Annotated in this window: 60 protein-coding genes (1 of these 60 cut by a window edge); 37 read left to right on the top strand and 23 right to left on the bottom strand. The window is 71.8% G+C overall.

Annotated features, from left to right (window positions below; all coding sequences use genetic code 11):
* Together QOZ86_RS17160 and QOZ86_RS17155 are read right to left on the bottom strand one after the other, a co-directional pair.
* On the bottom strand, positions 1-144 hold the 5' portion of the coding sequence (locus QOZ86_RS17160) for a MoaD/ThiS family protein (RefSeq protein WP_284493189.1). The gene continues 135 nt to the left of window position 1, outside the view; 144 of the gene's 279 nt are visible here — the first part of the coding sequence; the start codon lies at positions 142-144; the stop codon falls past the left edge of the window.
* 168 nt (positions 145-312) lie between these two features.
* A complete protein-coding gene (locus QOZ86_RS17155; RefSeq protein WP_284493188.1) occupies positions 313-798 on the bottom strand; it encodes a M67 family metallopeptidase in 486 nt (161 codons plus the stop codon).
* 103 nt (positions 799-901) lie between these two features.
* Here QOZ86_RS17155 and QOZ86_RS17150 point away from each other — a divergent pair, with 103 nt between their 5' ends.
* Positions 902-1,255 carry a hypothetical protein gene (locus tag QOZ86_RS17150; RefSeq protein ID WP_284493187.1) on the top strand — a complete coding sequence of 118 codons (354 nt, stop codon included), beginning with the start codon at positions 902-904 and terminating at the stop codon, positions 1,253-1,255.
* Here QOZ86_RS17150 and QOZ86_RS17145 read toward each other — a convergent pair.
* Both QOZ86_RS17145 and clpS read right to left on the bottom strand, forming a co-directional pair.
* Positions 1,194-1,691 (bottom strand): DUF2017 family protein, encoded by a 498-nt coding sequence (locus QOZ86_RS17145; RefSeq protein ID WP_284493186.1) that lies wholly within the window; start codon positions 1,689-1,691, stop codon positions 1,194-1,196. The genes QOZ86_RS17150 and QOZ86_RS17145 overlap by 62 nt on opposite strands.
* Before the next feature lie 19 nt (positions 1,692-1,710).
* Complete coding sequence (gene clpS / locus QOZ86_RS17140; protein WP_284493185.1) at positions 1,711-1,968, bottom strand: ATP-dependent Clp protease adapter ClpS; 258 nt, start codon at positions 1,966-1,968, stop codon at positions 1,711-1,713.
* A 98-nt stretch (positions 1,969-2,066) separates the two neighbouring features.
* On the opposite strand from clpS, the gene QOZ86_RS17135 reads away from it, so the two are divergent.
* Together QOZ86_RS17135 and QOZ86_RS17130 are read left to right on the top strand one after the other, a co-directional pair.
* Positions 2,067-3,350: a nicotinate phosphoribosyltransferase gene (locus QOZ86_RS17135; RefSeq protein WP_284493184.1), complete on the top strand. Its 1,284-nt coding sequence runs from the start codon at positions 2,067-2,069 to the stop codon at positions 3,348-3,350.
* A gap of 16 nt (positions 3,351-3,366) precedes the next feature.
* A complete protein-coding gene (locus tag QOZ86_RS17130; RefSeq protein ID WP_284493183.1) occupies positions 3,367-3,939 on the top strand; it encodes an isochorismatase family protein in 573 nt (190 codons plus the stop codon).
* Between the two features lie 109 nt (positions 3,940-4,048).
* On the opposite strand, the gene serB is transcribed toward QOZ86_RS17130, so the two are convergent.
* The 4 genes from serB to QOZ86_RS17110 all read right to left on the bottom strand — a co-directional run bounded on the left by serB (position 4,049) and on the right by QOZ86_RS17110 (position 8,690).
* The gene (gene serB, locus QOZ86_RS17125) at positions 4,049-5,314 is read right to left on the bottom strand and encodes a phosphoserine phosphatase SerB (protein ID WP_284493182.1); all 1,266 of its coding nucleotides are present in this window, start codon (positions 5,312-5,314) and stop codon (positions 4,049-4,051) included.
* Positions 5,315-5,495: 181 nt separating this feature from the next.
* Positions 5,496-7,253: an aa3-type cytochrome oxidase subunit I gene (gene ctaD / locus QOZ86_RS17120; RefSeq protein WP_284493181.1), complete on the bottom strand. Its 1,758-nt coding sequence runs from the start codon at positions 7,251-7,253 to the stop codon at positions 5,496-5,498.
* 64 nt (positions 7,254-7,317) lie between these two features.
* Positions 7,318-8,184: a putative RNA methyltransferase gene (locus QOZ86_RS17115; protein ID WP_284493180.1), complete on the bottom strand. Its 867-nt coding sequence runs from the start codon at positions 8,182-8,184 to the stop codon at positions 7,318-7,320.
* A complete protein-coding gene (locus tag QOZ86_RS17110; protein WP_284493179.1) occupies positions 8,181-8,690 on the bottom strand; it encodes a metallophosphoesterase family protein in 510 nt (169 codons plus the stop codon). The genes QOZ86_RS17115 and QOZ86_RS17110 overlap by 4 nt, the downstream gene beginning before the upstream one ends.
* A 114-nt stretch (positions 8,691-8,804) precedes the next feature.
* Between QOZ86_RS17110 and QOZ86_RS17105 the strand changes: the two genes are divergently transcribed.
* Positions 8,805-9,035 (top strand): hypothetical protein, encoded by a 231-nt coding sequence (locus QOZ86_RS17105; protein WP_284493178.1) that lies wholly within the window; start codon positions 8,805-8,807, stop codon positions 9,033-9,035.
* A 176-nt stretch (positions 9,036-9,211) separates the two neighbouring features.
* Here QOZ86_RS17105 and QOZ86_RS17100 read toward each other — a convergent pair whose 3' ends face one another.
* The 3 genes from QOZ86_RS17100 to QOZ86_RS17090 all read right to left on the bottom strand — a co-directional run bounded on the left by QOZ86_RS17100 (position 9,212) and on the right by QOZ86_RS17090 (position 12,255).
* A complete protein-coding gene (locus QOZ86_RS17100; RefSeq protein ID WP_284493177.1) occupies positions 9,212-10,174 on the bottom strand; it encodes a cytochrome c oxidase assembly protein in 963 nt (320 codons plus the stop codon).
* A 112-nt stretch (positions 10,175-10,286) separates the two neighbouring features.
* Positions 10,287-11,210, bottom strand: coding sequence for a cation diffusion facilitator family transporter (locus QOZ86_RS17095; protein WP_284493176.1), 924 nt, complete (start codon positions 11,208-11,210; stop codon positions 10,287-10,289).
* Between the two features lie 109 nt (positions 11,211-11,319).
* Entirely contained in the window at positions 11,320-12,255 is a 936-nt protein-coding gene (locus QOZ86_RS17090; RefSeq protein WP_284493175.1) for a M23 family metallopeptidase, read from the bottom strand.
* A 10-nt stretch (positions 12,256-12,265) separates the two neighbouring features.
* Here QOZ86_RS17090 and QOZ86_RS17085 point away from each other — a divergent pair, with 10 nt between their 5' ends.
* The 4 genes from QOZ86_RS17085 (at position 12,266) to QOZ86_RS17070 (ending at position 15,622) form a co-directional block, all read left to right on the top strand.
* Positions 12,266-13,201 carry a hypothetical protein gene (locus tag QOZ86_RS17085; protein ID WP_284493174.1) on the top strand — a complete coding sequence of 312 codons (936 nt, stop codon included), beginning with the start codon at positions 12,266-12,268 and terminating at the stop codon, positions 13,199-13,201.
* A gap of 270 nt (positions 13,202-13,471) precedes the next feature.
* Entirely contained in the window at positions 13,472-14,143 is a 672-nt protein-coding gene (locus QOZ86_RS17080) for an alcohol dehydrogenase catalytic domain-containing protein (protein WP_284493173.1), read from the top strand.
* Positions 14,140-14,652, top strand: a complete 513-nt coding sequence (locus QOZ86_RS17075) for an MDR/zinc-dependent alcohol dehydrogenase-like family protein (protein WP_284493172.1) — start codon at positions 14,140-14,142, stop codon at positions 14,650-14,652. The genes QOZ86_RS17080 and QOZ86_RS17075 overlap by 4 nt, the downstream gene beginning before the upstream one ends.
* A gap of 76 nt (positions 14,653-14,728) precedes the next feature.
* Positions 14,729-15,622: an oxidoreductase gene (locus QOZ86_RS17070; RefSeq protein ID WP_284493171.1), complete on the top strand. Its 894-nt coding sequence runs from the start codon at positions 14,729-14,731 to the stop codon at positions 15,620-15,622.
* Between the two features lie 2 nt (positions 15,623-15,624).
* Here QOZ86_RS17070 and QOZ86_RS17065 read toward each other — a convergent pair whose 3' ends face one another.
* The 4 genes from QOZ86_RS17065 to QOZ86_RS17050 form a co-directional block, all read right to left on the bottom strand.
* Positions 15,625-17,262 carry an ABC-F family ATP-binding cassette domain-containing protein gene (locus QOZ86_RS17065; RefSeq protein ID WP_284493170.1) on the bottom strand — a complete coding sequence of 546 codons (1,638 nt, stop codon included), beginning with the start codon at positions 17,260-17,262 and terminating at the stop codon, positions 15,625-15,627.
* Positions 17,263-17,301: 39 nt separating this feature from the next.
* Positions 17,302-17,562: a three-helix bundle dimerization domain-containing protein gene (locus QOZ86_RS17060; protein ID WP_284493169.1), complete on the bottom strand. Its 261-nt coding sequence runs from the start codon at positions 17,560-17,562 to the stop codon at positions 17,302-17,304.
* Between the two features lie 380 nt (positions 17,563-17,942).
* The gene (locus tag QOZ86_RS17055) at positions 17,943-18,068 is read right to left on the bottom strand and encodes a hypothetical protein (RefSeq protein WP_284493168.1); all 126 of its coding nucleotides are present in this window, start codon (positions 18,066-18,068) and stop codon (positions 17,943-17,945) included.
* A gap of 30 nt (positions 18,069-18,098) precedes the next feature.
* On the bottom strand, positions 18,099-18,677 hold the full coding sequence (locus QOZ86_RS17050) for a class I SAM-dependent methyltransferase (protein WP_284493167.1): 579 nt from the start codon (positions 18,675-18,677) through the stop codon (positions 18,099-18,101).
* Positions 18,678-18,908: 231 nt separating this feature from the next.
* On the opposite strand from QOZ86_RS17050, the gene QOZ86_RS17045 reads away from it, so the two are divergent.
* The gene (locus QOZ86_RS17045) at positions 18,909-19,970 is read left to right on the top strand and encodes a winged helix DNA-binding domain-containing protein (RefSeq protein ID WP_284493166.1); all 1,062 of its coding nucleotides are present in this window, start codon (positions 18,909-18,911) and stop codon (positions 19,968-19,970) included.
* A 19-nt stretch (positions 19,971-19,989) separates the two neighbouring features.
* Here the strand turns inward: QOZ86_RS17045 and QOZ86_RS17040 are convergent, their stop codons facing one another.
* A complete protein-coding gene (locus tag QOZ86_RS17040; RefSeq protein ID WP_284493165.1) occupies positions 19,990-20,433 on the bottom strand; it encodes a nitroreductase family deazaflavin-dependent oxidoreductase in 444 nt (147 codons plus the stop codon).
* 110 nt (positions 20,434-20,543) lie between these two features.
* Here QOZ86_RS17040 and QOZ86_RS17035 point away from each other — a divergent pair, with 110 nt between their 5' ends.
* The 10 genes from QOZ86_RS17035 to QOZ86_RS16990 all read left to right on the top strand — a co-directional run bounded on the left by QOZ86_RS17035 (position 20,544) and on the right by QOZ86_RS16990 (position 28,079).
* Positions 20,544-20,717: a hypothetical protein gene (locus QOZ86_RS17035; RefSeq protein ID WP_284493164.1), complete on the top strand. Its 174-nt coding sequence runs from the start codon at positions 20,544-20,546 to the stop codon at positions 20,715-20,717.
* A gap of 285 nt (positions 20,718-21,002) precedes the next feature.
* Positions 21,003-21,821 (top strand): hypothetical protein, encoded by an 819-nt coding sequence (locus QOZ86_RS17030; protein ID WP_284493163.1) that lies wholly within the window; start codon positions 21,003-21,005, stop codon positions 21,819-21,821.
* Between the two features lies 1 nt (position 21,822).
* Positions 21,823-22,353: a phage holin family protein gene (locus QOZ86_RS17025; RefSeq protein ID WP_284493162.1), complete on the top strand. Its 531-nt coding sequence runs from the start codon at positions 21,823-21,825 to the stop codon at positions 22,351-22,353.
* A 45-nt stretch (positions 22,354-22,398) separates the two neighbouring features.
* On the top strand, positions 22,399-23,085 hold the full coding sequence (locus tag QOZ86_RS17020; protein WP_284493161.1) for a DUF3618 domain-containing protein: 687 nt from the start codon (positions 22,399-22,401) through the stop codon (positions 23,083-23,085).
* A 199-nt stretch (positions 23,086-23,284) separates the two neighbouring features.
* Entirely contained in the window at positions 23,285-23,725 is a 441-nt protein-coding gene (locus tag QOZ86_RS17015) for a response regulator transcription factor (protein ID WP_284493160.1), read from the top strand.
* A complete protein-coding gene (locus QOZ86_RS17010; protein WP_284493159.1) occupies positions 23,722-25,509 on the top strand; it encodes an ATP-binding protein in 1,788 nt (595 codons plus the stop codon). Before QOZ86_RS17015 ends, QOZ86_RS17010 begins: the two co-directional genes overlap by 4 nt.
* Positions 25,510-25,733: 224 nt before the next feature.
* Positions 25,734-26,336 carry a TasA family protein gene (locus tag QOZ86_RS17005; RefSeq protein WP_284493158.1) on the top strand — a complete coding sequence of 201 codons (603 nt, stop codon included), beginning with the start codon at positions 25,734-25,736 and terminating at the stop codon, positions 26,334-26,336.
* A gap of 32 nt (positions 26,337-26,368) precedes the next feature.
* Positions 26,369-26,998, top strand: coding sequence for a signal peptidase I (locus QOZ86_RS17000; RefSeq protein ID WP_284493157.1), 630 nt, complete (start codon positions 26,369-26,371; stop codon positions 26,996-26,998).
* The gene (locus QOZ86_RS16995) at positions 26,995-27,417 is read left to right on the top strand and encodes a hypothetical protein (RefSeq protein ID WP_284493156.1); all 423 of its coding nucleotides are present in this window, start codon (positions 26,995-26,997) and stop codon (positions 27,415-27,417) included. Before QOZ86_RS17000 ends, QOZ86_RS16995 begins: the two co-directional genes overlap by 4 nt.
* Complete coding sequence (locus QOZ86_RS16990; protein WP_284493155.1) at positions 27,411-28,079, top strand: response regulator; 669 nt, start codon at positions 27,411-27,413, stop codon at positions 28,077-28,079. Before QOZ86_RS16995 ends, QOZ86_RS16990 begins: the two co-directional genes overlap by 7 nt.
* 116 nt (positions 28,080-28,195) lie before the next feature.
* Here the strand turns inward: QOZ86_RS16990 and QOZ86_RS16985 are convergent, their stop codons facing one another.
* The gene (locus QOZ86_RS16985) at positions 28,196-28,903 is read right to left on the bottom strand and encodes a response regulator transcription factor (RefSeq protein ID WP_284493154.1); all 708 of its coding nucleotides are present in this window, start codon (positions 28,901-28,903) and stop codon (positions 28,196-28,198) included.
* Positions 28,904-29,150: 247 nt separating this feature from the next.
* Here QOZ86_RS16985 and QOZ86_RS16980 point away from each other — a divergent pair, with 247 nt between their 5' ends.
* The 7 genes from QOZ86_RS16980 to bfr all read left to right on the top strand — a co-directional run bounded on the left by QOZ86_RS16980 (position 29,151) and on the right by bfr (position 34,621).
* Positions 29,151-30,233 (top strand): response regulator, encoded by a 1,083-nt coding sequence (locus tag QOZ86_RS16980; protein WP_284493153.1) that lies wholly within the window; start codon positions 29,151-29,153, stop codon positions 30,231-30,233.
* A complete protein-coding gene (locus QOZ86_RS16975) occupies positions 30,226-31,215 on the top strand; it encodes an ATP-grasp domain-containing protein (protein ID WP_284493152.1) in 990 nt (329 codons plus the stop codon). The genes QOZ86_RS16980 and QOZ86_RS16975 overlap by 8 nt, the downstream gene beginning before the upstream one ends.
* Positions 31,212-31,961: a histidinol-phosphatase gene (locus QOZ86_RS16970; RefSeq protein ID WP_284493151.1), complete on the top strand. Its 750-nt coding sequence runs from the start codon at positions 31,212-31,214 to the stop codon at positions 31,959-31,961. The genes QOZ86_RS16975 and QOZ86_RS16970 overlap by 4 nt, the downstream gene beginning before the upstream one ends.
* Positions 31,958-33,442 carry a glycosyltransferase family 2 protein gene (locus QOZ86_RS16965; protein WP_284493150.1) on the top strand — a complete coding sequence of 495 codons (1,485 nt, stop codon included), beginning with the start codon at positions 31,958-31,960 and terminating at the stop codon, positions 33,440-33,442. The genes QOZ86_RS16970 and QOZ86_RS16965 overlap by 4 nt, the downstream gene beginning before the upstream one ends.
* Positions 33,439-33,684 (top strand): hypothetical protein, encoded by a 246-nt coding sequence (locus QOZ86_RS16960; protein ID WP_284493149.1) that lies wholly within the window; start codon positions 33,439-33,441, stop codon positions 33,682-33,684. The genes QOZ86_RS16965 and QOZ86_RS16960 overlap by 4 nt, the downstream gene beginning before the upstream one ends.
* Before the next feature lie 237 nt (positions 33,685-33,921).
* Complete coding sequence (locus QOZ86_RS21280; protein ID WP_431521231.1) at positions 33,922-34,152, top strand: (2Fe-2S)-binding protein; 231 nt, start codon at positions 33,922-33,924, stop codon at positions 34,150-34,152.
* On the top strand, positions 34,139-34,621 hold the full coding sequence (gene bfr / locus QOZ86_RS16955) for a bacterioferritin (RefSeq protein ID WP_284493148.1): 483 nt from the start codon (positions 34,139-34,141) through the stop codon (positions 34,619-34,621). Before QOZ86_RS21280 ends, bfr begins: the two co-directional genes overlap by 14 nt.
* 125 nt (positions 34,622-34,746) lie before the next feature.
* Here bfr and QOZ86_RS16950 read toward each other — a convergent pair whose 3' ends face one another.
* A complete protein-coding gene (locus tag QOZ86_RS16950; RefSeq protein WP_284493147.1) occupies positions 34,747-35,703 on the bottom strand; it encodes an ABC transporter substrate-binding protein in 957 nt (318 codons plus the stop codon).
* Positions 35,704-35,840: 137 nt separating this feature from the next.
* On the opposite strand from QOZ86_RS16950, the gene QOZ86_RS16945 reads away from it, so the two are divergent.
* Together QOZ86_RS16945 and QOZ86_RS16940 are read left to right on the top strand one after the other, a co-directional pair.
* A complete protein-coding gene (locus QOZ86_RS16945) occupies positions 35,841-36,779 on the top strand; it encodes a siderophore-interacting protein (RefSeq protein ID WP_284493146.1) in 939 nt (312 codons plus the stop codon).
* Positions 36,780-36,880: 101 nt separating this feature from the next.
* A complete protein-coding gene (locus tag QOZ86_RS16940) occupies positions 36,881-37,090 on the top strand; it encodes a hypothetical protein (RefSeq protein WP_284493145.1) in 210 nt (69 codons plus the stop codon).
* Here the strand turns inward: QOZ86_RS16940 and QOZ86_RS16935 are convergent.
* Positions 37,087-37,863, bottom strand: a complete 777-nt coding sequence (locus QOZ86_RS16935) for a MerR family transcriptional regulator (RefSeq protein WP_284493144.1) — start codon at positions 37,861-37,863, stop codon at positions 37,087-37,089. The two genes, QOZ86_RS16940 and QOZ86_RS16935, sit on opposite strands and share 4 nt — an antisense overlap.
* 100 nt (positions 37,864-37,963) lie before the next feature.
* Between QOZ86_RS16935 and QOZ86_RS16930 the strand changes: the two genes are divergently transcribed.
* From QOZ86_RS16930 to QOZ86_RS16910, 5 genes are all read left to right on the top strand, one after another.
* A complete protein-coding gene (locus tag QOZ86_RS16930; RefSeq protein WP_284493143.1) occupies positions 37,964-39,805 on the top strand; it encodes a hypothetical protein in 1,842 nt (613 codons plus the stop codon).
* Positions 39,802-40,212 carry a cupredoxin domain-containing protein gene (locus QOZ86_RS16925; RefSeq protein ID WP_284493142.1) on the top strand — a complete coding sequence of 137 codons (411 nt, stop codon included), beginning with the start codon at positions 39,802-39,804 and terminating at the stop codon, positions 40,210-40,212. Before QOZ86_RS16930 ends, QOZ86_RS16925 begins: the two co-directional genes overlap by 4 nt.
* Positions 40,213-40,285: 73 nt before the next feature.
* Positions 40,286-41,590: a hypothetical protein gene (locus QOZ86_RS16920; RefSeq protein ID WP_284493141.1), complete on the top strand. Its 1,305-nt coding sequence runs from the start codon at positions 40,286-40,288 to the stop codon at positions 41,588-41,590.
* 117 nt (positions 41,591-41,707) lie between these two features.
* Positions 41,708-41,980: a flagellar FlbD family protein gene (locus tag QOZ86_RS16915; RefSeq protein ID WP_284493140.1), complete on the top strand. Its 273-nt coding sequence runs from the start codon at positions 41,708-41,710 to the stop codon at positions 41,978-41,980.
* Positions 41,981-42,225: 245 nt separating this feature from the next.
* Positions 42,226-43,686: an NF041680 family putative transposase gene (locus QOZ86_RS16910; RefSeq protein WP_284493139.1), complete on the top strand. Its 1,461-nt coding sequence runs from the start codon at positions 42,226-42,228 to the stop codon at positions 43,684-43,686.
* A 9-nt stretch (positions 43,687-43,695) separates the two neighbouring features.
* On the opposite strand, the gene pgi is transcribed toward QOZ86_RS16910, so the two are convergent.
* A complete protein-coding gene (pgi, locus tag QOZ86_RS16905) occupies positions 43,696-45,327 on the bottom strand; it encodes a glucose-6-phosphate isomerase (RefSeq protein WP_284493138.1) in 1,632 nt (543 codons plus the stop codon).
* Between the two features lie 335 nt (positions 45,328-45,662).
* Here pgi and QOZ86_RS16900 point away from each other — a divergent pair, with 335 nt between their 5' ends.
* Together QOZ86_RS16900 and QOZ86_RS16895 are read left to right on the top strand one after the other, a co-directional pair.
* Positions 45,663-47,150, top strand: a complete 1,488-nt coding sequence (locus QOZ86_RS16900) for a SulP family inorganic anion transporter (protein WP_284493137.1) — start codon at positions 45,663-45,665, stop codon at positions 47,148-47,150.
* Positions 47,150-47,593 carry a MerR family transcriptional regulator gene (locus QOZ86_RS16895; RefSeq protein ID WP_284493136.1) on the top strand — a complete coding sequence of 148 codons (444 nt, stop codon included), beginning with the start codon at positions 47,150-47,152 and terminating at the stop codon, positions 47,591-47,593. The genes QOZ86_RS16900 and QOZ86_RS16895 overlap by 1 nt, the downstream gene beginning before the upstream one ends.
* Before the next feature lie 1,010 nt (positions 47,594-48,603).
* Here the strand turns inward: QOZ86_RS16895 and QOZ86_RS16890 are convergent.
* Together QOZ86_RS16890 and QOZ86_RS16885 are read right to left on the bottom strand one after the other, a co-directional pair.
* The gene (locus QOZ86_RS16890) at positions 48,604-50,382 is read right to left on the bottom strand and encodes a DUF262 domain-containing protein (RefSeq protein WP_284493135.1); all 1,779 of its coding nucleotides are present in this window, start codon (positions 50,380-50,382) and stop codon (positions 48,604-48,606) included.
* 344 nt (positions 50,383-50,726) lie between these two features.
* Positions 50,727-52,139 carry an IS1380 family transposase gene (locus QOZ86_RS16885; RefSeq protein ID WP_284493134.1) on the bottom strand — a complete coding sequence of 471 codons (1,413 nt, stop codon included), beginning with the start codon at positions 52,137-52,139 and terminating at the stop codon, positions 50,727-50,729.
* Between the two features lie 560 nt (positions 52,140-52,699).
* Between QOZ86_RS16885 and QOZ86_RS21275 the strand changes: the two genes are divergently transcribed.
* Together QOZ86_RS21275 and QOZ86_RS16875 are read left to right on the top strand one after the other, a co-directional pair.
* Positions 52,700-54,256: a P-loop ATPase, Sll1717 family gene (locus tag QOZ86_RS21275; RefSeq protein ID WP_431521230.1), complete on the top strand. Its 1,557-nt coding sequence runs from the start codon at positions 52,700-52,702 to the stop codon at positions 54,254-54,256.
* A gap of 15 nt (positions 54,257-54,271) precedes the next feature.
* On the top strand, positions 54,272-55,060 hold the full coding sequence (locus QOZ86_RS16875) for an FRG domain-containing protein (protein ID WP_284493132.1): 789 nt from the start codon (positions 54,272-54,274) through the stop codon (positions 55,058-55,060).
* A gap of 51 nt (positions 55,061-55,111) precedes the next feature.
* Here the strand turns inward: QOZ86_RS16875 and QOZ86_RS16870 are convergent.
* Positions 55,112-55,723 (bottom strand): ISL3 family transposase (locus QOZ86_RS16870; RefSeq protein WP_284493131.1); only part of this gene is annotated, 612 nt, incomplete at its 5' end.

Genomic DNA, 55,723 nt, shown 5'->3' with positions numbered 1-55,723 from the left:
GGTGACGAGGCGGTCCTTCAGGCCGGCGTGCTGGCTGTCGAGGTCGTCGATCAGCGCGGCCAGGGTGCCCCCACTGCCCTCGACGGTCTTGTTGCCGCCGGTGTGGGTGCGCAGGATGGTCGGGATCCGGACCTCGATGGCCATGGCGTGGTTCTCCTCGGGAACGTCGATGCGAAGGTTCGCTGCGCGGAGCAGCGGTGGTGCGTCTGAGCCGGGCAACGCCCGGTGGCCGCGCGGGATTCCACGCGGCGGTGGCCCTCCTGCAGGGTCCCGCCGCGAGCTTGCGAGCGGTGGGGGCAGGAGGGTGCTTCTTCAGTCGTAGACGACCGTCGTCGGCGAGTGGCCGAACAGGTAGGACTCGACGATCTCGACCTCCTCCTCGGACACCTCCCCGTCGACGATGCGGTAGCTGCGGAACTCGACATCGTCGCCGGCCAGGCCGGTCTCCGGCCCGTGGTGCCGGGTGGACACCAGCACGTAGTGGGTCCGGGGGTCGGCAGCGGGACCGGAGGCGTACCCGATGTCGGTGCGCGAGGGGTAGGCCTCGGTGGCGGTGTGCGAGTGGTAGACGACGACGGGCCACTCGTCCCGGTCGTCCAGGTCGCGGTACAGGGCCAGCAGGTCGGCGCTGTCGAACTCGTAGAACGTCGGCGACCGGGCCGCGTTCAGCATCGGCACGATCCGCTCGGGGCGCTCGGTCCCCTCCGGGCCGGCGACGACGCCACAGGCCTCGTCCGGATGGTCCTTCCGGGCATGGGCCACGATGGCGTCGTAGGTCGCGCGGTCGATGCGCAGCACGGCGCCAGTCTAGGCGGCCCGCTGCGGGACCCCCGGGGTCGCCCCCGGAGGGCCCGGCGACCGGCCGTCGGGAGAACGGCCGAGGACCGATACCGTCGGCCCCGTGTGGGTCCCGTCGCTCCTGACCGCCGGCGTCGTGCTGCTGGCCCTTCCGGCGCTGCTCCTCGGCTTCCGAGGGCTGTTCCGGCACCGCGGCTACAGCGCCGCCGAGCCCGCCGACCGGGCCTCGGTCGTCACGATCGTCGTGCTGCGCGGCGTCCTCCTGCTGCTCCTGCTGACGATCTCGGCCGTGGTCCTGGTGTCCACGATCGGCGCGATGGTGGCCGGGGTGGAGCTGCACGGCATGGTCTACGTGCTGTTCGCCCTAGACCTGCTGGTAGCGGCGCTCGTCCTGCTCACCTTCGGCCGGCGCGAGCGGCGACCAGTGCGTCGACGAGCGAGCCCTGCAGCGCGGTGAGCCAGTAGTAGACGGCCAGCTGGTGGTCGCCGTCGTCGACGATCTCCTCCGGCGGCTCGGACTCCTCGCTGATGTCCAGCCGGGTGCCCAGCGCCAGCCGCAGGTCGTTGCTCGTGCGCAGCCAGGCGCCGGCCTGGTCGGCATCGAGCCGCACATCTCCCCCGTCGGCCGGGAGGGTGGCGCGCACGGTGGCGAGGTCGTCGGCCTTCCCCTCGCGCAGCGTCTGCTCGGTGAGGTCGCGGTAGTCATCGGCCAGCGCCCGGTCGGATCGGTGCCCCGCCGGTAACAGCCGGGTGATCACCGGGTCGCCGGTGCTGTCCTCCGGGTCGGCGAGGAGCAGCTGCTCCAGCTGGTCCAGCAGCAGCCCGACCACGCCGGCCTCGGCCCGGTCGAGGCGCGCCACCACCTGACCGCGTCGCGCACGGAACGGCTTCACCGGATCTCCTCGGCGCTCGTCACGAGTCCCGCTGGTAGCTGGCCCACAGCCCGTAGGCGTGCAGCCGGCTGGTGTCGTGCTCCATCCGCTCCCGCGGACCCGAGCTCACGATGGCCTTCCCCTCGTGATGGACCTGCAGCATCAGCGTCGTCGCCGTCGGCTCGTCGTAACCGAAGAGCTCCTGCAGGACGAACGTCACGTAGTTCATGAGGTTGACCGGGTCGTTCCACACGATGGTGACCCACGGGCGGTCGAGTTCGCCGCGTTCCTCTGCCATCGTCTCGGGGGTCCGAGTCGGAGCGAGCGGTCCGGCCACGGGTCCACCTTATGACGCGGCTCGGCCGAGGGCTCCCGGCCCGCCTACGCTCCGGTGCCATGCCGACGGCTACCGCGCTGCTCACCGACCGCTATGAGCTGACGATGCTGGCCGCTGCGCTCGCCGACGGCACGGCGGACCGGGACTGCGTCTTCGAGGTGTTCGCCCGCCGCCTCCCCCACGGACGCCGGTACGGGGTGCTGGCCGGCACCGGGCGGCTGCTCGAGGCGCTCCCCGGTTTCCGGTTCGGCGACGCCGAGCTCGACGCCCTGCGGTCCCAGGGGCTGACCGACCAGCGGCTGCTGGACTGGCTCGCCGACTTCCGCTTCAGCGGCGACATCGACGGCTACGCCGAGGGCGAGCTGTACTTCCCCGGCTCGCCGGTCCTCACCGTGCACGCCTCGTTCGGCGAGGGTGTGCTGCTGGAGACGCTGGCCCTGTCGATCCTCAACCACGACTCGGCGATCGCCTCGGCGGCGGCCCGCATGGTGGCCGCCGCCTGCGAGCGTCCCTGCATCGAGATGGGCTCCCGGCGCACGCACGAGGAGGCGGCCGTGGCGGCTGCGCGCGCGGCGCACCTCGTCGGCTTCGGGGCAAGCTCCAACCTGGAGGCCGGCCGCCGCTACGGTCTCCCGACCACCGGCACCAGCGCGCATGCGTTCACCCTGCTGCACGACGACGAGCGCGCGGCCTTCCGCGCCCAGGTGGACACGCTGGGGGTCGGGACGACGTTGCTGGTGGACACCTACGACGTCGAGCAGGGCATCCGGACGGCGATCGACGTCGCCGGGACCGCTCTGGGCGCGATCCGCCTGGACTCCGGCGACCTGCCCACCCTGGCCACCCGAGCCCGGGAGCTGCTCGACGAGCTCGATGCCACGGGGACGCGGGTGATCGTCACCAGCGACCTCGACGAGTACGCCATCGCCGGACTGATGGCCGCACCCGTCGACGGCTACGGCGTGGGCACCTCGCTGGTCACCGGGTCGGGGGCACCGACGGCCGGCATGGTCTACAAGCTGGTCGAACGGGACGGCGTCCCGGTGGCGAAGAAGTCGGAGGGCAAGAACTCCGTGGGCGGGCGCAAGTCCGCCGTCCGCCGGCACTCCGCCGACGGGTTCGCCACCGCCGAGGTGGTGACCAGCGCCCCGATCCAGCCGCGGGACGGCGACCGGGGTCTCGTCGTCCCGCTGGTCCGGTCCGGCGACCCCTGCGACCCCACCTCGCCCGCCGAGTTTCTGCGCCGGGCCCGGCAGCACCACGCCCGGGTCCGTGCGGCCCTGCCCCCCGAGGCCTGGGCGCTCTCGCGCGGCGAGGCCGTCCTCGAGACCGTTCCAGCCTGAACCGGAGGAAGCGACCGTGCCCCGTGCCCTGATCGTCGTCGACGTGCAGAACGACTTCTGCGAGGGCGGCAGCCTGGCCGTGGCCGGCGGCGCCGCGGTCGCGGCCGCCGTCACCGAGCACCTGCGGACGGCGGGCGGCGACTACGCGCACGTCGTCGCGACGCGGGACCACCACATCGACCCGGGCGGCCACTTCGCCGACTCCCCCGACTTCCTCGACACCTGGCCGGCGCACTGCGTCGTCGGCAGCGGCGGCGTCGAGCTGCACCCCGCGCTGGACCGCGGTCCGATCGAGGCTTTGTTCGACAAGGGTGAGTACGCCGCCGCCTACTCGGGCTTCGAGGGCGCCGCCGACGGCGTCCCGTTGGCCCGGTGGCTGCAGGAGCGTGGGGTGGATGCCGTCGACGTCGTCGGCATCGCGACCGACCACTGCGTGCGGGCGACCGCCCTGGACGCCGTCGCGGAAGGACTGGCCACCCGGGTGCTGCTGCCGCTCACCGCGGGCGTCGCCGAGGGCACGGTCGAGGCCGCCCTCCACCAGCTGCGCACGGCGGGGGTCGAGCTCGAGGGCCAGGTCCACCGGCCCTGAGCCCGCCGATCGACGTCCTCCCTCACCATCCAGCGTCCTCCCTCACGGTGTTCCGTGAGGGAGGACGCTGCACGGTCAGGTTCCCTGATCGTCGCGGTGGACGGGGTGGTTATTCGGCGTCGAGGACCTCGTCCCTCGTGAAGCCGAGCACCTGCAGGACGGCGTCGAGGTACGGCTGGTTGAGCGCCGTGTGCGCCTGCTCCCGCACGATCGGCTTGGCGTTGAACGCGATGCCGAGCCCCGCCGCGTTGAGCATGTCCAGGTCGTTGGCGCCGTCCCCGACCGCGACCGTCTGCTCCAGCGGGATGCCGTACTGCTCCGCGAACCGGGCCAGCGCACGCGCCTTCCCCGGACGGTCCACGATCTCTCCGACGAGTCCCCCGGTGAGCCGGCCGTCGACCACCTCGAGGGTGTTGGCCGCCGCGAAGTCCAGCCCGAGGCTCTCGGCCAGCGGGTCGGTGATCTGGGTGAAGCCGCCGCTGACGATCCCGCAGCGGAAGCCGAGGCGCTGCAGCGTCCGGATCAGGGTGCGCGCTCCCGGGGTGAGGACCAGGTGCTCGCGCACCTCGTCGAGCACCTCCACCGGCAGGCCGGCGAGCACGGCGACCCGGGCCCGGAGCGATTTGGCGAAGTCCAGCTCGCCGTTCATGGCCGCGGCGGTGATCCGGGCGACCTCCGCCGCCCGGCCGGCGCGGGCGGCGAGCTCGTCGATGACCTCGCCGCGCACCAGGGTGGAGTCCACGTCGAGCACGATCAGCCGCTTGCTGCGCCGCGCCAGGCCCGCCCGCTCGACGGCGATGTCCGCACCGGTGGAGGCCGCCACCGATGCCAGCGACGTGCGCAGCGCCGTCGCCTCTGCCCCCGACACGGTCAGCTCGAAGCTGGTCACCGGGTAGTCCGAGAGCCGCCGGATGGCGTCGATGTTGCCGCCGATGCCCGCGATGGCACGGGTGGCGCCCGCCACGGCCTCCGGAGGGACGGGCCGGCCGAGCACGATGACGTGGTGCGCCCGCCCGGCCGCACCCTCCCGCGCCGGGGTGGCGGATGCCGACTCCACGGTCACCTCCACGCCGACCGCCGTCGAGACGTCGTCCGCCACCCGGCGCAGGTGGGCGAGAAGAGTCGGCTCGTCGACGGCGGGGCCGCCGTCGGTGGCGGCCGCGCCGACGACGACCCCGAGCACCAGGTGCCCGTGGACGACCACCTGCTCGACGTCGAGGACCTCGACCGCCGGCACGTCCGCCTCGCTGCGGGCGAGGGCGGCGAACAGCCGGGCGGTGACACCGGGCCGGTCCGCGCCGGTGACGGTCAGCACCGCGCGCGGGACCTGCGGGAGCGGCGCAGGGCTGTGGTGCGGAGCGGGGTCGAGTGGCACCCCGCCATCGTGCCGCACCGTCCGGGCGACTCCCGGCGGGTCCCCTCGTCCGCGTCCACCCCGGACGCGCGACGCCCCGCCGGCCTCCGGGCCGGCGGGGCATCAGGTGACGCGCTGGAACGGCCCCCTCGCAGGGTCCCGCGCCGAGCGGAGCGAGGCGTGGGGGGCGAGGGGCCCTTCCTCAGGTCGGGTCGGGGTCCTTCTCACCCTGCCGGGGACCGGTGCCGCTGACCAGCTCGCTCACACCGCCGTAGGGCTCGTGGCGCTTGCCGGCGTGCGCCTCGTCCTGCAGCCGCTGGAGGAGGTGCGGGTAGTGGGCCTCGAACGCCGGGCGCTCGGAGCGGATCCGCGGGATCTCCACGAAGTTGTGCCGCGGCGGCGGCGAGGAGGTCGCCCACTCCAGGGAGTTGCCGTGGCCCCACGGGTCGTCGCGCAGGGCGAGCTTCCCGTACTTCCACGACCGCACCACGTTGTAGATGAACGGGATGGTGGCCGCCCCCAGCACGAAGGAGAAGACCGTCGAGATCGCGTGCATCGTGGTGAAGCCGTCGGTGGGCAGGTAGTCGACGTACCGGCGCGGCATGCCCGAGCTGCCCAGCCAGTGCTGGATCAGGAAGGTGCCGTGGAAGCCGATGAACGTCATCCAGAACTGCAGCTTCCCCAGCCGCTCGTCCATCATCCGGCCGCACATCTTCGGGAACCAGAAGTAGATGCCGGCGTAGGCGGCGAACACCACGGTGCCGAAGACGACGTAGTGGAAGTGGGCCACGACGAAGTAGCTGTCGTTGACGTGCCAGTCCAGCGGCGGGCTGGCCAGGAGCACACCGGTCAGACCACCGAGGAGGAAGGTGATCATGAAGCCGACCGAGAACAGCATCGGCGTCTCGAAGGTCATCTGACCGCGCCACATGGTGCCGATCCAGTTGAAGAACTTGATACCGGTCGGGACGGCGATCAGGTAGGTCAGGAAGGCGAAGAACGGCAGCAGCACCGCCCCGGTGGCGTACATGTGATGGGCCCACACGGCCAGCGAGAGCGCCCCGATGGAGATGGTGGCGAAGACCATGCCCTTGTAGCCGAACAGCGGCTTGCGGGCGAAGACCGGGATGATCTCGGTGACGATGCCGAAGAACGGCAGCGCGATGATGTAGACCTCGGGGTGCCCGAAGAACCAGAACAGGTGCTGCCACAGCATGGGCCCACCGTTCTCTTCCGAGAAGATCAGGGCGCCGAGGTTGCGGTCGGCCAGCATGCCCATGAGCGCGGCGGTGAGGATCGGGAAGGCGAACAGGACCAGCAGGCTGGTGACCAGCGTGTTCCAGGTGAAGATCGGCATCCGGAACAACGTCATCCCCGGCGCCCGGAGGCAGACGATCGTGGTGATGAAGTTGACGGCACCGAGGATCGTGCCCAGGCCGCTCACCGCCAGGCCGGCGAACCACATGCTGGCGCCGGGGCCCGGGGAGTGCACCGCGTCCGACAGCGGGACGTAGGCGTACCAGCCGAAGTCGGCCGCGCCGCCGGGGGTGAGGAAGCCGGACACCACGATCAGGCTGCCGAAGAGGAAGAGCCAGAACGACAGCGCGTTCAGCCGCGGGAAGGCGACGTCGGGCGAGCCGATCTGCAGCGGCATGATCAGGTTCGAGAACGCGAAGAACAGCGGCGTCGCGAACATCAGCAGCATGATCGTGCCGTGCATGGTGACCAGCTGGTTGTACTGCTCCGGGGAGAGGAACTGCAGACCCGGCCGCCCCAGCTCGCCACGCATGAGCATGGCCATCAGCCCGCCCAGGATGAAGAACACGAACGAGACGGTCATGTACATCAGACCGATGGTCTTGTGGTCGGTGGTCCGCAGCAGGTTCGACAGCCGCGAGCCCTTCTCGACCACGTGAGCCGGGCTGGGCCGGCTCACGATGGGCGCCGGTGCAATCGTCACGCGTCGCAGCTTAGACCGTGCCGGCGGACGGCTCAGGACGGGCGGTGGGGGCGCGCCGGACGGATCACCGGGCCCGCCGGTAGGAGGCGACGTCCACCGAGATCGTGACCGTCACCGACCTGGGAAGACGGCCCAGCGACGCGGCCAGGCCGTCGGCGGTGAGGTGCCGCGCGTGGGGGCCCATCCCGACCAGGGTCGCCACGGCGGCGCGGTCCAGGAGCAGCATCTGCCGGTGCGCGGTCGTCGCCACCGACCGCAGGTGGGGCCCCAGCGACGCGCTCAGCCGCTCCCCCTTGTCCGGATCCACCCGCAGCAGGCCGAGGGGGCCGACGATCTCGGCGAGGTGGTCGGGCGCGGGGGTCACCACGACCAGCCGGCCGTCGGGACGCAGCACCCGGGCGATCTCCGCGCCGTTGCGCGGGGCGAAGACGACCAGCACCCGGTCGAGGGCGCCGTCGCGCACGGGCAGCCGCGCCCACGTGTCCGCCACGACCGCCATGGCCCGCGGATGCGCCCGGGCAGCCCGGCGGGCCGCGTAGGTCGAGGAGTCCAGCACCACGCCGGTCGCCGCGGGAGCGCGGTCGAGAACGGCGGCCAGGTGCTGCCCGGTGCCGCCGCCCAGGTCGAGCAGCGTCGACGGCGCCGTCCCCTCGCCGGTGAGCACCGCATCCCCGAGAGCCGCGCTGATGCCGGCGTAGTGGCCGGCCGCGAGGAAGGACATCCGGTCCGCCACCATCTGCGCCGAGTCACCCGACGGGGGCCGGTGCCCCGGCGGGAGCAGCGTCACGTGCCCGTGCCGGGCGCGGTCGAAGGAGTGCCCAGCGGAACAGCGCAGCGCGCCCTTCCCCTCGTCGGCCGCCAGCGGTGCGGCGCAGGAGGGGCAGGCCAGCAGGGCGACGGCGGCCTGCGGCAGCGGCGGGCGAACGCTCACGAGCGCGGCGGCACCGGGTGGAGGACGACGTCCCGCAGCCGGCCGGCATCGGCGACCGCGGTGACGAACGTGCCGTGCGGCTGGCGCCGCCGGTCGGTCGGCGACCCCGGGTTGATCAGCCGCAGGCCGTTCGGGGCCGTGGTGTCCCAGGGGATGTGGCTGTGCCCGAAGACGAGGACGTCGGCAGCGGGGAAGCGCGCCGCGCAGCGCGCCTCACGCCCCTTGGCGTCCCCGGTCTCGTGGACGACGGCGAAGCGGAGGCCCTCGATCTCTTCGTGCGCGACCTCCGGCAACCGCTGCCGGAGCACGCCGTGGTCGTTGTTCCCGTGCACCGCGACGAGCCGGTGGGCACGCTGCTCGAAGAGATCGAGCAGCGCGGCGTCCACCCAGTCCCCGGCGTGGACGACGACGTCGGCGGCCGCGATCTCACTCCACAGGGCAGGGGGTAGGTCACGTGCCCGCTTCGGCACGTGCGTGTCGGAGGTGAACACCAGCGAGACGGGCACGACGCCATGGTCGCAGGCCGCTACGCCGTCTCCCGGCCGGTGATCCGGCCCGTTCCCGCACGACCGAGGACGTCCCGTGACCGAACCGTTCCCACCGCTCCTGCCGCCGGTTCGGTGGGCTCCGCCGACGAGCCGTACGAGATGCACCGGCTTGCTTTCGGCGTCATCGCCATGACTGTCCTGCTGGCCATCCTCGACGCCACGATCGTCACCATCGCCCTGCCCGCGGCACCGCCGACCTCGGCATCAGCACGGCACAGCCAGCAGTGGATCGTCACCGCCCACACGCTGACCTTCGGCGGCTTCCTCCTCCTCGGCGGGGGGACCTGGTGTCGACCCTCATGATCGAGGCCACCACGGCGGACCTGCCGGTCGAGGGCGACGCCGTCGTCCACGCCGGGTGAGCCGTGCGCCGTCGTCCGCCGGACGGCACCCGGACCAGCGGCCGTATCGGCCCGGCCGAGTCCCCTCCCCCGAGGCCTCCGGCCGCCGTCGTCGCGGACCGTGCCGGCGGGAGCCGCCTACGTGTTGCGGTTCCCGGCGAGCGCGCGGAGGCGTGCGTTGTAGGCCACGAGCTCCGCGTCGCCGTCCCGGTCGGCCGCGCGGTCGAGGGTGCGGGCCCGCCGGTCATCGGACCGGGCCCACGAGAAGAAGACGACCGCGAGCACCAGCACGGTGGGCAGTTCGCCGAAGGCCCAGACGATGCCGCCGGCGACGCCCTGGTCGGCGAGCGGGTCGATCCCCCACCCGGCCGGCGGCTGGACGAACGAGTCGACGACGAGCGACCCGGCCATCATGATCGCCACCCCGAAGAAGGCGTGGAAGGGCACCGGCAGGAACAGCTCCAGCATCCGGCCGGGGTAGCTCATGGTCCGCGGCCACGGGTCCTGGGCGACGATCGGCCCGAAGAACAGCAAGCCGGTGACGACGAAGTGCGCCAGCATGAACTGGTGCCCGGCGGGGCTGGACATCAGCGTGTCGAACAGCGGCGTGAAGTAGACGCCGTAGAGGCTGGCGATGAACAGCGGCACGGTGAACAGCGGGGAGGCCACGAACCGGGCGAACCGGCTGTGCAGCGCGTCGAGCAGCAGCGCACGCGGCGCTCCCGCCGCACCCCGGCCGCGCGGGAGCGTGCGCAGGGCCAGCGTGACCGGTGCCGCCAGGAGCAGCAGCAGCGGCGTGATCAGTGACAGCACCATGTGCTGGGTCATGTGGATGCTGAAGACCACCATGCTGTAGCCGTTGAGCCAGGTGCCGGTGACCGCGAACAGCGATGCGGTGCCGCCGATCCAGGCCATCGTTCGCCACCACGGCCAGGCGACCCCGGAACGGCGCAACCGGACGACCGCCGCGAGGTAGACCACCAGCGCGACGATGCTCAGCACCGCCAGCACCGACCAGCCGTCCAGGTGGGGCAGGAACAGCCGTCCCCATGTCGGTGGCTGGTCGGGTACCCACATGCCCGAGTGGTGCCCGTGCTCCACCGCGATCTCCTCCTGCCTGCCCGTCGTGCCCCTCCACTGTCCCACCCGGTGACGTGCTGGAGCGGCCCCCTTCGCGGAGCCCGCCCCGAGCGGAGAGGAAGGGGGCCCTTCTTCAGTCGTGCACCGGCGCCTCGTGGGCGCCGTGGCCCGCCGGCTCCAGCTGGAACGTGCAGTGCGCCATGTCGAAGTGGTCGCCCAGGCAGGCGCAGAGCGCGTCGAGGACCCGGCCGCCGTGCCCGGCGGCCAGGGCGCCGTCGGAGATCACGACGTGCGCGGAGAGGACGGGTAGCCCCGAGGTGATCGTCCAGGCGTGGAGGTCGTGCACCCCCAGCACGCCGTCCACCCGGAGGATGTGTGCGCGCACCTGGTCGAGGTCCACCCCACGGGGCGCCGCCTCCAGGAGCACGTCCAGGGCGTCCCTGAGGAGCAGCCACGCCCGGGGCACGACGAGGAAGCCGATGACCAGGGAGGCGACCGTGTCGGCGGGCGTCCAGCCGGTGGTCGCGATGACTACGCCGGCGATGATGACGGCGACCGAGCCCATGGCGTCGGCCAGGACCTCGAGGTAGGCGCCGCGGACGTTCAACGACTCGCCCCGGCCCCGGTGCAGCACCGCGAGGCCGGCCAGGTTGACCGCGAGCCCGACGGCGGCGATGGCCAGCATCGGACCCGAGCTGACCTCCGGAGGATCCCCGACCCGGCGGATCGCCTCCACGACGACGTAACCGGCCACGGCGAGCAGCAGCAGGCCGTTGGCGACCGCCGCGAGGATCTCCGCCCGCTGCCAGCCGAAGGTGCGCCGCCCACGGGCAGGCCGCTGGGCCAGGGCCACGGCGCCCAGTGCCAACGCGATCCCGGCGGCATCGGTGGCCATGTGCCCCGCGTCGGCCAGCAGGGCCAGGGAGCCGGACAGGACGGCGCCGACCACCTCGGCGGCCAGGACGCCGAGGGTGAGCACCAGGACGATGGCGAGCCGGCGGCGCTGCGGCCCCGAGGCCGTCCCGGGCCCGTGGCCGTGCGCGTGGCCGTGCCCCATCACCCCTCCGCTTCCGCCGCTCCGGACCGGCTCCGAAGTCTCCCCCACCCGCGACGCCCCTCACCGGAGCGGTCCGGCAGAGGGCGTCGTCACCCACGGTGGAGGGCGGTCAGATCTGGACGCCGCGCTGCCGCAGCCACGGTAGGGGGTCCACCTTCTGGCCGTCGAGGCCGCCGACGTGCACCTCGAAGTGGAGGTGCGGGCCGGTCGACTGCCCCCGGTTGCCCAGCAGGGCGATCGTGTCGCCGGCGCGGACGATCTGGCCGGGCTCCACCAGGATCTCGTCCATGTGCCCGTACACGGTGACGTCGCCGTTGTCGTGCTCGATGTAGACGACGAGTCCGAAGCCGGCGGCCGGACCCGCCTCGAGCACGACACCGTCCATGACCGCACGCTCGGGCGTGCGCATCGGCGCGGCGAGGTCCACGCCCGGGTGCAATGTCCCCCACCGCGCACCGAACCCGCTGGTGAGCCGGGCTCCCTCGACCGGGTGGACGACCTTGGGACGCGCCGCCTCGGCTGCGATCCGTGCGGCCTCCTCGGCGGCGAGCCGGTCGGCCTCTGCCTGGGCGTCCGCGGCAGCAGTCCGCTCGGCGTCGCGGGCGTTGCGACTGGCCACCAGACCTCGCAGGTGCGAGGCGGCGTCCTCGTCGACCACGACCTGGGGGGTCGGTTCGAGACCGAGCTGCTCGGCCACGCTGACCGAGTGGCTCACGGCCCGGGTCTCGATCTCGGCCGGGGCCGCCGACGCCCCGCTGATGCCGAGCGCGCCGATGAGGGCGGCGGCGAGGTAGACGGCCGGCCGACGCCGCACCGCAGGCGGACGGCGGGTGAACAGGCCCGTACGCCCCTGGGCCGCGGCTGCGACGACGCCCCCAGCAGCGGCGAGCGGGGAGGCACCGGCGACGTCGGCCGACACGGGGGCGACGAGCGCTGGGGTCGGTGCGGCCGGCGGGGCGTCCTCGACCACGACCGGGGCGGTCCCGGCGGTCGCCGACCGGGTCTTGGCGAGGCCGGCGCCGACGCCCGACTCCTGGGCGCCCACGTCGATGGCGGTGCGCCTGTATGGCGTCGGACGGCGGGGCGCCGTGCTCTCCGCCGCGGTCACCTGCACCACCGCGGTACGGGCGGCGGTCACCATCGCCGTGCTCGACGTCTCGGCGCCGTGCCCGGCGTCGGTACGCCCGCCGGCCGGCCGGCCACGGCCGGTGGTGGCGGGCTGCTCCGTCGCCGGCCCCGCGGTGGCGGGCTTCGCCGCTGCCTTCGCAGTGACCGGCTTCGTGGTGGCCGGCTTCGTGGTGGCCGGCTTCGTGGTGGCCGGCTTCGTGGTGGCCGGCTTCGCGGTGGCCGGCTTCGCCGCTGCCTTCGCAGTGGCCGGCTTCGCGGTGGCCGGCTTCGCCGCTGCCTTCGCAGTGGCCGGCTTCGCGGTGGCCGGCTTCGCGGTGGCCGGCTTCGTGGTGGCCGGCTTCGCGGAGACGGCCTTCGACGCCGTCGCCTTCGTCGCGGCCGGCTTCGCGGAGACGCCCTTCGACGCCGTCGCCTTCGTCGCGGCCGGCTTCGCCGCCTTCGTCGCGTTCGCCTCGGCGGTGGCGGGCTTCGCCGTCGCCCTCAGCTCCGCCCTCGCGGCGGCAGGCGCCTTGGTGGCCGCTGCGACGGTGCGCGCTGCCCCGGCCGCCTTCCGCGTCGCAGCCCTGGCGGTCGTCGTCTTCCCGTTCACGACCTTGGCGGTGGCCGCAGTCACCGTGACAGCCTTCGCGCCGGCAGTCGCCGCACCGACGGTCCGGGTGGTCGAGCCGATGACCCGGCGACCCCCCGCGGACCGCGCCTTCCCCTGGCGCTGCGGCGGGATCGTGGAGCCGGCCGTGCCCTCGACGGCTGCGGTGGACGAACGGGTCGTCCGGCGAGCCGCGGTGGCCGTGGTGGCCACCGGATCGGCCGGCGCCGCGCCTTCCTCGGGGAGGCGGTCGTGGTGGAGCGAGCTCATTCACTGACTTCCGTCGGCGGACATTGCAAGCGGCTCCCGGGGAAGGGGAGCGGGGCACATGTAAACACGCCGTGATGGGTTCGTGATCTACGAATGGGGGTAGCGACCTGCAGATTCGTGATGCGGGTCACCAAATTTCACGCTTGTCTTTCGTCTGTGCGTGATCGTGGCTCGACCCAGCGTGAAGAACGCGCCGTAGATGGTTGAGAGTGGCGCGATCCGGCTCACGAAGGGGGCACCAGGCCCTTGTCAGCAATCCGATCGAGGGAGATCTCGCATGCGCGCAGTGACCTGGCACGGCCGGGGGGGCGTCCGGGTGGAGACGGTTCCCGACCCCACCATCCAGGACCCGACGGACGTCATCGTGGAGGTCACCTCGAGCGGCATCTGCGGCTCCGACCTCCACCTCATCGAGGTGCTGGCGCCCTTCATGACGGTCGGCGACATCATGGGCCACGAGCCGATGGGCGTCGTCCGCGAGGTCGGCCGCGAGGTGACCGCGGTCAAGCCCGGCGACCGCGTCGTCGTCCCCTTCAACATCAGCTGCGGCAGCTGCTGGATGTGCGAGCAGGGACTCCAGTCGCAGTGCGAGACCACGCAGAACCGCGAGCAGGGCATGGGCGCCTCCCTGTTCGGCTACACCAAGCTCTACGGGCAGGTGCCCGGCGGCCAGGCCGAATACCTGCGGGTGCCCTTCGGCAACACGCTGCCGATCAAGGTGCCCGACGCACCCCTCGACGACCGCTACGTCTACCTCTCCGATGTGCTGCCCACCGCGTGGCAGGCCGTGCAGTACGCGGGCATCCCGCAGGGTGGCAGCGTCCTGGTGCTCGGCCTGGGTCCGATCGGCGACATGGCCACCCGCATCGCGAAGCACCTGGGCGCCGGTCAGGTCATCGCCTCCGACGTCGTGCCGGAGCGGCTGGCCCGGGCCGGCGCAACGGCGTGACCGTCATCGACTCGACCGACCAGGCCGACGTGGTCGCGCGCGTACGCGACCTGACCGACGGTCGCGGACCCGACTCGGTCATCGACGCCGTCGGCATGGAGGCCCACGGCTCCCCGCTGGCCACCATCGCGCAGAAGGCCACCGCCGTGGTCCCCGACGTGATCATGGAACGGGTCATGACGGTGGTCGGCATCGACCGGCTGGCCGCGCTGAACACCGCCATCGAAGCCGTGCGCCGGGGGGGCACCATCTCGCTGTCCGGCGTCTACGGCGGGGCCACCGACCCACTGCCTCTGATGCGGATGTTCGACAAGCAGATCCAGCTGCGCATGGGGCAGGCCAACGTCTGGCGCTGGGTGCCCGACATCCTGCCGCTGCTCATCGACGGCGACCCGCTCGGCGTCGACGAGTTCGCCACCCACCGGGTGCCGCTGGAGCAGGCACCCGAGGCATACGCCAACTTCCGTCAGAAGAAGGAAGGCACCGTCAAGGTGCTCATCCAGCCGTGACACCGCGCCGGGCCGGTGGATCCCCTCCACCGGCCCGGCCGCGCATACCCCGCCGCGGGCGGGTAACGGCAGACCCATGACGACCCCCACCGCAGAGAAGTTCGGCACCTACCCCCTCGGCGACCGCGAGGTCTTCCGCCTCGGGTACGGGGCCATGCAGTTGACCGGACCGCACGTCATGGGACCGCCGGCCGACCGGGACGCCGCCATCGCCGTGCTGCGGCGGGCGATCGAGCTCGGGGTCGACCACATCGACACCAGCGACTACTACGGACCGGTGGTCGTCAACGAGCTGATCCGCGAGGCCCTGCACCCCTATCCCGACGACCTCGTCATCGTCACCAAGGTGGGTGCCCGCCGCGATGCCGACGGCGGCTGGCCCGAGGCCCTGGACGCCGACGACCTGCGCCGGGCCGTGCAGGAGAACATCGACCACCTGGGCGTCGAGGCCCTCGACGTCGTCAACCTGCGCATGCCCGGCTTCGCGGAGCCGGTGCAGCGCTCACTGGCCGAGCCGTTCGAGGCGCTGGCCGCTCTGCAGCAGGAAGGCCTCGTCCGGCACCTGGGCGTGAGCAACGTGACCCCGCAGATGTACGCCGAGGCCCACGCCATCGCGCCGGTGGTCTGCGTGCAGAACCATTACAACCTCGTGCATCGCGTCGACGATCCGTTGATCGACGCACTCGCCCGCGAAGGCGTCCCCTACACGCCCTTCTTCCCGCTGGGCGGCTTCACGCCGCTGCAGTCGGCCGCGCTGGAGACCGTCGCCCGCCGGCTGGAGACGACGCCGATGCAGGTGGCGCTGACCTGGCTGCTGGCCCGCTCCCCCAACCTCCTGCTCATCCCGGGCACCTCGTCGGTCGCCCACCTCGAGGAGAACCTGCAGGCCGCGGCCCGCGTGCTCGGGCCCGCCGAGCTGGCCGAGCTCGACCGCATCGGCGGCAGCGGGGAGCCCGACGTCGACCTCTGAGGTCAGCGCGCGCGGGCCACCCGGGCCTCGTCGAAGACCGGATCGGCCGACTCGTAGACACGGCCGTCGGCGCCGAAGACGAGGAAGCGGTCGAACGACCGGGCGAACCAGCGGTCGTGGGTGACGGCGAGCACGGTTCCGTCGAAGGCGGCCAGCGCCTCCTCCAGCGCCTCGGCCGAGAGGACGTCGAGGTTGTCCGTGGGCTCGTCGAGGAGCAGCAGCGTGGCCCCGGACAGCTCCAGCAGCAGGATCTGGAACCGCGCCTGCTGCCCGCCCGACAGCGTCCGGAACGGCTGATCCGCGGAGTCGGCGAGCCCGTACTGCCGCAGCGCGGCCATGGCCCGGCCCCGGTCGACGCCCTGTCGTCCGCCACGCCCGGCCCCGCCGGGCTCACCGTGCCACAGCAGGTCCACGGCCGTGCGGTCCTGCCACTCCGGGTGCGCGTGGGTCTGCGCGAAGAACCCGGGGACGACGCGGGCGCCCAATCGCCAGCTCCCGGTGTGCGCCACGTCCTGGCCGGCCAGCAGGCGGAGGAAGTGCGACTTCCCGGCGCCGTTCGCCCCCAGGACGCCGACCCGGTCGCCGTACCAGATCTCGGCGTCGAACGGCTTCATCAGCCCGGTGAGCTCCAGCTGTTCGGCCATGACCGCCCGGACCCCGGTGCGCCCGCCCCGCAGCCGCATCGCCACCTTCTGCTGCGGCGGCCGCTCCGGCGGGGGCCCGGCCGCCTCGAACTTCGCCAGCCGGGTCTGCATCGCGTGGTAGCGGTTGGCCATGTCGGGCGAGTTGGCCGCCTGCTGCTGCAACGTGCGCACGAGGTCGACGAGCCGCTGGTGCTCCTCCTCCCACCGGCGGCGCACGTCGGCCATCCGCTCGTGCCGGGCGGTGCGCGCCTCCGGGTAGCTGCCGAACCCGCCGCCGTGCACCCACGCCGTCCCGCCCTCCACGGTGACCACCCGGTCGGCGACGCGGTCGAGCAGCTCCCGGTCGTGGCTGACGAACAGCACGGTCTTGCGGGTCTGGAGCAGCCGTTCCTCCAGCCAGCGCTTCCCCGGTACGTCCAGGTAGTTGTCCGGCTCGTCCAGGAGCAGCACCTCGTCCGGACCGCGGAGCAGCGCCTCCAGGGCCAGGCGCTTCTGCTCCCCGCCGGACAGCGTGGACAGCGCGCGGTACTTGCAGCCGTCGTAGGGGATGCCGAGCGCCGCGACCGTGACGGTGTCCCAGGTGACCTCGGCGTCGTAGCCGCCGGCATCGCCCCACTGCGCGAGCGCGTCGGCATACGCCATCTGGGCGCGTTGGTCGTCGGTCTCCATCAACGCCAGCTCGGTCGCCTCGACGGCGGCCCAGGCAGCGCGGACGGCGGGAGGAGACAGGTCCACCAGGAATCGCTGGACCGTCGTGTCGTCGCGCACGGAGCCGATGAACTGGCGCATCACCCCGAGCCCGCCGGTGCGGGCGACGGCGCCTCCCTCGGGGGTCAGGTCGCCGGCGATGAGCCGCAGCAGCGTGGTCTTGCCGGCACCGTTCTCCCCGACCAGCGCCGCACGGGCGCCCTCGCCGACGCGGAAGGAGACGTCGTCGAGCAGCACCCTGCCGTCGGAGAGGGTGTGCCGGATCCCGGTCACGTCCACGTAGCCCACGCCGTCATCCTGCCCGGCGGGGCAACCGGGTTGCGGGGGTCAGCCGATCTGCCGGTCGAGGCGGTACCGCGCCAGCCGTTCGACCAGCTCCGGCAGCGCCCCGACCGGTGAGCCGCCCAGATCACGCCGGGAGTCGCGCACCACCCGCACGATCAGCTGCGGCCCCACCCGGCCGGCGAACTCCCCGCGCAGCCGGTCGACGGCCTGGTCGACCGACGGGTCCACCGTCTCCTCCGGGCGGGAGTAATCGGAACGCCCCGGGGTCGAGCCGGAGGCGCTGGGCGGAACGGCCAGGGTCATCGACGGTCCTCGCGTCTCGGTGAGCTGCGTGCCGGCCGGCTGGCGTGGCGATCCACACGTTGTCGTAACGCAACCTCGGACACCAGGGACCTAGGCCCTTCTTACGCGGGAGGAGAGATGGCGGAGGCCGTCTGACCGTTCCGTGAGCGCCCCTGTCCGGGGCGCCGGCGCTCACGCCACGCCGAGGCGTGGCCGGCTGGTTCCTGCTTCACCGGGCGGCACCGCCGCGACCTCACCGGCCGTGGCTGACACCCACCCGCCACAGGCGTGCCGAGGCGTCTCGGCTGACTGTGGGCATGGCCGGGCCGGCCCGATGCCTTCCGTGGCCCGGCTGCCGCGAACCAGCCGTCGACCCGCCGCTCTCCGTCGCCGTCCGGCACTCACCCCAGGGCGATCGAGAGCACCGTCGCGCCGGCGGCCAGCACCATGGCCAAGACGACGAGCGCGGCGACCAGGCGCCGTCGTCGTTCCGCGTCCCGGCCCCCGGACCCACCCAGTCCCATCACGCCGCAGAGGCTACCGGCGCACAGTGCCCGTCAGCCCGGTCGCCGTCCCCAGAGCAGGGTGTCGATCGCGGGACCGTCCGGTGTGTCTCGGCGGACCTGCTCCAGCCGGTCGACGTCGAGCATCCGGGCGATGGGACCCAGCCGCGCCACGCTGTGCAGGATGCCCGGCTCCTGGGGGCCACCCACCCCCTCGGTGAGGTTGGCGACGTCGTGGCCGAGGACCAGCAGCCGGCCACCGGCCCGCAGCCAGCCGACGGCCCGGGTCAGCAGGGCGGTGGTCTCCGGCTCGGGCAGGTGGAGGTAGGCGACCAGGACGAGGTCGAGGGAACCGGGGGCAGCCGTCCAGCCGGTGACGTCCGCGGTCACCCAGTCGACGCGCTCGGCCCCGGGCCGCTGCCGGCCGCGGCTCAGGCCGGCATCGGCGAAGTCGACGGCGGTGACCCGCCATCCCTCCGCGGCGAGCCACAGCGCGTGCCGGCCCTCACCCGCGGCGAGGTCGGCCGCGGCACCGGGCGGCAGGCCGGCGAGCAGCTCGGCGACCAGACCGTTGGGCTCGGCCGACCACTGCGGCCGCTCGGCGTAGCGCCGGTCCCAGTCCTCCGCCCGCACGCCACCAGTGTCGCAGCGCGGACCCGCCGTCGCCGTCCGGCCGAGGCACGCCGTGGGTGCTCGCCGTGATCTCGCTCGTCGTCATCGTCACCATCGGACTGCTCGCCGCCGGGCCCCACGGTCGCTCGCGCGTCCGGCACGCCGCCACCGGCGCCGGTCGAGGTTCTCGAACGGCGCCCGCGGCGGCGGTGGCAGCTGGATCTGTCCCCACCACCTGGGACGGTGGCCGGCGTGACGACCCTGCACGACATCGCCCTGATGCGGCTGGTGGCCCATCGGCTCGCGGGCCCGGCCGCCGACGACGTCCCTGCTGCGGTGCGCCGGATGACCGCCGTCCAGGGACAGGACTTCCCCGGGGCCGTCACCTCGGTCGCCCTGCGCACCGCCGGGCGGCGGCGCGCGGATGTGCTGGCCGCGCTGGACAGCGGCGCGGTCGTGCGGTCGTGGCCCATGCGCGGCACGCTGCACCTGCTCGCGGCCGAAGACCTCCCCTGGATGCTCGAGCTGCTCGGACCGCGTGCCCTGGCCGGGCTCGCCGGCCGCAGGGCCCACCTGGGGCTCACCGACGCCGACGCCGAACGCGCCCGGGAGCTCGCCGTGGCCGCGCTGTCCGGCGGCCGGCAGCTGTCCCGGGCGGCGCTCCTCGCCGTCCTCGATGACGGAGGTGTGTCCGTCACCGGCCAGCGGGGCTACCACCTGCTCTGGTTCCTGGCTCAGACCGGCACCCTCTGCCTCGGCCCCACCGCGGACGGCGACCAGCTGTTCGTGCTGCTCGCCGAATGGGTGCGGGAACCCCGCCGGCTGACCCGGGACGATGCGCTGGCCGAGCTGGCGCTCCGCTACTTCCGCGGGCACGGCCCGGCGACCGTCCGGGACCTGGCCCGCTGGGCCGGCGGAACGGTGCGGGACGTGCGCGCCGGGGTCGCGGCCGTGCGCGACGCGCTGGCCTGCCTGCAGGTCGACGGCGCCGAGTACTTCCTCGACCCGGAGACGCCGGACCGGTACGCCGCGCACCGGGAGCAGGCACGGGAGCCGCTGGTGCTGCCGGGCTTCGACGAGTACGTCCTCGGCTACGGCGACCGCAGGGCGATCCTCGACCCGGAGTTCGCCGACCGGATCGTGCCCGGCGGCAACGGCGTCTTCCGGCCCACGGTGGTGCTGGACGGCCGGATCACCGGCACCTGGCGGTTCGCCGGGCGGGGTGCGGCCCGAACCGTCCAGGCCGAGCCGTTCACCACCTGGGACGACGACCTCACGGCGGCCGTCCCCCGCCTGGCCGCCGCGCTGCCCTGACCCGTGCGCCGCGCCGGCGTCAGCGGCGCTCGACGAGGAAGACCGGGATCTGCCGCTCGGTCTTCTCCTGGTACTCGGCGTAGGGCGGATAGGCGGCCACGGCCCGTTGCCACCACCCGTCCCGCTCGGCACCTGAGATCTCGCGGGCCACGCCGTCCCACGGCTCGGGGCCGTCCTGCACCGTGACCTGGTCCGGGTGCGCCCGCAGGTTGACCACCCAGGCGGGATCGCTCGGTGCGCCACCCTTCGAGGCGACCATCGCGTAGACGCCGTCGTGCTCGACCCGCATCAGCGGCTGCTTGCGCACCTTGCCGCTCGAGGCGCCGCGGGTACTGAAGATCGCCACCGGCAGACCGGTGTCCAGCAAGGTGTTCGCCTCGCGGCCGCCGGTCGCCTCGTACCGCTCGACCTGCTCACGGACCCACTGCTGCGGACTCGGCTCGTACTCCCCCTCTAGCGGCATGCCTCCGAACCTAGGACCGGGCGAGCGCCCCCGCGCGGCGACCCGAGTCGCGGACGCCCCCGTCCGGTGGCACGGTTCGACGGCCGGGCCGTCGGGAGGAGCAGCACGGGATGCGGTACAGCGAGGGCGCCGACCTCGACACGTCGAACGTCCGGGACGCCCGCCGTGGGGGCGGGAGGTTCGGCGGCGGCCGCTACCGGGAGACCGTCGCCGCCGGCGAGCTCCCCGAGGGCGTCGCGGCCTTCGCCGAGCGGCGGCCGCCGCACTTCCCCTGGGCCGGCTGATCTTCCCGTTTGATCACCCCGCCGCTGCGGGTACCACCCCGGCTGCGCGGAACGAGCGGCAGTGAGACGGTGCAGCGCGGCGCCGATCTTCCCTGCGACCCCGATCCCGCCCCGAGACGCATGGACGCGCCGGGTGGACTTCCGTCAACTCCCCCGCCCGACACCACGGGGCGCCGACCACCGTCATCACGGCCGCCCGGGCCGGTGCAGAAGCCTCCCGGATGTGTGCCGCAACGGCGGAGGGGTAGCGCTCCCACCGACCACGAAGCATGCCGAGGAGGACCGATGACTCACTCCATCGATGCCCCGTTCCCGCCACCGGTTCCGGCCACGACGGGCACCACCACCAACGACGACTCGTCGACCAAGGGCGCGGCCAAGGACGCCGCCAAGGAGACCAAGGACGTCGCCAGGGACGAGGCCCGCAACGTCGGGCAGACCGCCGCCCACGCCGGCAGCCAGGTCGCCTCGACCGCCGCCGACCAGGCGAAGCAGGTCGCGCACGAGACGCAGCGGCAGGCCAAGGATTTGGTCGAGCAGGGCCGCTCGCAGCTCAAGGACCAGGCGGTCAGCCAGCAGCAGAAGGCGGCCGAGGGCCTGAACTCCATCGCCCAGCAGATGCGCGACCTGGCCGATGGCAGCAGCGAGGGCGCACCCGGCCCCGTCCGCGACCTGCTCCAGCAGGCGTCGGGCTCGGTCGAGAGCTTCGCCTCGATGCTGCAGAACAAGGAGCCCGCGGAGCTGCTCGACGAGGTCCGCCGCTTCGCCCGCCGCAAGCCGGGCATGTTCCTGCTGGGTGCCGCCGTCGCGGGCATCGCGGCCGGCCGGCTCACCAGCGGCGCCAAGGCCGCGCACAGCGACTCGGGCTCGAGCAACGGCGACAACGCGTACCGGAGCACCCCGACGAACTACGTCGACCCGGCGCCGACGTACTCGGAGTACTCGGCCGCGACCACGGGCGTGGCCACCGGCACCGGCACCGGCACCGGCGCCCCGCTGCCCCCGCCGCCCTACGGCACGGTGCCCCCGGCAGGTGCCGTGGTTCCCCCGGCGACGCCCGCGGGCTGGGACGACCCGGCCCGTCGGCCCGGTGGGGTGGCCTGACATGAGCACCCCCTACTCCGGGGCCACCCCCTCGGGGGCGACGCCTCAGGGCTACGCCGAGCCGACTCCGCAGAACTACGCGGCCGACTACTCCGAGGGCAGCCAGGCCTACAGCGGTGACCGCGGAACGCCGACCACCCCGAGTGGGGACCCCGACATCGGGGGCGTCTCGGTCGGGGCGCTCATCGGTGAGGTGACCAAGGACCTCTCCACGCTGATGCGCCAGGAACTCGAGCTCGCGAAGGTGGAGCTCAAGGTCGAGGCCAAGAAGGCGGGGCAGGGCGCCGGCATGTTCGGCGCCGCCGGTTTCGCCGGCTACATGGTGGCGCTGTTCCTCTCCCTCGCCCTCATGTGGGCCCTGGCCAGCGCCATCCCCGCCGGCTGGGCGGGGCTCATCGTCGCCGTCCTCTGGGGCATCGTCGGCGCCGTGGCCTTCTCGATGGGCCGCAAGAAGTTCCAGCAGGTGAACCCGAAGCCCGAGCGCACCGTGGACAGCCTGCAGCAGGTGCCCGGCGCCCTGAAGCCCAACTGACCACCCGAACGCTGAAGTCTTTCGAAACGGCAGGAGCCGATACCAATGACCAGCAGTGACCCGGACGTCATCCGGCGGCAGATCGAGGACACCCGGCGCGAGCTCAGCTACGACGTCGACGCCCTCAACGAGAAGGTCAACCCGTCCCGCGTCGTGGACCGTCGGGTGACCGCGGCCAAGGGCCGCGTGAGCGGCCTGAAGGACAAGGTGATGGGCTCCGCCCACGACACCATGTCCACCGCGCAGGACAAGATGCACCACGCCCAGGGCAGTGCATCGGACTCTGCGGGGTCCATGCAGGACAGGGCGGCCCACGCCAAGGACTCGGTCCAGCAGGTGCCCCAGCAGCTCACCCAGCAGGCCCAGGGCAACCCGCTGGCCGCCGGGCTGATCGCCTTCGGTGCGGGCTGGCTGGTGTCCAGCCTCCTGCCTGCCTCGCAGAAGGAGCAGCAGCTGGCGCAGCAGGCCGAGTCGGCCTTCCGCGAGCACAAGGACGAGCTGCTCCAGCCGGCCAAGGAGGCCGCGCAGGAGATCGGTGAGCAGCTCAAGCCGGCCGCCCAGCACGCGATGGAGGAGGTCAAGTCCACCGCTCAGGACGCGACCGACACCGTCAAGCAGGAGGGCCAGTCCGCGGCCCAGGACGTGCAGGGCCAGGCCCAGCAGTCCAGGGAGTCGGTGCAGGGCCAGGCCCAGCAGTCCAAGGAGTCGGTGCAGAACAAGTCCAGCTACTGACACCGGGGGTCCCCGCCCCTTCGCCTGCGCCCCGCCGGGTTCTCCCGACGGGGCGCAGTGCTGTCCGGGCGAGCTCCCACCCCAACGGGTGAGCCGCCGCGGCCCCCGCTGCAGGCGCCCCGTCGGCGCGCCGTTCTTCCCCGGGACGACGCCATCGGCCTGCACCAGTGGTGCGGGACCACGACAGACGGGAGCCACCGTGGACCCGGCCCTGCACTCCCCTGACGGCGGTCACCACGCCGCGGCCGCCGCGACGGGGAGGACCCGGGTGCTGGTGGCCGACGACGAGGACGACATCCGCCGGCTGGTGTCCCTCGCGGTCCGCAAGGCCGGGTGCGAGGTCGTCGCGTCCGCCCCCGACGGCACCGCGGCCCTGGCGGCGGCACGGGCCGAGCTGCCCGGCCTCGCCGTCCTCGACGTCTCCATGCCGGGCGCGACCGGCCTGGAGGTGTGCGCCGCCCTGCGCGAGGACCCGGCGACCGCCGGCATCCGCATCCTCCTGCTCTCCGCGGGCGCCTCGCCCGACGAGGTGGCCCGCGGCCTGTCCGCCGGCGCGGACGCCTACCTGGCGAAGCCGTTCACCGTCGCGGGTCTGGTGCAGCAGGTCCGGGCCCTCGCCGTGCGGGAGCCGGTGGCGTGACGACCGCCGTCCTCGATCGCCCGGACACGCGGCCCCGTCCGCGTCACCGGCTCCTCTCCCACCGCGCCCGGCAGGCCGCTGCCCGCGGACCGCTGGCCGGCACCATGGTGTTCACCGTGGCGACCGTGCTGCTGCTGGTCGGCTCCGTGCCGGTCGTCGACCGCGCGCTGGTGCTGAGCGGGCTCGCCCTCGCGTTCGGCGCCCTCGCGGTGGCGTGGGTCGCCCGCCTGCCGGCTGCCGCCCCCGCATCCCTGGCCGTGCCGGTCGCGCACGTAGCCGCCACCGGCCTCCTCTACGCCGGGACCGCCGCCCCGACGACGCTGTTCCTCCTCCTCGGCCCGGTGTGGGCACTGTCGGCGCACCCGCGCCGCCGCGGCGTACCGATCGCCGTCGCCGGGACGGCGGCCGTTCTCCTCGTGCCGCAGCTGCTCGACGCGCCGCTCGCCGCGTCCGCCACCCTGCCCGGCGCGCTGGTACTGGGTCCGCTGGTCGTCGCCGCCGGCAGTGTGGCGGTCAACGCGAACACCCGCCGCGCAGTCGCGCAGGCGCAGGCCATCGCGCGGCTGCAGGGCGAGCGGGCCACCCTGCTGGCGCAGGTGCAGAGCCGGGCCGACGAGCTGGACACCGCCTCGCGGATCCTGGCCGCCCGCGCCCAGACCATGACCAGCGTCATCGACGCCGTCACCGAGCAGTCCATCATCGGGACCGACCGCGACGGCACCATCCGGGTCTGGAACCCGGGTGCGGAGAAGATGCTCGGCGTCCCGCGCCCCGACGTCGTCCGGACGCGCTCGATCCTCGACTTCCACCTCCCGGAGGAGCTCACCGCGGCGGCGGAGGACGGCGGGTCGCCCACCGGGCTGGACGCCCTGGTGCACGTCGCGCGGGAGAACGGCAGCGACGTCCGCGACTGGACCTACGTCGCCGCCGACGGGCGGCACCGGACCGTCTCGGTCGCCATCACGGCGCGCTCGGACGACCGTGGCGCCCACGCCGGCTGGAACTTCGTGGGCACCGACATGACGGAAGTGCGCGCCACCGAACGGATGAAGGACCAGTTCGTCAGCTTGATCAGCCATGAGCTGCGCACGCCGCTCAGCTCGATCCTCGGCTACCTCGAGCTGGTGATGGACGACGAGGACCAGCCGCTCACCGAGGAGCAGCGGCAGTACCTGTCCACGGTGGAGCGCAACGCCCAGCGGCTCCTTCGGCTGGTCGGCGACCTCCTCTTCACCGCCCAGGTCGAGAGCGGCCGCTTCACCCTGCAGCCGGCCGAGGTGGACCTCGCCGGCGTGGTGCGGGCGGCCGAGGAGACCGCCCGGGTGGCCGCGGCCAACGCGGGGGTGCAGATCGTCGTCGACGTGCCCGACGAGGGACTCGTCGTCTCCGGCGACGCCGTCCGCCTGGGGCAGGCCTGCGACAACCTGGTCTCGAACGCGGTGAAGTTCACGCCGGCCGGTGGACGGGTCGACCTCGTCCTGCGCCCGGCCTGGCGGACGCCCGACGGCGAGGTCGTCGACGTCATTGCCCCCGACGCGGTGCCGGTGGCGCTGCTCTCGGTCGCCGACACCGGCATGGGGATCCCCGCCGGCGAGCAGGGGCAGATGTTCACCCGGTTCTTCCGGTCCTCCAACGCCCAGCGCAACGCAGTGCCCGGCGTGGGCCTCGGGCTCACCATCACCAAGGCGATCACGACCGCGCACGGCGGGACGCTGGGCCTCGAGAGCTCCGAGGGCGTAGGCACCACCTTCACCATGACACTGCCCGTCAGCCTCGCCGGCTGACCACCACGGGCCGCACTCCCCGCGCCCCCACTCCCGCCCGGGAGCTGGGGCGCGGTGCTTCCCCAGGGGTTCGCGGCCCGCCCCGAGCACGAGAGGGGGAGGAGGGAGTCCTTTTCTTGCGGATCCCTTGCGGAACGCTGGCGGGTGGCCTGCGGTTGGGCCGCCAGAGTCCTTGATGTCACCGGAACACCGGTGGCCTCACACGGATCCAGGAGACGCAGGACATGAGCGCGAAGACCGCCGCCCTCGCCACCAGCCCGACCGCCCGCAAGATCGTCGGCTCGCTCGGTGTCATCGGCGCCGCTGCCGCCGTCGCCGGCATGGGCACCTTCGGTACCTTCACCGACAGCACCACCCCGGTCACCGCGACCATCGCCTCGGGCACCGTCGACATCGACCTCACCGGCCCGGCCGTGGACGTCGCGGTGGACGCCACCGGCTTCGTCCCGGGCGACTCGGTCACCGGCATCGTCGTCCTGGCCAACAAGGGCACGGCGCCGCTCGGCTCGGTCACGCTGAGCTCGAGCGCCGCCGGCGACACCATCCTCACGACCGACGTGACCAACGGTCTGCAGATGGCGCTCAAGTCCTGCTCGGTCGCCTGGTCGGCCGACAAGACCTGCGCCGCCGGGGAGACCGTGCTCAGCACCGGCCCCGTCACCGGCACCCGGACGCTCGTCGACCCGGCGTCCCTGGCCGTGGGCGGCACCGACCACCTGGCCTTCACGATCTCGCTGCCGACCACCGCCGACAACGCCTTCCAGGGCCGGTCGACCTCGCTGAGCCTGGTCTTCACGGGCACCCAGCGCACCGGCACCGCCAGCTGATCCCGGCCTGACGACCCCACGGAGACCTCGCCATGACCGCCACCCTTCCCGTGTCCCGCCCGGGGGCAGCCGCCGAGCTGCCCCCGGCGGAGGACACGCGCTCCGCCGCCGGCCGCCCGGCCGGCCGGGTCGCCCGGACCCCGGGCCGCGTCGCCCCGTGGCTGGTCCGCGGAGTGATGGGCCTGGCTGTCCTGGCGTTCCTCGTCCTGGCCGTCGGCCCGCACGTGCTCGGCTACCGCACCATGACCATGCTGACCGCGAGCATGGCTCCCGAGATCGAGCCGGGTGACGTCACCATCGTCACGCCGATCGCGATCTCCGAGGTCACCGAGGGCATGGTGATCACCTACCACAAGCCCATCGCCGACCGCAGCCTCGTGACCCACCGGGTGGTGTCGGTCGAGACCGGCAGCGACGGTTCGGTCCGGGTCCAGACCAAGGGCGACGCCAACCGGGCGGTCGACCCCTGGACCGCCAGTCTCGAGGGGGACACCGCCTACGAGCTGCGCGCCGTCCTCCCCGAGGTCGGCCACCTCATCCAGGCGCTGCGCACCCCGGTCGTCTCCCAGGTGCTGCTCTACGGGGCCCCGGCCCTGCTCGCCGGCTGGCTGCTGCTGACCATCTGGCGCCCCACCCGCGACGAGAACGAGGAGCGAGCATGAGCCGCATCCGCCGCGCCCTGGCCGTCACCGGCCTCGCGCTCGCCGTCGCCGTCGGCGTCGCCGTCCCGGCATCGGCCACCTTCGCCGACAGCACGGCCGCCAAGGCCACCATCGGCACTCTCACCGTCGCCGCGCCGTCCTCGGTCACCGTCACCGACGGGTGCCGAGGCTGGCGGTACACGGCCACCGTGAGCTGGCCGGCCAGCACCACGCCCCGCGGGGTCACCGGCTACCGGGTCATGGCGCACCTGAACACCGGCAAGTCGGTCGTACTGGGCGAAACCGACGCCAGCACCCTGTCGATCAGCATCACCGTGTCCCGGAGCTACCTGAACTATCGTCCGCGGGTCTCGGTCATCACGCTGACCAGCTACGGCTGGACGGCGGAGACCCCCCGCTCCGCGGTGCTGACGTGCTGACCGCCCTCGTCGTCGATTCCGACCCGACGACCCGCGACCAGGTCGCCGACCTGCTGCGCCTGGGCGGCTGGCAGGTGCAGCTCGCCGCCGGCCCCGAGGACGCCGTCCGCCACGCCCTGATCGCCGAGGTCGACCTGGTGGTCACGGACGCCGAGCTGCCCGACGGCGGCGGCACGGAGATGCTCCGCCGGATCCGGCGCAACGGCTCCCGCGCCCGGTTCGTCGTCGTCACCGCCGATCCGACGGCCGAGGTGCACCAGGCGGCCGCCGCCGCCGGCGCGCTGTTCACGCTCGCCAAGCCGGTGACGGCGCGGGCGCTCCTGGACTTCCTGCGCGGCCGGACCACGGGGCCGGCTGCGCAGGCCGGGCGGCCGGCCGGCGGTGCTCCGGAGGACGCCGACCTGGTGGACGTCGCGCTGATGGCCCGCCTGCAGGGCCTCTACGCCGATGCGCTCCCCGACCGCCTGTCGGCGATCGACTGGCACACCAGGGCCGGGAACGCGACCGCCGTCGCCTCCGCCGCGCAGACCCTCGCCGGCACCAGCGGCCAGCTGGGTCACCCCGAGGTCGCCTCGGTCTGCCAGGCCATCGCCGCCGACGCCCGCCGCGGGGTCCTGGCCCATGCCCGGGTCACCCAGCTGCGCGAGCTCGCCGGCGTTTGATCACGGCCCGGGACGACCCGGTGCGCCCCTCCCGCCCGCTTAGGGGCAAAGGAAGCTATACCTGCGTCCTGGACCACCGATACGGGTGCATAGCCTCCTATGCCTCGAGGCGGGGGTCAGGCGACGAGCCGGTAGCCCACTCCCCGGACCGTCCGGATCTCCGGAGAGCTCAGACCGGCGGCCACGAGCTTGCGGCGCAGGTTGGACATGTGCGCCTCGACCAGCCGGAGGTTGCCCTCCCAGTCGGTCTGCCAGACCTCCCGCAGCAGCGTCTCCCGCTGGAGCACCCGGCCCGGGCGGGACGCCAGGGCAGCCAGCAGGTCGAACTCGGTACGGGTCAGGTCCACGACTGCGCCGTCGACCCGCACCTCCCGGCTCTCCTCGTCCACCTCGAGCTCGGCGAGCCGGCGCACCGGCTCCGGGGCCGCGACGGGGTCGGTCGTGACCGCCGGCATCGTGCGCGGAAAGCGAAGCATCGCCTGCACCCGCGCGGTGAGCTCCCGCGGCGAGAAGGGCTTGGCCATGTAGCCGTCGGCACCGACGGCCAGCCCGATGAGCAGGTCGACCTCCTCCGCGCGTGCGGTGAGCATCAGCACGTAGCACGGCGTCTCGGCGCGGATCTGCCGGCAGATCTCGGTCCCGTCGGCATCCGGCAGTCCGAGATCGAGCACGATGAGGTCCGGCGGGTCCCGCCGCACCTCGGCCAGCGCGTCGGCGCCCGTGCCCACGGCGCGCACGGCGAACCCGGCCCGCTCGAGCACCGTGGTCACGAGCTCGCGGATCTCCTGGGTGTCCTCCACCACGAGCACGGACTGCTCCGGCACGACGACTCCTCCTCGACTGTGCATCACCGGTGGGAAGGTCGGTCCTCCCGTACCCGACCGGGTGATCGGCACCGCATCGCCGCTGCTTGAGCACCCGGTGGCTCCCCCGGTCGGGTTCTCCCACCCGGAGGGGTGAGACGGGGACGGCCCGGCTCAGGAAGGCCCGGGATCCGGTCGTCAACTCCCGCGAGGGACACCCGTCCCCCTCCCGGGCTGCCCGGGAGAACTGACCGAGGGAGCCGGAACCGTGGACGGTGCACTGCACGTCCTGGTCGTCGACGACGATCCCGACACCGCACTCTTCGTACGCACGGTGCTGCAGCGCGGCGGCATGTCCGTGACCACCTGCGCCGACCCGTTGGAGGCGCTGGCGCTGGCCGCACGCGTGGAGTTCGACGCGGCGATCACCGACATCGAGATGCCCGGGATGACCGGCCTGGAGTTCCTGGACCGGCTCCGCCAGCTGCGCACCGACCTGCCGATCGCGGTCATGACCGCGCACGCGTCGGTCGACTACGCCGTGGACGCGCTGCGCCGGCAGGCCGACGAGTTCCTGGTCAAGCCGGTACCCAAGGACACCTTGGCGGCCACCATCCGCCGGCTGGCCGAGACAGCCCAGGCCAAGCGTGCCGCAGGAGCACCCCGGCGGACGGTGCTCGCGATCGGCGCCCACCCCGACGACGTCGAGATCGGCGTCGGCGGCACCCTCGCCGCGCACCGTTCCGCCGGTGACCAGGTGGTCATCCTGACCCTGTCCCGCGGCGCCCGCGGCGGGGAGGTGGACGACCGGCAGAACGAATCCCTGGCCGCCGCCGAGCTGATCGGCGCACGACTGTTCCTGGAGGACCTCGAGGACACCCGGATCAGCCCGATGGACCCGACCACGTCGATCATCGAGCGGGTCGTGCGCGAGGTCTCTCCAACGATCGTCTACACGCATTCGGCCAACGACCGGCACCAGGACCACCGCGCCGTCCACCAGGCGGCGAGCGTAGCCACCCGCAACGTGCCGACCGTCGCCTGCTTCCAGAGCCCCTCGGCCACGATCGACTACCGGCCCACCCGGTTCGTGACCATCGACGGCTTCACCGGCACCAAGCTCGACCTGCTCAGGAACTTCACCTCGCAGGCCGGCATCCGTACCTACCTGCAGGACGACTTCGTCCTGGCCACCGCCCGCTACTGGTCGCGCTACGCCAGCGGCGGCCAGTACTGCGAGCCGCTCGAGGTCGTCCGCGACGCCGGTGGCGTCGTCGGGGCCACCAGCGGATCCGCCTTCCAGTCCTCCTCGTCCACCACCTCGAACCCTTCGGAGCGCTCCGGTGTCTGACCCCTCTCCCACCCGTGTCCTCGTGACCGGCGCCGGCGGCCCGGCCGGCATCGCCGTCCTGCGCTCACTGGCCCTGCGCGACGACGTCGAGCTGCTCGCGGCCGACATGGACCGCTACGCCAGCGGCCTCTACCTCGTCGACGCCCCCGCGCGGCATCTGGTGCGACCCGGCCTCAGCGAGGAGTTCGTCGACCACCTCGTCGAGCTCTGCGAGCGCGAGCGGGTCGACGTCGTCTTCTCCACCGTCGACGTGGAGCTGCCGCGGCTGGCCGCCGAGCGCAAGCGCCTCGACGCGGTCGGCACCACGCTGGCCGCGCCCAGCCTGGAGACCCTCGAGGTCTGCCTGGACAAGTACGCCCTGGCCCGCCGCTGCACCGACGTCCTGCCCACCCCGCGCACCGAGCTGCTCGGCGGGACCGACCCCGGCAGCTGGGACTACCCCGTGATCGTCAAGCCGCGCCGCGGCGCCGGTTCCCGCGGGGTGCACCTGGTCGAGGACGCCGACTCTCTGCGCGCCCTGGGCAGCGACGAGGACGTCCTGGTGCAGGCGCACCTGCCCGGCGACGAGTACTCCGTCGACACCCTGGCCGACGCCGACGGGCACGTGGTCGCCGCCGTGCCGCGGTCGCGCCTGCGCGTGGACTCCGGGGTGTCGGTCGCCGGCGCCACCGTCGCCGACGCCGAGCTGGAGGAGACCGCCCGCCGGGTGGCCGCCGCCGTCGGTCTGGTGGGGGTGGCGAACGTGCAGCTGCGCCGCGACGCCGCGGGCCGCCCCGCACTGCTGGAGGTGAACCCGCGGTTCCCCGGCGCCATGCCGCTGACCGTCGCGGCGGGGGTCGACATGCCCTCGCTGGCGCTGGATCTGGCGCTGGGCCGGCCGCTGCCGGCGACGGTGCCGTTCACCGAGCTCGCCGTCGTCCGGTACCTGGAGGACGTCTTCCTCGCCCCGGGCGACGTCGTTCTCGAGGAGACCGGCCGATGACCACCGCCGTGGGTGAGCTGGACCTGCTGCTCACCGACCACCACGTGCACTCCACCTGGTCCGACGACGCGGTCAGCTCCCCGATGGAGAACCTGGTCGCCGCCCGGGACACCGGGCTGGCCAGCATCCGCATGGTCGACCACGTCCGGACGACGACGACGTGGGTTCCCGGCTTCCTCGCCGAGGTGGCCGCGCTCCCCCGCATCGACGGGCTGGAGGTGCTCACCGGCGTCGAGGCCAAGATCCTCGACGCCTCCGGCCGGCTCGACGTGCCCGACGACCTGGTCGTCGGCCCGGGCGGGGTCGACCGCATCCTCATCGCCGACCACCAGTTCCCCGGCCCGGACGGCCCGTGGAGCCCGCGCCGGACGCTCGAGGAGATGGCCACCGGCCTGACCGGTCAGGACGCGCTCGACATCCTGGTCACCGCCACCGTTCGGGCCATGGGGCGGGTCGGCCGCGGCCAGCTCGCCCACCTCTTCTCGCTGCTGCCCAAGATCGGGCTGCACGAGAGTGCGCTCTGCGACGACCACCTGGCCGCGATCGCCGACGCCGCCGTCCGCAGCGGGACGACGGTCGAGGTCAACGAGAAGTGGCGCTGCCCCGGCCCCCGCGTGGTGCTGGCCCTCGCCGCCGCCGGCGTTCCCCTCGTCGGCTCCACCGACAGCCACGAGTGCTCGACCGTGGGCCGCTACTCCTGGGTGTCCGACGCCGCGTCGGCCACCCGGCTGGTGGGTACCCGATGACCGGGTTCCTCTCCGCAGGCGCCGACGTCGCCGGGATCGGCGAGACGGTCCTGACCGTCTTCCTGCTGGCGCTGGTCGGCATCGGTGCGATCCCCGTGGTGGCCGGGTTGGCGCAGTTCCTGGTCATCCCGCTGCACGCGGTGCGCAACCACTACCGCGAGACCGGCCCCTACCTGCCCAACGTCGCGGTCGTCATCCCGGCGTGGAACGAGGCCGCGGTCCTGCCCATGAGCATCGAGCGGCTGATGGGGCTGGACTACCCGCCGGAGCGGCTGCGGGTCTACGTCGTCGACGACGCCAGCACCGACGACACCCCGGCCGTGCTCGCCGCCTGCGCCGGGCGATTCCCGGGCCGGGTCGTGCACCTGCGCCGCGACGAGGGCGGCCAGGGCAAGGCCCACACCCTGAACCACGGGCTGCGCGAGATCCTCGCCGACGACTGGATGGAGGCGCTCCTGATCATGGACGCCGACGTCATCTACGAGCCCGCGTCGCTGCGGAAGATGACCCGCCACCTGGCCGACCCCACGGTCGGGGCGGTCACCGCCTACATCCGGGAGGGCAGCCGCGACCCGAAGGGGATGACCCGGTTCATCGGTTTCGACTACCTGGCCGCGCAGGCCGCCTCCCGCCGGGCGCAGAACGTCGCAGGCGCGATGGCCTGCCTGGCCGGTGGCGCGCAGCTGCACACCCGGGAGAACCTCCTGGCCATCGGTGGCCAGATCGACACCTCGTCGCTGGCCGAGGACACCGTCACCACGTTCCGCACCCAGCTCGGTGGGCGCAGGGTGGTCTTCGAGCCGCACGCCCGCGTGCTGGCCGAGGAGCCGGCCGGCGTCGACGCGCTGTGGAAGCAGCGGCTGCGGTGGGCCCGCGGGAACGTGCAGATCACCTCGATGTACCGGCACCTGTGGTTCCGCAGATCGGTGCACCCGGGGCTCGGCGGCTTCTTCTTCGGGGTCTTCTGGTTCGCCATCCTGCTGCTGCCGGTGGCGATGCTGCTCACCGCGACCGGTCTGATCGGGCTCTACCTGCTGGACAGCCGGCTGGCCGGCGAGGTCTTCGGCGCGGCCGTCTTCGTCCCGATCGCGACGTTCGTCTTCATGGTCACGCTGACCATGTCGGTCGATCCCGGCACCGGCCGGAAGGTGTGGCGGGAGGCGTTGCTGTTCCCCGGCGCGATCTCCTTCGTCGTCCTGCTGACGGCCGCCTTCCCCGGGCTGGTGCCGCTGTCGGGCACCGCCGAGACGGTGTGGACGCTGTTCGTCTACAGCTGGCTGGTGCTCTGCATCCCGCTGGCCTACGGCGTGCGCAAGCTCGAAGGCACCCGCTGGGGCCGGCCGCTGACCCCGCTGGCGCTCTACCTGGTCGGCTTCGGGCCGATGATGTGCGCGATCACCGTGGACGCCTACGTCAAGGAGTTCCGCGGGGCCGCGATGACCTGGGACAAGACCGAGAAGACCGGGAGGGTCGCGGCGTGAGCGCCGTCCACCAGCTGGCCGGAGCAGGACAGCCCTACCGGGTCAGCCCCCCGGTGGTGCTCTCCGCCGACGAGCTCGCCCGCTGCGGCGGGCGCCTGCCGGTGTGGGCCGATCCGATGGCCCTGGCCGACGAGACCGAGGCCGACCGGCTGCGTGAGCGCCGGTTGTACATCGGACTGGCCGTCGCGCTCGCCGTCGTCGTCCTGCTCTTCCTGGTGCGGACCGCCGTCCTCGCCGCCTGAGACCGCGACCCGGCCGTCCTCCTGTCCCCGGGGTGGCCGGGTCGCAGCTCCACCGCGGCCGCGTCCACCGGGGCGCCCAGGACATCCGGCCGAGGGCGACGGGACGACAGCCATCCGACGGAGGGGCCGGGGACCCCTGGCGCGAAGCGGTTAGGCCAGGCTAACCTGCTTCTGCGGCGCCTCGGGACTCCCCCGGAGCTCCGCCGCCCTGCTGTCTCGCGTTAGGCGACCCCCTCCATGTACGTGTGCCACTGCAACGTGGTGACCGACCGCGACATCCTCGAGGCCATCGCCAACGGCGCACGGTGCGTCGCCGACGTGGCGCGCGCGACGGGGGCGGGCCGGACCTGCGGCAACTGCGTCGGCTCACTCCGCGACCTGGTGTGTCAGCATTGCCCGGTACGAGCCGGGGGCACCACCGAGCACCCGGCCGAGCGAGAGCTGGGAGTATCCGGTGCAGCCCGTTAGCCCCCGCGTGGTCGAACTGCTGAACGACGCGCTGACCTTCGAACTCACGGTCACCAACACGTACTTCCTGAACGCCCGCATGCTCGACGCATGGGGCCTGCCCAGGCTCGGCAAGGTCTTCTACGACCTCTCCATCGACGAGATGCGCGACGCGGACGCGCTGATCCAGCGCGTCCTGCTCTTCGACGGTCACCCCAACGTGCAGCGCCTCGGCGCGATCCGCGTCGGTGAGACCGCCGAGGAGATGCTCGTCCTGGCCCTCGACAGCGAGAAGGCCGCCGTCGCGCAGTTCAACGCCTCCGCGAAGGAGTGCCACGAGCTCGGGGATCACGGCACCGCCTCGGTGTTCGAGGAGATGGTCCTCGACGAGGAGAAGCACGCCGACTGGTTCGAGGCGCAGCTCGCCGCCATCGAACGGGTGGGTGCGCCGCAGTACCTGGCCGCGCAGGTCGCCACCGAGACGCCCTGACGGCACCGGCCGCGCGCAGCAGCGAGGGCCCCCTCCCGGTCACCGGGAGGGGGTCCTCGTCGTTCGGCCCCTCTGCAGGGTCCCGCGCCGAGCCTGCGAGGCGTGGGGGGCAGAGGGGTCCTTTCTCAGCCGACCAGGAGATCCTCGAGCTGCTCCAGCTGCAGCATGGCGGCCTTGAGCCCGATGCCGGTGTAGAAGACGTCGTCCTCGACGGCGTAGGCACGCCCGTTCTCGACCGCCGGCAGCCGCGGCCACAGCGGGCCGGCGACGACGGCGGCCTCGCCCGACTCGTCGGCCGATCCGTAGGACGAGTACAGGACGACGTCACCGTTCGCCTGGGTGAGCTGCTCGGCGCTGAGCTCGGCGAACGTGGCCACCTCGCCCTCGGGCAGCTCGACGAGGTCCAGCCCGATGTCGGCCAGCACCGTGCCGATGAAGGACTCCGGCTGGTAGGCGCGGATGGGCCCACCGACGAAGCGCAGCGGGCTGATCGTCGTCGCCCCCGGGTCGCCGATCGCCTGGCCCAGCTCGTCGGCCTGCTCCTCGTAGTCGGCGAGCAACTGCTCGGCCTCCTCCTCCTTGCCGAGCGCTTCGGCGTCGAGCAGGAAGTTCTCCTTCCAGGTGTCGCCGAGATCGGCCGCGAAGACGGTCGGGGCGATCTGCGACAGCTGGTCGTAGATGTCCTCGTGCCGCACCGAGTTGGACAGGATCAGGTCCGGCTCGAGAGCGGCGATCGCCTCGAGGTCCGGCTCCTGGATCGTCCCGACCACCTCGACGCCCTCCGCGTCCTCGGCGAGGTAGCTGAGGAACTCCTCGGAGACGTCGGTGGTCACCGCGCCGACCGGCGTGACGCCGAGGGAGAGCGCCGCGTCCAGCTCGCCGGTGTCGAGGACGACGACGCGCTCGGGCTCCTCCGGGATCTCGGTCGTACCCATGGCGTGCTCGACCGTGCGCGGGAACTCCGCATCTCCCGCCGACGTGGCTGCCGTGGCCTCCTCGGCTTCCGGCTCCCCGCCGCAGGCGGAGAGGGCCAGGGTCGCCGCCACCGCGAGGGTGGTGGCCTGCAGGACGCGCATCGTCATCGATCTCCTTCGGTGGTGCGCCCACCCGGCGGGCGAGAGCTGGCTCGGCCTGCAGGCATGTGCCAGACTGCAGGAAGCCAGGTGAGGCTAGCCTAAGTCGAGAGACGGTCTGCACCTGCCCGGACCCGGGAGGCGCCGTGACGGTCCAGACCCTGCAGATCCCCGCGTACCGAACCTTCCCGGTGCGGGTCTCGCGGGTGCAGCGGCTCAGCCCCAGCTTCCTGCGGATCACCTTCACCGGGCCGGAGCTGGGCGACTTCTCCTCCAACGGGTTCGACCAGCGCATCAAGGTCATGCTCCCGCTGCCCGGGCGCGGCATCCTCGACTTCCCGGCGGGCGACGACTGGTACGGCGCCTGGCGGGCACTGCCGCCGGAGCGCCGGATGCCGATCCGCACGTACACGGTCCGGGGGCTGCGGCCCGAGCGAGGCGAGGTCGACGTCGACTTCGTCCTGCACGGCGCCACCGGTCCGGCCTCGGCCTGGGCCGAGCGAGCAGCCGTGGGCGACGAGGTGGTGCTCGTCGGCCCCAACGCCCGCTTCCCCGGCCCCACCGGCGGCTTCGAGTGGCACCCTCCGGCGGACGCCTCCTGCCTGCTGATCGCCGGCGACGAGACCGCCGTGCCCGCGGTCTGCGCGATCGTCGAGACGCTGCGGCCCGGCCAGCGGGCGAAGATCCTCCTGGAGGTCCCCACCGCTGCCGACGCCCTCGACGTGGCCGCGCCCGACGGCGCCGCGATCACCTGGCTGCCGCGCCGGCCGGGCGGCGGCGCCCCGCCGGCCCCGCGGGGTGCCCTGCTCACCGCGGCCGTCATGGCGGCGGTGGACGAACTGGCCGACGTCCGCACGCCCACCCCGGGCGTCGTGCTCGACGACGTCGACGTGGACGCCGGGATCCTCTGGGAGGTCCCCGACGAGGACCTGCCCCCTCGGCGCTCCTCCGGCGTGTACGCCTGGCTGGCCGGCGAGGCGGGCGTCGTGAAGAGCCTCCGCCGGCACCTGGTCCAGGACGTCGGCATCGACCGTCGATCGGTCGCCTTCATGGGTTACTGGCGCGAGGGCCGCGACTCCGACTGAGGCGCGGCGGCCGCGACCGGCCCGGGCCGACCGGCTGACCCGCCCCCGCTCGGGTTGCTCGGTGACATCGAACGGTGTCACATGGAGGGGTGACCGGAGCGGTGGACCTGCTGGCGATGGACGGCCTGAGCATCATCGGAACCCTCGGCTTCTTCGTGCCCGCCGCCATCCTCGTCGCGCTCGTCGCGGCGGCCGTGGTCCGCGACCGCCGGATCAGCGCACGTGAAGCTGCGGCGGAGGCCGACCGGAAAGGCATGGCGCGGGAAGAGATCGCCGAGGGCGAGAGCCCGTACCGACGCGCTGCCGATTAGTCCTCGTCCGGCTCCTCCAGCTCGCCGAGCGCCACCTCCACGGCGGAGGCCACCTCGGCCGCCATCTCGGTGCGGAAGGCGGCGAGCATCGCCTGCGCGGCCACCGGCTGCAGCCGGGTGACCGTGGCGAGGATGTCCGCCAGCTGCTCACGGGGGGCGCCCGCCTCGACGAACGCCCGCCAGCCGGTGTCGACGAACATGTGCACATAGGTGCGCGCGATGGCTCGCACGTGCTCGTTGACCTGCGCCTGTGCCGCGATGAGGGCCTCCGGCGACACGCCCAGGCTCATCACCTGGAGCCCGGCCATGAGCAGCGCCGGGTCGAGCACCCGGATGCGGTCGTCGTCCAGGCGCTCCACGAGACCGAGGCCGATCAGCTGGTCGACGAGCTCGACGCCCTCCGCGACGCCGGCCCGTGCGGCCAGCTCGGCACCGGTGATGACCTCCGGCTCGGGCGGCAGCCACGGGGCCAGCAGAGCGCGGTGGAGGGCGAGGGTGGCCGAGCTGGCGGTCGGCGGTGCGCTGGCCAGCGTCCGCTCGATCATGGCCAGCGAATAGCCCTCGGCGAGCATCTCGCGCACGAGGAGGAGCCGGGCGACGTGCTCGCGGCCGTAGTAGCCGGTGCGCCCCACCATGCGGGGCGGCGGCAGCAGGCCACGCGCCGAGTACGCCCGCACGTTCCGCACCGTGACACCCACCCGTGCGGCGAGCTCGTCGACCGTCAGCTCCCTGTCGATCCCGTCGGTCGGCTGCTCTGAACGCGCTGCACTCACGCAGCCCTCCTTCCCGTCGTCACCTTCCGGCAATCCGCTCGTTCTATGTACCAGTAGTTGATGTCACCGTGAGCGGTGTTCCATTACGTGGAGGGAAGCCATGCCACTGGCCGCCGATAACCGACCTGCCGGCGGCGCCGCCATCGCCGAGGTACTGCTCGCCACCGGCATCGGGCTCGCGCTCACCGCGGCACTGCTCACCGTCGTCCACCTGCACCGCACCCGGCGCTCGACGGTGCTCAGCCGGGTCGGCGGCCGGTTGGGGGCCGCCACCGGCGCCCCGGCCTGGGTGGCGCTGCCGACGATCCTGACGACGATCTCGCTGCTCACCGCCCTGCTCGGCATGCTCTGGGACATCGCCCTGCACATCGGGGTGGGGCGTGACGAGGGCCCGCTGGCCAACCCGGCGCACTTCCTCATCCTGTTCGGCCTCTTCGGGGTGTTCGCCGGCGGCGTCCTGGCCTGCGCCATGCCGCTGGACGAGAAGCCGGGCCCCGCTGCCGTGCGCTTCCTGCGCGGGTGGGACGTGCCGGTCGGCGGCATCATCCTCACCGCCGCCGGCTTCTACGCCCTGCTCGGCTTCCCCCTCGACGACGTGTGGCACCGGATGTTCGGCCAGGACGTCACGCTCTGGGGCCCGACCCACCTGATGCTCATCGGCGGCGCCGGGCTCGCCGTCATCGGGCTGCTCCTCCTCGAGCAGGAGGGCCACGGCGGCCTGTCCACCGGCGACGGCGACCGCCCGGCCGGCCGTACCGCACGGTTCGTCCGGCAGGCATCGGCCATGGGCGGGTTGCTGCTGGGCATGTCGGTGTTCCAGGGCGAGTACGACTTCGACGTCCCCCAGTTCCGGCTGGTGCTCGAGCCGCTCATGATCGCCGGCGCGGCGGGCCTCGCCCTGGTGGCCGCCCGGATGTTCATGGGCCGCGGCGGCGCACTCGCGGCGGTCGCCTTCTTCCTCGTCGTCCGCGGCACCATCTCCTTCGTGGTCGGGCCCGCCTTCGGCGAGATCACGCCGTCCTTCCCGCTCTACCTGGGGTCGGCGATCGTGGTGGAGCTGCTCGCGCTGTCCCTCCCGCCGGCCCGCCGTCCGCTGGCGTTCGGCGCGGTCGCGGGCGTGCTGATCGGTACGGTCGGCCACGCCACGGAGTGGGGCTGGACGCAGTTCACCCAGACGCTGTCGTGGACCAGCGACATCCTCGTCGAGGGCACCCTCATGGCGATCGCCGGCGGCGTCGCCGGCGGCCTGCTCGGCGCGCTCCTCGCCTCCGGTCTGCGTCGCCGGCTGCCCCGCCCCGCCGTGGCGCGGACCGTGCTCGCCGGCTCCCTGGTCGTGCTGGCCGCCGCGGTCGCCAACGGCCTGCTGGCCACCGTCCCCGACGACATCGAGGCCACCTTCGGCATCGAGGACGTCCAGGCCGACCCGCGCACCGCGAACGTCACCGTGCAGCTGGACCCGGCGGACTTCGCCGACGACCCCGCCTGGGTGCAGATCACCTCGTGGCAGGGCGACGGCCTGGTGGTCGCCCCGCTCGAGCGGACGGGCGAAGGCGCCTACCGGACGACCCAGCCGGTCCCGCTGCACGGCAGCTGGAAGACGCTGCTGCGCGTCCACGACGGCCGCGTCCTCACCGCGGTGCCGATCTACCTGCCGCAGGACGACGCCATCGATGCCGACGCGGTGCCCGCCGAGGACGGGATGACCCGCTCGGCCATCCCGGAGGTGGAGATCCTCCAGCGCGAGCTCGAGAACGCGCAGGGCGGCCTCTGGACGGTCTCCAACCTGGTCGTCCTGGTCTGCACGCTGGCGCTGGTGACCGTCATCTCGTGGGGCGTGGGGCGGTACGCCCGCCGGGCCGGCGCGCGGGAGCCGAACGCCCTCGCCCCGGCGGACAGCCCCGCCGAGGGGACGACGGCCGGCTCCGGGGCGGTGCGCCGGTGACCGGGCGCCGGATCCTCGTCGCCGCGCTGGTGCCCCTGGCGCTGGCCGGGTGCGCCGGCACCACGGCTTCCGCCGGGCAGGAGGCGGCGACCACGTCGCCGGTGGTCACCGCTACCACCGCGGCACCGGAGCCCGCCGGGCCCACGGGGCAGCGGATCGAGGTGCAGGTCGCCGGCGGAGAGGTCAGCGGCGACACCGGGCGGGTGCCCGTCCCGCTCGGCGAGCTGGTCACCGTCGTCGTCACCGGCGACGTCGCCGACGAGCTGCACCTGCACGGTTACGACCGCACCGCCGACCTGGTCCCCGGGCAGCCGGCGGAGCTGAGCTTCGACGCCACCATCCCCGGGGTGTTCCAGCTGGAACTGCACGAGGCCGGGACGGTGCTGCTGACGCTGCAGGTCTCGTGACCGAGCGGGCGAGGTCGCACGACGACAGAGCACCCGGGGGCACGAGCCCGACGAGCGCCGGCGAGGAGACCTCGTGACCCTGCTCGCGCACGGCGTCGGTTCGCGGACCGACCTGCCGATCCCTCTCGGCCTGGCGCTGTACGGCGCCGGAGCGGCGATCCTGATCAGCTTCGCCGCCCTGCTGCTGTTCTGGCGGGCGCCGAAGCTCGGCGGCCCGTCGTCGGGGCGGCCGCTGCCGGCCGGGGCGCAGCGGGTGCTCGACGGCCCGGTGCTGCGGCGCTGCCTGCAGGCGGTCGCGCTGGCGTTGCTCGCCCTGGTTATCGCCGCCGCCGTCGCCGGCCCCGGCGAGACCGCGCGCAATCTCGCCCCCTGGGCGCTGTACGTGACCTTCTGGGTGGGGCTGGTGCCGGTCAGCCTGATGGTCGGGCCGGTGTGGCGGGTGGCGAACCCGCTCCGGCTCGTGCACCGGATCCTGCGCCCCCTGGCACCCACCGCCCCGGGGGCGCACCGGCTGCCCGCCCTCGGGCTCTGGCCGGCCGCGGTCTCCCTGCTGGTCTTCCTCTGGTTCGAACTGGTCTACCCGGACCGCGCCGGGCCGGGCACGGTCGCGGCCTTCCTCGTCGGCTACGCGGCCGTGCACGCCGGACTCGCCCTCTGGTTCGGCGAGGGCTGGTTCGCCTCCGGCGACGGATTCGAGGTCTGCTCCACGCTGATCGCCCGCCTGTCCCCCTGGGCGCGCCGGGACGACGGCCGCCTGGTCCTGCGCAACCCCCTGGCCAACGCGACGGCGACCCCGCAGGCCGCCGGCCTGGCCGCGGTCGTCGTCGTGCTCCTCGGCTCCACGGCCTTCGACGGGCTCTCGCGCACCGTCTGGTGGCAGACCGGGCCAGGTGCGGCGGACGACCCGCTCTCGGGCACGCTCGGCCTGCTCGGGAGCGTCGCCGTCATCTCGCTGCTGTACCTCCTCGGCACCCGGCTGTCCGGCCGGCTGGCCGGTCAGCCGGCCGGCATCCAGCCGCGCCGGTACGCCAGCAGCGTCATCCCGATCGCCCTGGGGTACACGGTCGCCCACTACTTCAGCCTGCTGCTCCTCGACGGGCAGACGACGTGGATCCTCGCCAGCAACCCGTTCGGCGCGCCCGGCGTGGACCTGTTCGGCACCTACGACGACGCCGTCGACCTGACCGCCGTCAGCCCGGACACCATCGCCTACGTGCAGGTGGGCGGGGTGGTCGCCGGGCACGTGGCGGGCGTGACGCTCGCGCACGAGCAGGCCCTGCGGTCACAGCGGCACGCCCGGGCATCGGATCAGCTGCCGCTGGTCGTGGTGATGGTGCTCTTCACCGTCGGCGGGCTCGGGCTGCTGTTCGGCTTCTGAGGGCCGCGGGTTCACCCGTTCGGGCGGCCGCGCTCCAGCTGGAGGCCGCACCGGCCGATGGGAGACCTGCAGGGACGGCATGTCGCCGGCCCGTCGCCGATCGAAAGGCGCGCTCCCGTGATCGCTGTGACCTGCCGCAACGGTGAGCACTTCTCCGTCGACCCCGACCACATCGAGCGCATCGAGCACCACGGCGACACCGTGGTGCACCTCCTCGACGGAACCCACTTCGTCCTGGAGGCGGCGTTCGACGACGTGCTGCGCTGCATCGCCGACGACCGCGCCGGCGCGTTCGCGCGGCGGGCCGAGCTGCTCAACGGCTACGCGGCGATGCCGACGGCGGCCCGGCCGGCCCGCCGGCTCGGCGCCACGGCGTCCGCGCGGGACTGATCCCGCTCGGCTCCAGAACGCGGCGATCCCAGCCCGTACGGCCCCGGTGAGCGCACGCCCGGCCGGTGCCGGGCTGGCGCACCGCCTGGGCCGTCGAGGGGCTCGCCGTCTGGGCGATCGTCCTCCCCTCAGCTTGTCGTTTAACCCGTCCGCGCCTCGGTGAGTTACACCGATGTGCTTCCGGCTGGCATGAGGGCGGCCACCGCGTGATCCTTTGAAGTTGCGACGCTTCCAAGAAATCGGCGGTGGCCGTCATGGACAGTCTGGACCCGGTCGGCGGGGTTGGCCAGAGCACGGCTGCGATGGACCGGCTGTGGGTGTTCCGCGGCGAGGTGTACCAGTGCCTGGGTCGACGCCGAGATGTGCTGTTCGAGTTGACCGACGCGTTGTTGTGCACCGAGGGTCCGGTCAAGACGCTGGTCGGGCTCTGTCTGGCCCCGGAGCATCGCCGTGGTCACGGTGCCCTGTACGACGCGGTCAACTGCGGGCAGGTCGATGCCGACCGGCTGCGTGAGACGCTGGCGGAGCTGCCGGTGCCGCGGATGTTCGGCGGGCGGATCGTGTTGGCCGTCGACGTCTCGCCGTGGCTGCGCCCGGACGCCGAGACCTGCCCGGATCGGCTGTTCTGCCACGTCTACGGGCGCGGACGCAACGCCGATCAGCGGATCCCGGGCTGGCCGTATCAGGTCGTCGCCGCGCTGGAGAGCGGGCCGACCAGTTGGACCGCGGTGCTGGATGCGGTGCGGCTGGGCCCGGCCGATGACGCGACCGCGGTCACCGCCGATCAGCTGCGCGCGGTCGTGCACCGATTGCAGGCAGCCGGGCACTGGCGTGCCGGCGACCCGGCGGTCATGGTGATGCTGGACTCCGGCTACGACGTGACCCGGCTGGCGTTCGTGCTGGCCGACCTGCCGGTGCACCTGGTCGGGCGGATCCGCGCCGACCGAATCATGCTCGGCCCCGCCCCGTCGCCGGGCGCCGACCCTCGCGCCGGGCGGCCCCGCCGGCACGGCGCGGTCATGGCGCTGGCCGACCCGGGCAGCTGGCCGACCCCGGCCACGCAGACACAGACAGCCACCACCCGCTACGGGCAGGCCGCGGCCACCTCCTTCGACCGGATGCACCCACGGCTGGCCTCCCGCGGTCCCTGGGCCGACCACCCCGGCCGGCTGCCGATCGTCGAGGGCACCGTGATCCGTCTGCAGGTCGAGCACCTGTCCGGCCAGCGTGAGGCCAAGCCGGTGTGGCTGTGGTCCTCGGCTACCGGCGCCGACGCCGAGGAAGTCACCCGCTGCTGGCAGGCCTACCTGCGCCGCTTCGACCTGGAGCACACCTTCCGTCTCTGGAAGCAGACCCTCGGCTGGACCGCCCCGAAGATCCGTTCCCCGCAGGCCGGTGACCGTTGGACCTGGCTGGTGATCGCCGCGCACACCCAGCTCCGCCTGGCCCGCCACCTCGCCGTCGACCTGCGCCGGCCCTGGGAGAAACCCCTGCCCGCCGAGCGGCTGACCCCCGCCCGGATCCGGCGAGGATTTCGCCACCTGCGGCAGAAGGTCCTTCAGCCGGCCAGCGCGCCAAAACCCAGCCGACCCGGACCCGGACGACCACCCGGTGTGAAGAACCGTCGTCCCGCCCCCCGCTACGACGTCGGAAAGACCGCCAAGCGAGACACCGCCACAGGCAGCGACCAACCCGTCAAGGGTTAAACGGCAAGCTCAGGCCGTCCGGCCCCGGAGCCGCCGGTAGTGGGCCACCAGCGCGGCGGTGGACGGGTCCTGCTCCAGCCGCGACGGTTCCGGGCCGGTCAGTGCAGGGGCCAGCTCACGGGCCATCACCTTGCCCAGCTCCACCCCCCACTGGTCGAAGGAGTCGATCTGCCAGATCACCCCCTGGGTGAAGACGACGTGCTCGTACAGCGCGACCAGCTGCCCGAAGGTCGCCGGGATCAGACGGGGCGCCAGGATGACCGTGCTCGGCCGATTGCCGGGCATGACCTTGTGCGGCACCAGCGGCGCAGGCGTGCCGTCTGCGGCCACCTCCTCCGCGGTCCGGCCGAAGGCCAGGACCGCGGACTGGGCGAGCATGTTGGCCATCAGCAGGTCGTGCATGTCGCCGACGGGGTGGTTGGGCTCACCGAATCCGATGAAGTCCGCCGGCACCAGCGACGTCCCCTGGTGCAGCAACTGGTGGAAGGCGTGCTGCCCGTTGGTGCCCGGCTCCCCCCAGTAGACCTCGCCGGTAGCCGTGGTCACCGGCTGCCCGTCCGCGCGGACGGACTTGCCGTTGCTCTCCATCGTCAGCTGCTGCAGGTAGGCCGGCAGCCGGGACAGGTACTGGCTGTAGGGCAGGACGGCGTGGGTCTGGGCATCGAAGAAGTTGCCGTACCAGATGTTCAGCAGACCGAGCAGCACCGGCACGTTCGCCTCGAACGGCGCGGTGCGGAAGTGCTCGTCGACGGTGTGGAAGCCGGCCAGCATCTCGTCGTAGGCCTGCGGGCCGATCGCCACCATGAGCGACAGCCCGATGGCGGAGGTGAGGGAGTAGCGGCCGCCGACCCAGTCCCAGAACTCGAACATGTTCGCCGGGTCGATGCCGAATTCCCGGACGGCACCGGTGTTGGTCGACACCGCGACGAAGTGCGTGGCCACCGCGGCCTCGTCCCCGTCCATGGCCGTGAGCAGCCAGTCGCGGGCGACCGTGGCGTTGGTGAGGGTCTCGAGCGTGGTGAACGTCTTGGAGCTGACGACGAACAGCGTCTCCGCCGGATCGAGGTCACGCGTCGCCTCGGCGAAGTCGGTGGGGTCGATGTTGGAGACGAACCGCACGGTCAGCCCGCGGTCGGCGGAGTCGCGGAGCGCCGTGTACGCCATCGCCGGCCCGAGGTCGGAGCCACCGATGCCGATGTTGACCACGGTCCGGATGGGCCGCCCAGTGTGCCCACGCCACTCCCCCGAGCGCACCCGGTCGGCGAACGTGCGCATCCGGCTCAGCACCTCGTGCACGTCGCGGGTGACCTGCTGCCCGTCGACGACCAGCGAGGCGTCGGCCGGTGTGCGCAGCGCCACGTGGAGCACGGCGCGGTCCTCGGTGGTGTTGACGTGCTCGCCACGGAACATCGCCGCGATGCGCTCATGGAGCCCCGCCCGCTCGGCCAGCGCGACGAGCAGCCGCAGCGTCTCGTCGGTGACCCGGTGCTTGGAGTAGTCGACGTACAGATCGCCGGCGAGGGCCGTCAGCCGCCGCCCGCGGTCGGGGTCCTGCGCGAAGAGCTCCCTCAGGTGGATCTCCCCGACGGCGCGGCGGTGCTCCTCGAGAGCCCGCCACTCCGGCGTCGCGGTGATGTCCATGGTGCCTTCCTCCCGGTATGACCTGCGCCCCCGGCGGGCGGTGCGCGCAGTGTGGCTGAGGCTCCTGCGCCACCTGTGGCCTCGGGGCCGGACGTGATGAACGGCTCATCGCCCAACCCTGACGTGAGGGACGAGTTCCCGGCAGACTGCCGTTGACACCAGCGACGCCCCCGGCGGCACCGAACGTTACGGGTCGGCACATCCCTACCCCTGTTCCTGCCACCGGACCGAGCCTGGCTTCCCGGGTGCACAGCCGCACCCGCCCCCCGATCCGGCACCGCCTTCCGGTGCTGCCCCGCCTGCGCCGACGACGGCGCACCGAACGAGACGGACCCATGCCCTCTGCACTGCCCACCCTGCCCAAGCCACGTCTGGGGCGCCCCGCCTGGCTCTCGCCGTCGGTCGCGCGCACCGAGGTCCTCGCCGGCCTCGTCGTCGCCCTGGCCCTGATCCCCGAGGCCATCAGCTTCTCCATCCTCGCCGGGGTCGATCCGCGGGTGGGCCTGTTCTCCTCGTTCGTGATGGCCGTCGTGATCGCGTTCACCGGCGGCCGACCGGCCATGATCACCGCTGCGACCGGTGCGATCGCCCTCGTGGTCGCCCCGCTGGCACTGGAGTACGGCGTCCAGTACCTGTTCGCCGCGGTCGTCCTCGGCGGCGTCTTGCAGATCCTGCTGGCCGCGGCGGGCGTCGCGCGGCTCATGCGGTTCATCCCGCGCAGCGTCATGGTGGGCTTCGTCAACGCGCTGGCGATCTTGATTTTCGCCGCCCAGCTGCCGCACCTGATCGACGTCCCGTGGTTGGTGTACCCGATGGTCGCCGCCGGCCTCGCGATGATCTTCCTGATCCCGCGGCTGACCGCCGTCGTCCCCGCACCGCTGATCTCGATCATCGTGCTGACCGGGCTCACCGTCGTGGCCGGCCTCGCGCTGCCCGACGTCGGCGACCAGGGCGAGCTGCCCGACAGCCTGCCGTTCTTCGGGCTGCCGGAGATCCCGCTGACCTACCAGACGCTGGCGATCATCACCCCCTACGCCATCGGCGTCGCCCTCGTCGGGCTGATGGAGTCGCTCATGACCGCCAAGCTGGTCGACGACCTCACCGACACCGGCTCGGACAAGACGCGGGAGTCCTGGGGCCAGGGCGTGGCCAACGTCGCCTCCGGCCTCTTCGGCGGCATGGGTGGCTGCGCCATGATCGGCCAGACGATGATCAACGTGAAGTCCGGCGCCCGCACCCGGCTCTCCACCTTCCTGTCCGGCATCTTCCTGCTGACCCTCGTGGTGGTCCTCGGCGACGTGGTCGCCATCATCCCGATGGCCGCCCTGGTCGCCGTCATGATCTTCGTGTCGATCGCCACCTTCGACTGGCACAGCCTGCGCACCATCCACCGGATGCCCCGCAGCGAGACCACGGTGATGCTCTCCACCGTCGCGGTCACCCTGGTCACCCACAACCTCGCCATCGGCGTCGGCGTCGGGGTCCTGGTCGCCTGCGTCCTCTTCGCCCGCCGGGTCGCCCACCTGGTCGAGGTCACCAGCGTCACCGACGGGGAGGGAACCCGGATCTACAACGTGCACGGGGCGCTCTTCTTCGCCTCCAGCAACGACCTCGTCTCCCAGTTCGACTACAACGACGACCCGCCGTCCGTCGTCGTGGACCTGTCGAACGCCCACATCTGGGACGCGTCCACCGTCGCCGCTCTCGATGCGATCACCCACAAGTACGAGACCCGCGGCAAGACGGTCGAGATCGTGGGCCTCACCGGGCACTCCGCCGACCGCTTCGACCGGCACACCGGCCAGCTGGCTGGTGCGCACTGATGCGCAGTGCAGCGGCCGGCAACCGGGTGGCCTGTGCAGGAGAGGTGACCGGTACCCCTCGCGGCGAGCTGATGCAGATCGGACAGGTCGCCGAACGCACCGGCCTGAGCCTGCGGACCATCCGCTTCTACGAGGAGAACGGGCTGGTGCTGCCCACCGCCCGCTCGGAGGGCGGCTTCCGGCTCTACAGCCAGGACGACGTGGCGCGGCTCGACGTCATCAAGCGCATGAAGCCGCTGGGCTTCTCGCTGGAGGAGATGCAGGAGCTGCTCGGTCTGCTGACCGAACTCGACTCCGACGACGGCGACCGTGCGCAGCTGCTCGACCGGCTCCGGATGTTCCACGAGGCTGCGACCGCGCGGGTCACGGCACTGCGCGATCAGCTCGCGGTCGCCGAAGGGTTCGCCGGGAGCCTCGCCGCCCACCTGGACAGCCGGCGCTGACCGACCGGTCATCCCGAACGCCCCTCCGGCAGTCGTCGGTGGCCGCGAGCTCCGTTCTCCACGACCTCGTGCGCGACCGCGACCGTGACGACGGGCGGGTGCGCGCCCGTCGTCACGGCTGCTGTGGAGCGGCGTGCGCGCCCACCGGACATGTCCGGCTCCTGGGGTTCCCGCACGATCCCTCCGCCGGGGCGTTCCAGGTCCGGACGCCCGATCCCGGACCCGGGCGGAGGCCCGCCACGTCGTCACGGTCGGACGCGAGGCGGCCACCGGGCGACCACACGCGGCGCACACTCGTCGCCACACACGGTGTGGTCACCGTACGGGCGACGTGCGCCGGCACCGCCGTGATCGATCCCCGGCCCCGTCGCTCCCGCGAGGGAGCGATGTCGCGGCAACAGGTTCAGGCGCCGTCCCGCAGCCACGGGAGGGCGGAGATGACTCAGGGCGCCCCTCCGGAGGAGGGACGCCCTGAGTGATCGGGGTGGAGCTGAGGGGACTCGAACCCCTGACCCCCACACTGCCAGGCCGACCTGATGACGTCCGCCGGCGTCCGCTGAGGTCCGAAAAGGCCTGCTGAGCAGTGAGTTTGCTGCTTCGCCGGACGACAGCGAACGGAGGCGAACCAAGATCGATCTGGGCCAACTGCAACCAGAACTGCAACTAGAATCGCCGTTCGTTAGCACGACTCATGGCCCGAGAGTAGTCAGTGGTGCTCTGTCGGGTCCGGAATCTCCGGGCGTGGGATCTGGCCGAGCTAGCGTGACGACGTGCTCCTGGCGGCCGGCGAAGTGATGTCCCTGGGCGGCTCGACACCCCGGCTGGGTTCGGCGAAGAGCAGCGACCGCCCAGCGACGGCGTCGGACGCCGGGTGCTGTTCCTTCGCGAGAAGCCCGCCTTCGAGCTGAGCTGGTGGTGCGGCACCTGCCAGTTCCTCTTCCGGCGCCTCGAGGGCGCCAACGACACCCTGACCTGAGTCCGAGGCGGGGCAGCTGTCCTGCCGCCGCGGACTACTCGTCGATCTCCGCCGCCGCGGGCGACCCACCGAGCGCCTTAACGAGGCGTTCCCGCACCCGCGCCTTGCGCTGCTCGTAGAAGTCGAGGTAGTTCGCTAGGTCGAGGGGCAGACCGTCCAGATCGTTCTCCCTGAGGTAACCCTGCCTCTTCTCCTCGGTGGGAAAGACGGTGTCTGACCCGATCCAGTCGGCGGGGAGCACATCCTGCTTCTCGATGTTGGCTGTGCCGGCGAGCAGTTGCAGATTGGGCAGGAGGTTCACGGTCTCCGTGTACGCCTCCACCTTGTCGCTGGGGACACCAGCCGCCTCGAGGCGCTTACGGGTGAAGCGAGACTTCGGGAAGATGTGGTCCTCGTGGAACTTCTTGCCCAGGTCGAGTCCGGGGTAGAGGACGGACAGCACAGAGAAAGTGCGCTGACCTGCGTACTTGAGGTTGAGGAGTTCGTCCACCTCAGCGGGGGTAAAGGACAGGCCCTTACCCACCGCCGCCATGGCGCTCTCCACCTCAGCGACGGGGAACGGTCCAGTGCCGTTTGCTGTCAGCACGTCCCGGATGCGGGTGAGAGTGGTGTCGAGACCGGACCCCCAGATGCCGCGCTTGATGAGCGAGCGCGTCACCCACTGCTGAAGTGCGAGACGGTCGGTGGCGTCGGCGCTGGAGTCCAGGTAGGAGTCCGTCGCCTCCCGCAGGTGCAGGTAGTGGGCGATGGGCATGATGACGCTGTCAGCGGTGAGGTTGCGCTCGTTGTAGCCAAACTGCTGAAGCAGAGTGGCTGCCCGCAGGAGTGCGCCCTTAATCTGTGGCCACGCCTGCTCCACCTTGGTCATGTTGACCTGGGTGAAGTTGCTGACTTTGAAGCGCACATCCACCCCGGCAATGGACAGCGCCGTCTTCAGCACCACGTCCTTGGAGAAAGAGAACTGCCGCCCAGCGTTGGCGTTGAGGTCGCTAACGAGTGAGCGCACTTCCTCCCGTGCGTCCAGCCCCTGCCACTGGTTTGTGGCCATGGAAAGAAGCAGGTCGGAGTAGGAAAGTGTGGTGCCGCCGCTGTTCACTCGGACAAATATTTCCAGCACCTTGTCCGGGTCCTGGTCCGAAACCAGGAAATAGTTCATGGGTTTAAGCACCCGCACTGCCTCGTACAGGTCGTAGAGGCGCTGGAAGGGTTCACTGGATCCTCCGATTCGCCGCTGCTCCAGCTCCTTCATCATGGCCGGACCGGCGTTGGGCAGGTTGAGGACGTCACCTACCTTGAACCACTTGTCCTCGGCATCCTGCTCCGGTGCCGCCTCCTTGTCGGTGAGGAAGCGCAGGTCGTACTTAAGCCCCAACTCCTCGTCCTTCGGCTTCTCAGTGAGGTTCAGGTACAAGCGCTTGGTGGGGAAGGCGTCTGCACTGTTCCACCAGGAGTACTTCTTCTTCTCCGCGAAGCTGCCGTAGAGGGCGATGTTGAGCGAGGTCAGGCGCTGCTGCCCGTCGAGCACGGCGGTGGCGCCTGAGCCGGACACCACTGTGGCCTTGTCCGCGTAAGGGTTGTCGCGTTCGTGGTAGTTGGTCAGAAACTCATAGAACGTGTAGGACTGCGCGGTTGCCGGTTCCACCTGCCAGAGAAGGAAAGAGCCCACGGGATAGCCCCGCATGAGACTGTCCACCAGCTTCACGATCTGCTCCGTGCCCCACACGAACTCCCGCTGGATCGCGGGCATAAGGTAGTCCCGCTTGTGGATCGCGAGAAGCATTTCCTCGATGCTGCGGGGGGTCTGGAACGCCATCTGAAGCTCCTCAGTCGGTGACGGACACCGCCGCGCACGCGCCCGCGGCGATCTTGGAGTCGTCTCGATCAAGCTAGCTGACCGCACGGACAACTTCGCGCTGTCTTCAGCTGTGGCGGTCAGGACGCCGGACGCTGCGTCGAGTAGCCGACTTCGCGTCCCTCCGAACACATTCCCCTAACCCGGATCTTTCGTCCGACGGCCGGTGATCATCGGGAAGCGGTTCGGTGGGCCGCCGAGCGCGATTTTGGCATTGGGGTGTGACGGTTCGGCCGAGGTCGCTCGGGTGGGCGCCGGTTCCACGGTCCGGTGTCGATCAGGTCGTCGAGACGATGAGGGCTGCGTCAGCCGGGAGCGTGCACCGGTCCGGCAGTCAGGGCGCGTAGCCGGCCGACGGCGTCGCGGACGACGACGGCCCACGGGTGGTGCTCGGCCAGGTGCAACAGCCGGCGGCGGCCGGTGCGGGCCAAGGTCGCCGGGACGGTGAACAGCCTGGTCCGCAGCCGTTTGGGCTCCCACCGTCGAGCGGCGGTGTCGGTGAGGGCGAGCATCTGCATCCAGGCGGTGAGCTCACAGGCCAGGGCGACGATGGCGCACCAGATCTGGTTCTGGGCGAAGTCGTGCAGCGGCAGGTTGGTCAGCCCGGTGTCCTTGGCGCAGCGGATCCGGTCCTCGGCTCGGGCCCGGCGGCGGTGTCGCAGCTCGAGTGCGGGCAGCTGGCCGCGGGTGGTGTTGGTGGCGAAGGCGGTGACCCGCAGCCCGTCGGCGTCGGTGATCCGCAGCTGCGCGCCGGGATGGGGGCGTTCCTTGCGGGCGATCACGCGCATCCCGGGCGGCCAGCCGGTGAGGTCGAGTAGGCCGGTGAGTTCGGCGACCCAGGCGCCGTCGCGGATCTGGTCGTTCGCGTCGTAGGCCGGGGTCCACACCTCGGCCGGGATCTGGGTGAGCAGGTCGGCGGTGTTGGCCGGCAGGCCGAAGCCGATGGAGTAGGACAACCGCTGCCCTGCCAGCCAGTCCAGGAACTTGTGGCTGGCCCCGGCCCCGTCGGTGCGGATCAGGATCTTGCGGCCGGGCCGGGTGCCCGGCCGGTGCCCAGGCAGCTGCGCCAACGCCTGGCGAGTCAGCGCAATGTGGTCGGCGGCGGTGTTGGAGCCGGCGTTGCCCGCTCGCAGCATCACCGCCAGGGGTTCCCCGCTGCCCTCTGCCCCGTGGTCGAGGAAGGAGCACAGCGGGTGGTGCCCGAACCCGCGCTTGAACGTCGGCGCGGCCTGCTCCTTCTCCGAGTGTGCGGTGACCAGGGTGGCGTCGATGTCGATGGTCAGCGGCGCCGCGGCATCGGCGGCGTGGTCGGGGGCGTGCTCGCCGGCCAGGGCCCACACCTGCGCGCGGGCCGCCGCCCGCGCGGTGTTGATCGCTTTCAGCGCCGCGGGGGCGTCGGCGGCGAGGGCGTCGATCGTGCGGGAGACCGTCGGGTCCGAGGCCACCGGGCCGTAGACGCCGGGCTCGGCGCGCAGCAGGGCGATGTCGGCCAGGCAGTCCCCGCCCAACGCCAGGGTCAGCGCCAGATCGAGGACGACCTTGCCCGGATCGTGGATCGCCAGCGGCTTACGCCAGGGCGTCAACGCCGCCGAGAGTGCGGCGTCCAGGCCTGCGGCGGCGACGGTGTCGGTCAGCAACACCCCGCCGGCGGAACCGACCGCAGGCACCTCGGCCGTGTCGACCTGGACGCGGGGATAGAACCGGCTACGCTTCTTCACCTGGAAGGTGCTCCTCGATCGCTTCGGATATGTCCCTAGACAAGACACATCCTTGCTGGTCAGGAGCACTTTTCAGTTGATCAACACCCGCTCACGCCGCTCTACCGTGAAAGCCCCGGGCTAAGCGCGCCAACCCCTGCCCAGCCCGGCCGCCGCGCCGGCCAGTCACGCCTAACACACCACTGCGCTTCGATGCACGGGGCTGGAGCGGCTCGTCCGCGCGGACCTCAGCTCCGCGGACCCTCCCAGCCGGCGCAGTTCCCCGGCTCCCCATCTTCCCGCGGACGTATGCCGCTGAGCTGCGACATAACTCTAGGCCCGTCCGCACACTCCCAGGCTCTCGTGACAACCCTGCATGATCGACTAGCACGGCGCGCGGCCACACGTTACGAACGAGTTCCGATCGTCATAGCGTGGCGCCTGCCTAAGCCCGTCGAGGCCCGCCGCGCAGCGAGAGAAGGTCAACAGATGACGAATAGCATTCACGACGCCAGTCGCCTAACGGGTTGGTGCTGTATATGTCCGCCTCCGGCCAATCTTCTTAGGCGAAGAGGTCGGAGATGACTACGAGTCACCGCCCCCAGAAGGAAGAGCCGTTCGGCATTCCCGATGGCGCGATAGGACAATTGGAAGATGCGACCAGTTCCTTCATAAGTCTTCCGGAGCGACATGGCGGCATCGCCCGGAGCCCGTCAGATGCGCGGGTCCGAGTGCTGATCGGTAAACTAGGGGCTGGGAAGTCCCTGTATCTGCGGAGGATGCAAAACTATCAGGTTCAGCATAACGCCTCTACGTATGCTGCTGAGCCAGCTTCGAATCCTTCACGGCTCCAAAGCGCAGATCTTGCGTACTTCGTACGGCGCCTTCGCATCGTTGGCGCCAACACCGAGCAGTGGAAACTGCTGTGGCGAAGGGCAATCGTACGCAGTGCCGCTTCACACCTTGCTTGCTCGAAAATCCTCAGGCCCCACCTACCGCCTCACGGCTTGGAAGCGCTAACAGAGTTTTCTGACTTCCTAGGTACGCCGAAGAGTCCTAGAAGTGTGGTAGACAGCGCAAAGGAGATTATAGACAACAAGGGTCGTCTCTCGCGGTTCTTAAATGCCTCGGATTGGACTGATGTCGAGGCGCTTCTTGCGGAGATGATCGCACAGTCGCGGCCGATATTCTTGTATGTGGACTCGCTAGACGACACGTACAGGTGGGCGCCCACGCTTTGGACCCAATGCCAGCGCGGCCTGTTCTACACCGTCATGGACCTCCTTCGCGATCATGTCTTGAGCCAGAGACTCCACGTGGTCGTCGCTATCCGAGACATTACTTTTGCCTCCATTAGGACCAGCGAGAACTCCCTGCGCTACCTCGATGAAACCCATATCAACATTCTCGACTGGAACCGGGATAGTATTCGAGAGCTTCTTCGTCACAAGCTGCGCACGCTGGACTCTCGATACTTTATCGACCCGCAGTCCCGGACAGTCGAATCATGGCTGGGTTACAAGACGATAGCCAACGGGCGACCCAACCCCGCCCATGAATTACTTGAGGATTACCTGCTACGGCACACCCGTCTGGTGCCTCGGGATATTATCGTTTTAGGCAACGACTTCTGCCGCGTTATCGCCACGCACGAGCGAAGTGAGATTACCCCGGAACTTATTCGTGCCAAGGTGGCTGAGAGATCACGTGGATTCGCTAATGCACAGATCGCGACGTGCGCTAATCAGTCGATCAGTGATCTCCTGCCTGCGGAGGCAATTGATCACGACTTCGAGAATATATATCTACAACCCCAAGAGTATACGCTAGCGGAGTTTCAGGGTCACGTGCTGAGTTGCATCGAGACGACAGGTAGCGAGGTTTTCCATGCCGACGGTGTAAAAAGACTGACCTCATGTGCGGAAGAGCTTTTCGGGCAACCAGTGCGTCTTGCCGACATCCTCTGGCAGCAAGGGCTGCTGGGGTATGTGGATCAGAACGGATCGCACTACTTCTCCCTGTCCAGCTCTTCGCAGCATGTGCTCCCAAGGTTGGCGCCGAGCGCGCTCTACCGCTGGAATCCCATCTTGTTCGATCTGACCAGGAGGATCGAGCACGCCGAAGAGGCGCCCTTCTGAGCCGACGGGGGAAGCGTGACTGCTTCAACTAAGTGGTACATCACCAGGGAGTTCGAGGCCTGGAGCGAGTTCAAGGCCTTTGTGTCGGACGACATTCTGGACGGCCACTGCGAAGGCGTAATGTGCAAGGACCTCGTCTTCAGAGGTCAGGGCAACGCTAATTGGCCCCTCACGGCCAGCCTGGATAGGATCCTCTCGCATGTAGCTACCCAGGTGCGCCAGCAGATCCACGAGACCATGCTCAGCAGCTTTCGGACGAGAGCTAAAGGCGAGAGCCCTCTACCTGGAAATGATGCGGAAGTCCTCGCTCTGATGCAGCACTACGGGGCTCCGACTCGTCTGCTCGACTGGAGCGGCAGCCCGTATGTGGCAGCCTTCTTTGCCTTCTCCAGCACCCGTTGGGCGCAAGGGCAATCGAATGTTGAGGAGGATGAGGAGGACGAAGCCAATTGCGCAATCTTCGCCTTGCGCCGAGACTCGCCTGCCCTCAGTGCCGGGGCGGGTGTTGAAACCGTAGCGACGGATCTTCTGAACAACCCGCGCGCCTACCATCAACAAGGAAGCTTCACTGTTAATCGTTCACTGCAGAGTAGTCTTGAGGAATACTTCAAGCTGTACTTCACTAATGCCAATGTGCCGGAGCCGACGCTCTGGAAGTATGAGCTGCCACGGCGAGAAGCGTCAATCGCCCTCCGCGACCTGGAGCTCATGGGGATAACTTCAGAATCGTTGTTCCTGGGCTGGGAAGGGTCCGCGAGGTATGCCTTCTTTCGGGCGATGGACGCTGCCAATCTCTTGCAATAACCCAAGCACTCGATCGGACGCATTGTCTTAGCGGCGAGCTTTGCCGGCTCTTCACGATCGAGGGTGTAGTCGACTCCTGAACCCGCCGGTCTCGAGAAGCGATCGGGCGATGTAGTTGGTCAGGTTGCGGAACCCGAGCGCGGAGCCTCGGAGGTGCTCGAGTCGTCCGTTGATCGCCTCGGTCGGTCCGTTGGAGGTACCGGGCCGGTCGAAGTAGGCCAGCACGTCGGCAGCGCGCTTCTTCAGCGTTCGGCCCAGCGTGATGACCTCGCTGAGCGACTTCGGCACGCCGGTGCTGACCGAGTCGATCAGGTCGATCATCAGCTTGCGGCCGCGCCGCCGGTCGTCTTCTCGGTAGGCAGCGATCATCCGCTGGTAGATCCCCCACGTGGCCTCGACCTCGACGTGCTCATCGGCAGCGAAGAGGGCTCGAAGGCGTTGGGTCTGCTTGTCGGTGAGCAGGTCGGCGCCGGTGTGCAGCGTCCGCCGGGCGCGGTAGAGCGGGTCGTTCTTCATGCCGCGGTGGCCGTGCAGGGCCTGCTGGACCCGTCGGCGGCACCGGTCCAGCGCATCGCCGGCCAGGCGGACCACGTGGAAGGGGTCCATGACCGCGACCGCCTCGGGCAGTTCCTCGGCCGTGGCGGTCTTGAAGCCGGTGAACCC

The sequence above is a fragment of the Blastococcus capsensis genome (assembly GCF_030165005.1).
Classification (GTDB): Bacteria; Actinomycetota; Actinomycetes; order Mycobacteriales; family Geodermatophilaceae; genus Blastococcus; species Blastococcus capsensis.
Note: the sequence above shows the minus strand (reverse complement) of the source record. Positions and strands in the feature narration are given on the sequence as shown.

What these genes read in the sequence shown, in the direction of transcription:
- QOZ86_RS16970 (WP_284493151.1), top strand. Translation starts at nt 31,212, where the DNA reads ATGACCACCGCCGTGGGTGAGCTGGACCTGCTGCTCACCGACCACCAC.
- QOZ86_RS16900 (WP_284493137.1), top strand. Translation starts at nt 45,663, where the DNA reads ATGCCCTCTGCACTGCCCACCCTGCCCAAGCCACGTCTGGGGCGCCCC.
- QOZ86_RS17080 (WP_284493173.1), top strand. Translation starts at nt 13,472, where the DNA reads ATGCGCGCAGTGACCTGGCACGGCCGGGGGGGCGTCCGGGTGGAGACG.
- QOZ86_RS17000 (WP_284493157.1), top strand. Translation starts at nt 26,369, where the DNA reads ATGACCGCCACCCTTCCCGTGTCCCGCCCGGGGGCAGCCGCCGAGCTG.
- QOZ86_RS16895 (WP_284493136.1), top strand. Translation starts at nt 47,150, where the DNA reads ATGCGCAGTGCAGCGGCCGGCAACCGGGTGGCCTGTGCAGGAGAGGTG.
- QOZ86_RS17030 (WP_284493163.1), top strand. Translation starts at nt 21,003, where the DNA reads ATGACTCACTCCATCGATGCCCCGTTCCCGCCACCGGTTCCGGCCACG.
- QOZ86_RS17035 (WP_284493164.1), top strand. Translation starts at nt 20,544, where the DNA reads ATGCGGTACAGCGAGGGCGCCGACCTCGACACGTCGAACGTCCGGGAC.
- QOZ86_RS17025 (WP_284493162.1), top strand. Translation starts at nt 21,823, where the DNA reads ATGAGCACCCCCTACTCCGGGGCCACCCCCTCGGGGGCGACGCCTCAG.
- QOZ86_RS16965 (WP_284493150.1), top strand. Translation starts at nt 31,958, where the DNA reads ATGACCGGGTTCCTCTCCGCAGGCGCCGACGTCGCCGGGATCGGCGAG.
- QOZ86_RS17060 (WP_284493169.1), bottom strand. Translation starts at nt 17,562, where the DNA reads ATGACCCTGGCCGTTCCGCCCAGCGCCTCCGGCTCGACCCCGGGGCGT.
- QOZ86_RS17095 (WP_284493176.1), bottom strand. Translation starts at nt 11,210, where the DNA reads ATGGGGCACGGCCACGCGCACGGCCACGGGCCCGGGACGGCCTCGGGG.
- QOZ86_RS16890 (WP_284493135.1), bottom strand. Translation starts at nt 50,382, where the DNA reads ATGGCGTTCCAGACCCCCCGCAGCATCGAGGAAATGCTTCTCGCGATC.
- QOZ86_RS16930 (WP_284493143.1), top strand. Translation starts at nt 37,964, where the DNA reads ATGCCACTGGCCGCCGATAACCGACCTGCCGGCGGCGCCGCCATCGCC.
- QOZ86_RS17135 (WP_284493184.1), top strand. Translation starts at nt 2,067, where the DNA reads ATGCCGACGGCTACCGCGCTGCTCACCGACCGCTATGAGCTGACGATG.
- QOZ86_RS17040 (WP_284493165.1), bottom strand. Translation starts at nt 20,433, where the DNA reads ATGCCGCTAGAGGGGGAGTACGAGCCGAGTCCGCAGCAGTGGGTCCGT.
- QOZ86_RS16995 (WP_284493156.1), top strand. Translation starts at nt 26,995, where the DNA reads ATGAGCCGCATCCGCCGCGCCCTGGCCGTCACCGGCCTCGCGCTCGCC.
- QOZ86_RS21280 (WP_431521231.1), top strand. Translation starts at nt 33,922, where the DNA reads ATGTACGTGTGCCACTGCAACGTGGTGACCGACCGCGACATCCTCGAG.
- pgi (WP_284493138.1), bottom strand. Translation starts at nt 45,327, where the DNA reads ATGGACATCACCGCGACGCCGGAGTGGCGGGCTCTCGAGGAGCACCGC.
- QOZ86_RS17005 (WP_284493158.1), top strand. Translation starts at nt 25,734, where the DNA reads ATGAGCGCGAAGACCGCCGCCCTCGCCACCAGCCCGACCGCCCGCAAG.
- QOZ86_RS17020 (WP_284493161.1), top strand. Translation starts at nt 22,399, where the DNA reads ATGACCAGCAGTGACCCGGACGTCATCCGGCGGCAGATCGAGGACACC.
- QOZ86_RS17070 (WP_284493171.1), top strand. Translation starts at nt 14,729, where the DNA reads ATGACGACCCCCACCGCAGAGAAGTTCGGCACCTACCCCCTCGGCGAC.
- QOZ86_RS21275 (WP_431521230.1), top strand. Translation starts at nt 52,700, where the DNA reads ATGACTACGAGTCACCGCCCCCAGAAGGAAGAGCCGTTCGGCATTCCC.
- QOZ86_RS16950 (WP_284493147.1), bottom strand. Translation starts at nt 35,703, where the DNA reads ATGACGATGCGCGTCCTGCAGGCCACCACCCTCGCGGTGGCGGCGACC.
- clpS (WP_284493185.1), bottom strand. Translation starts at nt 1,968, where the DNA reads ATGGCAGAGGAACGCGGCGAACTCGACCGCCCGTGGGTCACCATCGTG.